Genomic DNA, 53,814 nt, shown 5'->3' on the forward strand with positions numbered 1-53,814 from the left:
CACTCTCGAGGCCGCGAACGCAAAAAGGCCCGGCGCGGGCCGGGCCTTGTTTTGGCTTCAGTGCCACATTCGCCGGGCGTCACGTCGCGTCGGCGACAACCCGGCATGCGGCCTCGACAGGGCAGGCAGCGACCGGACGTCGGGCGTCCGGTCGGAGAGCGCCGTGTCAGGCGGCGGCGATCGACTTCACGCGGGCGGAGAGCCGCGACACCTTGCGGGAGGCGGTGTTCTTGTGGACGATCCCCTTGGACGCGGCGCGCATCAGCTCGGGCTCGGCAGCCGCCAGGGCAGTCTTCGCGGCAGTCTGGTCGCCGGAGGCGATCGCCTCCTCGACCTTGCGCAGGAAGGTGCGCACGCGGCTGCGACGGCCCCGATTCTTCTCGGTGCGGGCCTCGATCTTGCGGGCCATCTTCTTGGCCGAGGACGTGTTCGCCATGGTGATCCGGTGTCTCTGCGGTCAGGGGGTGCGGACAGGACTTGGCCCGGACGCACGCCGAATGCATAAGGGGGCAGCCACCGGCCGCCGTCGGCGCGGTCTATAGCGGCACCGGCCACGGGCGTCAATCCGCACGACATCGAGCCGTCACATCGGAATCGACAAGCCTGTCGGATTCGTATAATGGCTCGCCCAGCTTTTTTCCAGTGATCGCATGCTGCCTCGGAAAACGTACGGACGACGCGGTCCGGGCGGGTGTGGCGTCCGGCGGCGAGTGAAGAGACGACAGTCATGAACATCATCGACGAGATCAATAAAGAGCAGATGGCGGTGGTCACCGCCAAGCGCACCCTCCCGGCGTTCGCCCCCGGCGACACCGTGAAGGTGAACGTGCGCGTCACCGAAGGCACCCGCACCCGCGTGCAGGCCTATGAGGGCGTCTGCATCGCCCGCGGCGGCGCCGGGCTCAACGAGAGCTTCACGGTCCGCAAGATCTCCTACGGCGAGGGCGTCGAGCGCGTCTTCCCGATCTACTCGCCGATGATCGAGTCCGTCGATCTGGTGCGGCGCGGCAAGGTGCGGCGCGCCAAGCTCTATTATCTGCGCGGCCTGACCGGCAAGGCGGCCCGCATCGTCGAGAAGCGCGACAGCCGCGGCAAGACCGCGAACCTCGCCGCCAAGGCCGCTGCCCCGGTCGCCGCCGCCGAGTGAGCGGACGGCGCGCCGCGGCCTGAGGCCGCGGCGGCAGCGACGATGCGGCGAAGATTGTCGCAAGGCTTTCAGGCACCCCGCCTCTCCGGCGCGGGTGCCTTCCCTTTTCCGGACGAGGGTGTGCGGTGCTGAGGCCGGGCTCGATCGCGCTCACCGTCCTGCTCGCGCTCTTGACGGCGATCGGTCCGCTGTCGACCGACATGTACCTGCCGTCGCTGCCGCGCATCGTCGACGACTTCGGCTCGTCGATCGCCCGCGTGCAGCTGACGCTGTCGGTCTTCCTCGTCGGCTTCGCCACCGGCATGCTCGTCTACGGGCCGCTGGCCGACCGCTACGGCCGGCGTCCCATCCTGATCGCCGGCCTGACGATCCTGCTCGTCGGCACGCTCGCCTGCGCGATCGCCCCCACCGTCGAGACGCTGATCGCCGGCCGCTTCATCCAGGCGCTCGGCGGCGCCGGCCCGGTGATCCTCGCCCGCTCGATCGTCCGCGACCTCTATGACGGCCCGCGCGCCGGCCAGGAGCTCGCCCGCATGGGCGCCATCATGGGGGTCGTGCCGGCGATCGCGCCGACCATCGGCGGCCTGCTCGACGGCATCGGCGGCTGGCGCTCCTCGTTCGTGTTCACCCTCGCCTTCGCCGGCTTCCTCGCCTTCGTGGCGGTGACGCGGCTGCCGGAGACGCGCGGCGGCGATCCGACGGTCAGGCTGTCGCCGGCCGGCATCGCGCGCGATTTCGGCGCGATCTTGCGCTCCGGCGCCTTCCGCGCCAACGTGGCGATCCTGTGCGCCGTCTATGCCGGGCTGTTCGCCTACATCTCCGGCTCCTCCTTCGTGCTGCAGGACCACTACGCCCTCGGGCCGCTCGGCTTCGGTCTCGCCTTCGGCGCCGGCGCGGTCGCCTTCACCGCCGGCTCGCTCGCCGGGCAGCGCATCGTCATGCGGCTCGGGATGTCGCGGGTGATGGGGCTCGGCACCGCGATGACGGCGCTGGGCGGCGCGCTGATGCTCGTCGCCACCCTCGCCGGCTCCGGCCACCCGACCGAGATCTTCGTGCCGATGATGGTCTATCTCGCCGGCCTCGGACTGGCGCTGCCGCAGGCGACGGCCGCGGCGATCGTGCCGTTTCCGCAGCGGGCCGGCAGCGCGTCGTCGCTGATGGGCTTCCTGCAGATGGTCGCCGGCGCCATCACCGGCATCGCCGTCGGCGTCTCCGTCGAGGCGGCCTGGTGGTCGCTGCCGGTCTATGTCGCCGCCCTCGGCTTCGCCGCCTTCGCGCTCTGGGCGACCACCCGCCGCGTCCGCGCGGCCTTGCCGGACCGCCGGCCCCCGTCCATCTGAGACGGGAACCGCGCAGGCTCCGGGCCGGCACTCCGCGGCGAGCCCGCCGCCACACCGCCGCTCGCATTTCCTGTATTCTCGGGCACCCCGGCGAATCGCCGCCGCCCGCTCCTCGGCGAAAGGCCGTCCACGATGGCGTCACCCGCTGGCCGCGTGCCCCGCGTCCCAGACGACCCCCGCTTCCTGGAGACGGCGCCGCCGGTCCCGAAGGCGGGCGGCATCGCCGCCCGTGCGCTCGGCGCCGGCGCGCCGCGCTATCTCGACGGCCTCAACCCCGAGCAGCGCCGGGCGGTGGAGACGCTCGACGGCCCCGTGCTGGTGCTCGCCGGCGCCGGCACCGGCAAGACGCGCGTGCTCACCACCCGCATCGCCCACATCCTGGCGACCGGCCGCGCCGCCCCCTACCAGATCCTCGCCGTCACCTTCACCAACAAGGCGGCGCGCGAGATGCGCCACCGCATCGCCGCCCTGATCGGCCCCTCCGCCGAGGGGATGAGCTGGCTCGGCACCTTCCACTCGATCGGCACGCGCATCCTTCGCCGCAACGCCGAGCTCGTCGGCCTCCGGCCGGACTTCACCATCCTCGACACCGACGACCAGCTCAGGCTGATGAAGCAGCTGCTGCAGGCCGACGGCATCGACGAGAAGCGCTGGCCGGCGCGCCAGCTCGCCAACCTCATCGACGGCTGGAAGAACCGCGGCCTGTTGCCGCCTGCCGTGCCGCAGGGCGAGGGCCGGGCGTTCGCCGGCGGCAAGGGCCAGGCGCTCTACGCCGCCTACCAGGACCGCCTGAAGACGCTCAACGCCACCGACTTCGGCGACCTGCTGGTGCTGCCGATCGAGGTGTTCCGCGCCCATCCGGACGTCCTCGCCGACTACCAGCGGCGCTTCCGCTACATGCTCGTCGACGAGTACCAGGACACCAACACGGCGCAGTATCTCTGGCTCCGCCTGCTCGCCCAGGGGCAGTCGAACCTCTGCTGCGTCGGCGACGACGACCAGTCGATCTATGGCTGGCGCGGCGCCGACGTCGACAACATCCTGCGCTTCGAGCACGACTTCCCCGGCGCCGCCGTCATCCGGCTGGAGCGTAACTACCGCTCGACCGCGCCGATCCTGGCGAGCGCCTCCCACCTCATCGCCAACAACAAGGGCCGCCTCGGCAAGACGCTGTTCACCGAGATCGTCGACGCCGACGCCGAGAAGGTCACCGTCGCCTCGGCCTGGGATTCCCAGGAGGAGGCGCGCGCCATCGGCGAGGAGATCGAGAGCCTGCAGCGCAAGGGCCACTCGCTGGACGAGATGGCGATCCTCGTCCGCGCCTCCTTCCAGATGCGCGAGTTCGAAGACCGCTTCGTCACCCTCGGCCTCGCCTACCGGGTCGTCGGCGGCCCGCGCTTCTACGAGCGTGCCGAGATCCGCGACGCGCTCGCCTACCTGCGCTGCACCGCCCAGCCGGCCGACGACCTCGCCTTCGAGCGCATCGTCAACACGCCGAAGCGCGGCCTCGGCGACGCCACCGTCCGCCTGCTGCACGATACCGCCCGCGACCGCCGCGTGCCGCTGATGCAGGCGGCCGCCGAGATCGTCGAGACCGAGGAGCTGAAGCCGAAGGCGCGCTCGACGCTGCGCGACCTCTTGTCCTCGTTCGCGCGCTGGCGGGCGGCGCTCGAGCGGATGCCGCACGGGGAACTGGCAGAAATCGTGCTGGACGAGTCCGGTTACACCGAGATGTGGCGGCAGGACCGCTCGCCGGACGCCCCGGGCCGGCTCGAGAACCTGAAGGAACTCGTCCGCGCCATGCAGGACTTCGAGAGCCTGCAGGCCTTCCTTGAGCACATCGCGCTCGTCGTCGACACCGACAGCGAGGCCGGCGTCCAGGCGGTGACGCTGATGACGCTGCACGCGGCGAAGGGGCTCGAGTTCGACACCGTCTTCCTGCCCGGCTGGGAGGAAGGGCTGTTCCCGCACCAGCGGGCGCTCGACGAATCCGGCCAGGCCGGCCTCGAGGAGGAGCGGCGCCTCGCCTATGTCGGGCTGACGCGGGCCCGCAAGCGCGCCCTCGTCTGGTTCGCTTCCAACCGCCGCATCCACGGCCTGTGGAACGCCTCGATCCCGTCGCGTTTCCTCGACGAGTTGCCGGCCGACCATGTCGAGGTGCGCGAGCAGGGCGGCACCGGCGGCTATGGCGGCTATGGCCAGAGCCGCTTCGACCGCATGGAGCCGTTCCAGTCGTCGCGCTACACGACCCCGGGCTGGGAGCGGGCGCGGGCACGGACCGGCGAGGCGGCCGCGAGTGGCACCCGGCCGGCGCCGGTGCGCCTCATCGAGGGCGAGATCGTCGCCCGTTCGGTGATCGAGGAAGCCGCGAAGTTCGCCGTCGGGACGCGGGTCTTCCACCAGAAGTTCGGCTACGGGAAGGTGCTCTCGGTCGACGGCAACAAGGTGCGGGTCGCCTTCGAGAAGGCCGGCCCCGAGCCGAAGAAGGTGCTGGACTCGTTCCTCAGCCTGCCGTGAGCCGCCCCCGCCGCTGAGCCGGGTCGGCGCCCGCTCAGTCCGGCGTCGTCGGCTGGTGCCCCGGCGCCCCGTCGGCGCGGCCGATCCAGTGGTCGAGGAAGCGCTCCAGCCACTCGCGCACCGCCGCGTCGTAGAGCAGGCGGTCGGCGAAGTGGACGGGCCGCGGCTGCGCCCCCGGCAGCCGCAGGCGCTCGTGGCCGATCGTCGTCCAGCGGTGCACCATGGCGAGCGTCAGCTCGGGGTGGAACTGCACGCCATAGGCCTTCGGGCCGACGCGGATCGCCTGGTTGGGAAACGGCCCGCCGCCGCTCGCCAGGAGGTCGGCGCCCTCCGGCAGGTCGAAGCCCTCGCGGTGCCACTGGTAGACGCGGCGCGGCCATTCGAAGGTGGCAGCACCCGCCTCCGTCGGTTCGATCGGGAAGTAGCCGATCTCGACCAGCCCCTCCGGGTGGCCGTAGACGCGGGCGCCGAGGTGGCGGGCGAGCATCTGCGCGCCGAGGCAGATGCCGAGATAGGGCGCCTCCTCCTTCAACGGCACCGCATGCCAGTCGATCTCGCGGCGGATGTAGGCGTCGGTATCGTTGGCGCTCATCGGCCCGCCGAACACCACGGCGCCGGCGTGCTCGTCGAGGCTCGCCGGCAGCGTGTCGCCGAAGCGCGGGCGGCGGACGTCGAGATGGAAGCCGCGCGCCTGCAGCGCCTTGCCGACGCGGCCGGGCGTCGACTGCTCCTGGTGGAGCACGATCAGCACTCGCGCCGGACGCCCGGTCGCCGGGAAGTCCCGCATCTCCGCCGAGGGCACGCTCATGGCTGGCCTTCGGTCTCCCCGTCCCGGGCGGTGTCGGGCTGGGCGACCTCGGCGTCGGCGCCGTGGCGGTGGGCGGCGCCGCGCTTCAGCTCGATGCGGTCGCGGCTCGAGACGCCGAGCAGTTCGGCGACGCGCCAGACGGTGTTGTCCTCGAATTCGGAGACGTTGCCGTCGGCGAAGACGGTCTCCCACATCATCTCGATGACGCGCTTGCGGCCGTCCTCGTCGAGGCTGCGCTTCAGGACCGAGGTGAAGCCGTAGAGGTCGACCGCCTCGTCGTCGCGCCGGCTCGCCTCCGCGACGAGGGACTCGGTGTCGCTCTCCGACAGGCCGTAGCGCTCGCTCAGCACGGTGCGCAGCGCCGCCTTCTCGGCATCGGTGACGACGCCGTCGACGGAAACGATGTGGACGAGCAGCGCGGCGACGGCGAGGCGCTGATCGTCCTCGGCGAAGGACTTGCGCGGCGCATCGCCGGAGAGCTCGGCGAAAAGCTCGCGAATGGCGGCCAGCATGGACTAGGAACCCTGTTCTCGACGGAATCGGCCGGCGGGGGAGGCGACGACCCGAACGCCGACGCTACGCGAAAGCAAGCCGCGAACCAAGTCGCCGAAGCGGATCAGCACCTTGTGTTGAAGCCGCGGCGACGGCCTCACAGCGGCCAGACGATCAGAAGCATCGGCACGGCGACCGCAACGACGATCAGCGACAGCGGCAGCCCGAGGCGGGCGTAGTCGCCGAAGCGGTAGCCGCCCGGCCCGAACACCAGCGTGTTGCACTGGTGGCCGATGGGGGTGAGGAAATCGCAGCCGGCACCGATCGCCACCGCCATCAGGAAGGCGTCCGGGCGGTGGCCGAGGGCGGTGGCGAACGCGGCGGCGATCGGCGCCATCACGAGCACGGTGGCGGCATTGTTGAGGAACGGCGTCACGGCCATCGCCGCGACCATGATCAGGGCGAGCGCCCCGGCCGGCGGCAGCACCGTCGCTGCACTCGACAGCAGCGAGGCGACGAGATCGGTGGCGCCGGTGGTGCGCAGCGTCTCGGCGACGGGAATGAGGGCCGCCAGCATCACCAGGATCGGGCCCTCGACGGCACCGTAGGCCTCGCGGAGCGGGATCACCCGCACCAGCACCATCAGCGCCGCGGCGGCGAAGAAGGCGACCGCCACCGGCACGAGCCCAAGCGCCGTCACCGTCATCGCCGCCACCAGGATGGCGACGGCGAGCAGCCCGCGCCGGCCGCTGCCGAGGCGGATGCGGCGCTCGGCGAGCGGCAGGCAGTCGAGCTCGCGCAGGACATCGGGCATGCGGCGCACGAGGCCCTGCAGCACGACGACGTCGCCGGCCTGCAGCGTCACGTCGCCGAGCCGGTCGCCGAGCCGCGTGCCGCGGCGGCTGATGGCGAGGAGGTTGACGCCGAAGGCCTGGAACAGCGCCATGTCCTTCGCCGACAGGCCGATCAGCCGCGAGCTCTCGCCGACCACCGCCTCGATCGCGTCGATCTCGTCGTTCGGTTCCTCGGCCGTCGGGCGGCGGTCGTCGGAGAGCGTCAGCCCGCCGCCCGCCACCATGCGGTCGAGGCCCTCGGGACGGCCCTCGAGGAGCAGCATGTCGCCCTCCCGCAGCGTCGCGTCGGGCAGCGGCGGCATGCGCCGGCCGGACCGCAGCAGCGCCGTCACCATGCCCTGGCCGTCGGCGAGGCGCTGCACGTCGGCGACAGTCTTGCCGGCGAACGGGGAGTCGGTCGGGACGGAGGCCTCCGTCATGTAGTTCTTGATGTCGATGGCGGCGTCGAGGCCGCTCGTCGCCGGCACCCGCTCCGGCAGCAGGCGGTAGCAGAGCACCAGGAAGATGAGGCCCACCACCGTCAGCGCGCCACCGACCGGCAGGAAGTCGAACATGCGGAAGGGAGCCTCCCCCATCTCGGCGCGCACGCGCGCGACGATGATGTTCGGCGACGTGCCGACCAGCGTCATCAGTCCGCCGAGCAGCGAGGCGAAGGCCATCGGCATGAGGAACAGCGAGGGCGACACGCCGGAGCGGCGCGCCATCTGGAAGGCGACCGGCAGCAGGATGGCGAGGGCGCCGATGTTCTTCACGAATGCCGACAAAAGCGCCACCGTCGCCGTCAGCACGAGCAGTTGCAGGCGCACCGTCGAAAGCCGCGGCGCGAAGCGCTGCACGACGGCGTCGGTGACGCCGCTGCGGGCGATCGCGGCGCTGACGACGAGGGCCGCGCCGACGATGATGACGATGTCGTCGCTGAACCCGGAGAAGGCCCGGTCGAACGGCACGAGCCCTGCGGCCATCGCCACGAGCAGTGCGAGGACTGCTGCAAGGTCGTAGCGCAGCCGTCCGGAGACGAGCAGCACCATCATCGCGCCGACGATCGCGAAGGCCGTCGCCTGGTCTTGCGTCATCGATCGACTTCCCCCGCGCGCAAAGTGCGCTGCAGGAAACGCCCGCCGACGAAATTCGCTCCCGTTGCGTGAAAGAGTTGCGCTCAGGGGGGTTTCGACGTCATCGTAGTGGTCGGCCGATGCGTCATTCGCCCGCGGGGCGCGCCGGCCCAACGTCGAGCTCTCGTGCGCGGGTCTTTTTTGGCCCGAATTGTGCTCAAGTTCGTGCTGGCCGCTTGACGTTTGCCACTCTCTCACGCCTATGAAGTGCAGCTACACCGAATGGACATCCGATGAGCCGACACCGGGACTTCCGCGAGCCGCGCCGCCGCGGTTTTGACGACGACTTCATGCAGCCGGACCGTGGCAGTGGCTTTCAGCGGCCGCGCACAGACGATACCCCGAGCTTCGCCGCCCCGAGCGGACCGACGCTGCAGGCGATCGTCAAATGGTTCAACCCCGAGAAGGGCTTCGGATTCGTCGAGCTGACGGACGGATCGGGCGACGTGTTCATGCACGCGCGCGCTCTCGAGGCCGCCGGCCATGAGGCCGTCGATCCCGGCGCCACGCTGACGGTGCGCGTCGGCATCGGCCAGAAGGGCCGTCAGGTCACCGAGGTCGTCGCCGTCGACGCGAGCACCGCCGAGGTGCGCCCGCGCTCCGGCCCGCGCACCTCCGGCCCCCGCGAAGGCGGTGGTGGCGGTGGCGGTTTCGGCCGCGACACCGGCCCGACCGAAGAGCTGATGGGTGCCGTGAAGTGGTACAACCCCGAGAAGGGGTTCGGCTTCATCGCCCCCGATCGCGGCGGCAAGGACGTGTTCGTGCACGTCACCGCCCTGCAGCGCTCGAGCGTGTCCTCGCTCGCCGAGGGCCAGCGCGTGCGCGTCTCCGTCGGACAGGGCCCGAAGGGTCCGGAAGTCCGCATGGTCGAGCCGCTCGACTGACACTGACGTCGGCCGGCGGGGCGCGAGCCCCGGCGGCCCGTCCATTCCTGAAGCCTTCCACGGCCGCTCGCGAGCGGTCGAGGGAGGCTTTTTTGTCATTCGCGCCGTTCTGCGCGCATGCGGTCCGCACAGGCGACAGAACGTCCGGCTCGCAAAAAAAATAATTCGGGACTTGGAACCGAAGGCGATTTTCCCCATTGTAGCTCCCGACGGTCTTCCCCCGGATCGTCGCGGTAGCCAGGGATCGTTCCCCCATCGATCCTACGGGCAAGCGCATGGGCCCGCCCCCTTACCCCAGGGGCGGGCCTTTGTGTTTCCAGTACGGCTCGCCGGCGAAGTCGCCGCCTCGGGTGGCGTTGCGACAATCGAACGGGCTGTCGGAGAGCCGGAGGCTCTTGCGCTCGTCACGGGGGACAACCGCACAGCGAATCACGCAGGATCGGCGGGCGGCGGGAAACATCGAACACGGGAGGCGTCTTCAGCATGCGGCAACAAGTCGGCGCTCTTCCCGTTCGGTGGACAGGCGACGAACCGCGCGTGCTGCTCGTCACGTCCCGCGAGACGCAGCGCTGGATCATCCCCAAGGGATGGCGGATGCGCGGGCGCAGCAACGCCGAGGCGGCCGCCCAGGAAGCGCTCGAGGAGGCCGGCGTGCGCGGCCGCGTGCGCAACAAGCCGATCGGCCGCTATGTCTACGCGAAGCGCAGGCCTGGCGGCGCCGAAGACTGCAAGATCACCACCTATCTTCTGGAAGTGACCGACGAGCTCGACGCCTTCCCCGAGATGGCGGAACGGCAGAGGTCGTGGTTCACGATCGCGGAGGCGGAAGCCTGCGCGGACGACGAGGGATTGCGCGACATCCTGCGCACGCTCGGCCCGCGTCTCGAGGGGTTGCGCAGCCGCGATCGCAAGGCGGCGAAGCGGCGGGCCAAGGCGGCGGACAAGGACGCGCCGCCGAAGGCCTCCGACGTGAAGAGCGCTCCGTCCAAAACTCCCGAGCCGAAGGCCCGCAGGAAGAAGGCGTCGGGCGGGAAGGCCTCGGAGGCCCCGTCGGGCGGTAAGCGCTCGAAGCGCGCCAGGGCGGCGGCGCAATTGCCGCCCGGCGAGGACCCCGGAGCGGCGGTCAGCAGCGGGACGGACGTCCACGCAGAGACGACGGGAGACGAGGTGCCGCCCGTCAGCGTGGCGGAGAGTGACGTCCCTGACGTTCAGGCGCGCAAGCGCACCGCCGGCAAGGTGGCGCGGATCGCCGGCCGGCGACGCCGGAAGGCGACCCGCAAGGCACTGACCGGCACGGATGATACTCCGCAGGCTGCCGAGTAGGTCTCGGGCGTCACGCGAGCCCGCCAACGGGCGGGCCCCCACGCCGGGATCGCTGCACGATACGGTCTAGCCGGCGGCGCGCGTGGTCTGCTGGCTGAGCGCCATCTGCCAGCGCCCGTCCCGCTTCACCCACACCCGCGTCGCCCGGTAGGGCGGCCGCCGGATGCCGGGCATGAGGTGGTCTGCCCGCATCACCGCGGCATCGCCGAACACCCACAGCCGCATCGCCTCTACCGCCGCGACGAAGGTCTCGGCGTTGATGGCGCCGTGCTCGCTCAGCATCTGGGCCCGCGAGGCCTTGGTGGTGAGGTTCTGGCGGGTGCGGTAGACGACGAACTCGTCGGCCATGTGCTTCACCCATTCGTCCGCATCGTTGCGCGTGACGGCGCGCTCCAGCGTCTGGAAGGCGGTGATGATGTCGGCCTCGGCGGGCTCGCCCGGCTGATAGGGGACGGTGAGGCACGGGTTCTCGCACAATGGTGGTGGCGCATCGGCCGGCCGCCCCTGCGGCGTCGGGTGGCTGTGGGGCGCCGACGGATCCGCCAGCACGTTCGCGTGGTGCACGAGCAGCCGCCAGCCGTCGGCACCGCCCTGCTTCACCCACACCTCGACCGAGACCACATTGCCCTCGGCGGCGGACGGGTCGCGCTCGGTGACGAGGACGAGGTCGCCGTAGTCGGCGGCCGTCGCGGCGGCCTCGACGCTGGCCAGCGGCAGCATGGCGGCACCGTCGGAGCCATGGACCGCTCCCGACAGGTCGATGGCGGTGAAGTCGGGGGCGAGCAACGGCGCGAGACCGCTGTTGTCGCCGGTACGGCGCGCGGCGTGGTAGGCGGCGCGCGTGGTGGCGAGGCCTTCAGGAACGGTGGTGTGCAAGGATGAGCGCTCCGGTGCAGGTTCGCCGGCGGCGCAACGGGCGCCCGGCATTTCCATACACACGTATGAGCGAAGTTTCCGGTGACGGCAACGCCCGGGCGGAGGCTGGGGCCGTCTAGAGGTAGGGCGAGGCGAGCCACACCGCGCGGTTGCGCACCCGCACGGGGAACGGCCGGGCCTTCAGCGTCTCCATCGTCTCGGGACGGGACTGGGCGATCTGCGCCTCGATGCGTGCGTCCACCGCCTCCGCGAGCACCGGGTCGTAGACCTCGATGTCGAGCTCGAAATTGAGCCTGAGGCTGCGGGAATCGAGATTGGACGAGCCGACATAGGCCCACTGCCCGTCGACGGCCATCAGCTTCGAATGGTCGAACATGCCCTCGGCCCGCCAGACCCGGCAGCCCGCCCGCACGACCTGGTCGAGCTGCGCGGTCATCGCGTGATCGACCAGCGGCAGGTTGTTCGCCGCCGGGATCACCACGTCGACGGCGATGCCGCGGCGGGCGGCGACGGTGAGGGCGCCGACGAGTTGCAGGTCGGGGATGAAGTAGGGCGAGGCGATGCGGACACGCTCGCGCGCCACCGCCAGCGCGCCCATGATGATCGTGTGGTTGCTGGAGAGATTGCGGTCGGGACCGGACGGCACCACCCGCGCGGCGACGCCGTCCGCGCGCGGCGCGGCGGCCACGGCCCATTCCGGGCCGCTCAGGCGCTCCTCGGTGGTGAAGTACCAGTCGTGAGAGAACGCCGTGAAGAGCTGGGCCACCACCGGGCCCTCGACGCGGAAGTGCGTATCGCGGCTGCGCGCCGGACCGCCGGCACCGGCCATGAACTCGCCGCGGATGTTCATGCCGCCGGTGAAACCGACGGTGCCGTCGATGACGAGCACCTTCCGGTGGCTGCGCAGGTTGGCATAAGGCAGGCGGAAACCGATCAGGTTTCCCATGAACGTCGCCGTGGTGACGCCACCGGCGGACAGCCGCCGGGTGATCGGCGGCCGCGAGTAGCGCGCCCCGACGGCGTCGATCAGCACGCGGACCGCGACGCCGCGCTGGTGCGCCGCCACCAGGGCGTCGGCGAACTGCCGGCCGACGGCATCGTCGTCGAAGATGTAGCTCTGCAGCGCGATGGAGCGCTCGGCCGCGGCGATTGCCGCGAGCATCGCCGGATAGGCCTCGTCGCCGCTGTCGAGCAGGCGCACTTCGTTGCCGTCGGTGAGGGGAAAGGAAGCGACGTGATCGCCGAGGCGCCGCAGGGAGGCGAGTTCGGCGGCGACCGGCGCGAGGCGGATCGGCGGTTCCGGCGCAACCGGAACCGCGGGCGAGACAGGGGCAGGGACCGGGGCGAGCGGCGCCTCGGGCGGCGGCCGCGGCGCGGCGTGGGCGTGGGCATGCCGCAGTTCCGCGGCGTGGCGGCGCTGGCTCACCTGCGAGCGGCGGATGCGGTTGATGCCGGCCAGCAGATAGAACACGGCGCCGAAGATCGGCGAGAAGATGATGACGCCGACCCAGCCGGTCGCTGCGCGGACATCGTCCTTGGTCATGGCAGCGTGGAGGGCCGCGCCGACGCCGACGAGGATGCTCGTCGCGAACACGACGTGAGGCCAGTAGTGCTGCCAGTCGAAGCCGCTCATTCCCGCCATCGTCCGCCGGGCGCCCTCGGAGCGCCGATCGGCCGGCGGCGATGCGAATCGACGCCGGCGGCGGCCGACCATGCCACGCCCGCGAGGGCTGGCCCAGCCCAGCGCCGCGCGCGGCGGCCTCCGTTGCCGCGGCAGCCACGGGCCGTCTGGGCGGCGCTTACTCGATCACCTCGATGACGCGGCGGGAGCCCGGCTCGATGATGGCCCGGCGTCCGTCGACCAGGCCGTAGCGGTAGGAGGAGTTCGGGATCGCCCGAAGATCGACGCCGGCCGGCAGCGGCTGCCCGATGACGAGCGGGCGGGTGAGCGTCGCTGACGGCCCGCTTTGGCGGGAGACATAGCCCCGGACCCGCGAGGGGGGCGACCGCATCGGCGCGTCGACCCGCGCCCCGGTGGCGGCGCCGGCACCAACGCCGAGGCCCCCGCTGCCGGCGACACCCGGGGACTTGCCGACGGGGGCCTCGCCGCTGGTTGCCGGCGCACCGATCGGATTGCTGCCGATCGGCACACCCCCGATGGGATCGCCGCCGATGGGTCCGGTGTTCGTCTGGGCGGCGGCGAGGGCGGTTGTCGCGAGAAAGACCGCGAGGGCGGCTGTCGTGCGGTGCATGGCGCTACTCCGTGTCCGTGCCCCCGCCCAGGGACAACGTCCGCCGCCACGGAGCGTTCGCCGCTTTTTTCCCTTCACGACCGCGCGGACGAGGTTTGCGGCGCCTCCGCGATGCCGCGGCACCGGTCCGGCTCAGGCGGTGCGGGAGGTTCCGCCGGTGGCCAGCACGTGGCGGGCGAGCCGCGCGAGCGCGATGCCCGTCACCATCGCCACGACGAAGACGACGGCGCTCGACTGGCCGAGGCCGAGGGCGGGGATCGAGCCGCCGGGGCAGAAGCCGGTGATGCCCCAGCCGATGCCGAACACGGCGGCGCCGGCGATCAGCGGCACGTCGAGGCGACGGTTGGTCGGCAGGTGGAAGGTGGTGTCGAGCAGCGGCTTCGGCCGCCGCAGCACGAGGCGGTAGCCGATCGCCGTAACGATCACCGCACCGCCCATGACGAAGGCGAGCGAGGGGTCCCAGTTGCCGGCGATGTCGAAGAAGTTCAGCACCTTGGCGGGATTGGCCATGCCGGCGAGCGCGATGCCCGTGCCGAACACGAGGCCGGCGAGGAGGGCGAAGAGGACGCGGGCCATCAGAAACCTCCGAAGACGTGACGGACGAGGAACACGGTGATGCCGGTCGTCGCCATGAAGGTGATCACCGCCGCCAGCGAGCGCGGCGACAGCCGGGCGAGCCCGCAGACCCCGTGGCCGGAGGTGCAGCCGGAGGCGAAGGTGACGCCGATGCCGACGAGGATGCCGCCGACCGCCAGCCACGGCAGCGGCACCAGGCTCTCGAACGGAATGGCGGCCGGCCCGAGGACGGCGACGATGGCGGCCGGGGCCGCGACGGCACCGGCGAGGAAGGCGGCGCGCCAGCCCCAGTCGCCCTGCGGCACGAGAAGACCGGAGACGATGCCGGTCATGCCGGCGATGCGGCCGTGCACGGCCATCAGCAGCACGGCGGCGAGGCCGATCAGCGCCCCACCGAGGAGCGAGGCGAAAGGCGTGAACTCTGTCATGGCGTCAATCCCGTGCGGGAGGGAGCGGATCGGGGTCGCAGAACAGGCGGTGCATGGTCTCGACGAGGGCCCGCACGCGCGGGTCGGCGAGGCGGTAGAAGACGTGCTTGCCGTCCTTGCGGCCGGCGATCAGGCCGGCCTCGCGCAGTTCGGCGAGTTGCTGCGACAGGCCGGGCTGGCGGATGCCGAGCAGGTCCTCCAGCTCGCGCACCGAGCGCTCGCCGCCGACCACCGCACAGCAGACGAGCAGCCGGTCGGGGTTCGACAGCTTCTTGAGAAAGGCGGAGGCCTCGTCGACCTTGGCCTTCATCGACGCGACGTCCGGCGCCAGAGTGTCCATCGCCGTCATCCCCACGGGCCGCCGAGCAGGTCGAGCGGGATCTTCAGGTAGCGGCGGCCATTCGATTCCGGCTCCGGCAGGCGGCCGCCGTTGGTGTTCACCTGCAGGGCGTGCAGGATCAGCTTCGGCATCGGCAGCGTGCGGTCGCGCGCCTCGCGGGCGGCGACGAAGGCCGCCTCCGTCGGGTAGCGCGTCAGGTGGATGTTCGAGGCCTTCTGCTCGGCGACGCTGGATTCCCAGCGCGCCGGCCGGCCGTTCGGCTCATAGTCGTGACCGGTGAAGAGGCGGGTCCCGTCGGGCAGCGCCAGGATCGCCTGGATCGACCGCCACAGCGCCGCGGCGCTGCCGCCGGGGAAGTCGCAGCGCGCCGTGCCGCTGTCGGGCATGAACAGGGTGTCGTGCACGAAGGCCGCATCGCCGATCACATAGGTGACCGAGGCGAGCGTGTGGCCGGGCGAGTGCATCACCGCGACGTCGATCTCGCCGAGCCGGAAGTGCTCGCCGTCGGCGAACAGGCGGTCCCACTGCGACCCGTCGGCGGGAAAGCCGGGCCAGTTGTAGAAGTCCTTCCACAGCGCCTGCACCTCGGTGACCCGGGCACCGATGGCCGTGGGCGCGCCGGTCCGCTGCTTCAGATAGCCGGCGGCGGAGAAGTGGTCGGCGTGGGGGTGGGTGTCGAGGATCCAGGCGAGCCGGTAGCCACGCTCCGCCACGAAGGCGAGGAGACGGTCGGCGTGGCGCGTCGCCGTCTGCCCGGACTTCTCGTCGAAGTCGTGCACCGGGTCGATGATGGCGCACGCCTTCGTCGCGGGATCGGCCACCACATACTGGACCGAGCCGGTGCGCGGGTCGTGGAAGCCGGTCACTTCGGGCGTCTGTGGCATTCGGAACTCCTCGGTGTCGTCGCGGCTCAGGCGGCGCGCCGGCGACCTCCGCCCAGAAGGCGGTGTCGCAAAGCTAGATAAAGTCGATTTCATTTTTTTGCAAGTGATGGTGCAGCGAAAGGCGGCCGCGGAGGGTCACGCCGCGGGCCTCGTGGCCATCGCGCTTTCTGGGGAGACGGGAGCGGTGCCGGGGCTACGCCGCGGCGGCGTTTCGACCGGCAGACGAATGCCGGCCCGCGTCGCGGCACAAGGCAACCGCATCGCCCGAAGGCGAACGGCAGTCAGTGCCGAAGAATTGAAGTGTATTTGGAGCGGGCGATGGGATTCGAACCCACGACCCCAACCTTGGCAAGGTTGTGCTCTACCCCTGAGCTACGCCCGCATCCATGCGTCCGGCCGAGCCGGAGCGGCGCCTCTATGCACCATCGCGATGGTGATTGCAACACGCTCCACGCCGCTTTTGGCGGGTCCGGGATGAGAGGGGGGCGGCGTGCCGCGCACCCCTCGCGCCGCCTCCGTCGACGCCCGATCAAGGCGCGGGAAGCGCCCCGGAGACGGCGTCGCGGGGCGGTGCCCCCATGGCCACCGCAACGGGCCACGCTTCGACAGAGGCGCCGTTTCGTGTCACACTGTTGTCGTCAAAGTCCAAGCACGGAGGTCGAGTTCATGTCCATGGAGTCGCACATCGCCGAGCTGCAGCGTCGACACGCCGCCCTCGATCGCGAGATCGTCGACGCAAGCGCTCATCCCAGTGTCGACGAAATCCGGGTGACCGAACTCAAGCGCAAGAAGCTCGCGCTGAAGGAGCAGATCGAGCGCCTGAAGGCGCCGATGTCCGTCCACTGAGGCATCCGGCGCGGCCGTCCGCCGACTCCACGGGTCTCCAACGCCTCAGGCCTCACGACCCTGTCGACAGACGTCGCCGCGCCGACGTCTCGGAAGCACACGTCACCAGCGGGGCCGCCGTCGGCTCACCATTCGCCGGCGGCCGGTGACGCCTTGGCGCTCTTTTCGAGCCGGGAACGCGCGAGAGCGAACGCGAAGGCGTCTCTCCCCGGCCTGCGCGCCTCCATCCACAGGCTCCTCGAACTTATCCCCGACATCCACCCCTCGGCTGCGGCCAGGCGCCCCGCTGTCGCCGTAATCGTGACGGTCGCGCCGCAATTCCGCCCCGGCGGGTGCCGCAATCGCGAGTAGTTTGGCGGCAAGGGTGATTCGGTCCGCCCCGCATGCGGGGCCGGGCTCGGAGGTGTCAGGATCGTGTCTCTGCCTCTACCGGCCGCCGTTGCCGCGGCCCTCGTGCTCGCCATCGGCCTCGCGTTGACGGCGACTGTGGCGAGCTTTCCGGCCGGCGGTCGTGACGCCGCGCTTCCGGCCCTCGCGCCGGCGGGCGCGCTCGCCGTCCAGCCCGGCCAGTCCACTGTGCCCGAGACGGCCATCCGGTCCCCGCTGCGGACGGCGCCCGTCGTCTGAGAGCCGCCGGCGATCACGCGTCCGATGACGCGTGATCGCAGGGATCAGCCAGACGAGGTCACCGCGGCGCGGGCCGGTACGGTCGCAGCCGCAGGAGCCGGCGCAGCGCCGCCGCGGGCGCCCGCCACCCGCGACCGCCACGCGTCGAGGCCCGTCGCCACCACCACGTGGGCGAGCACGCCGGCCGCCACAAACGCCGCCGCGACCCAAGGGTCGCCACCAGCGGCGCGCACGACGATCTGACCCAGCACCGCCGCGAGCGAGCCGAAGCAGAACAGCGCCAGCCCGTGCCGGCCGATACGCACGGCCGCGGTGTTCGGTCCGAGCCGCGCCACCATCCGGTCGAACAGGCCGTAGGGCGCATAGGCGACGACGTAGACGAGCGCCAGCACGTGGGCGAGCCTCGGCAGCGGCATCGACGACTTGTCGAACGACACCAGGAAGGCCGGCAGCGGCAGCGCGCCTTCCTGCGGATAGAGGCCGAACAGGGCCACGGCAGCGCCGCCCGCCACCACCGCGAGCGCGATCCCGTAGGCGACCGGGTTGAAGCCGATCGGCCGGCCGGAGCGGTAGAACACGCCGGCGACGAAGCCGATGGTGAACAGGAGCTGCCAGCGCAGCGGTTCGAAGAACCACGGGAAGCTCGTCGGATAAGTCGGCAGCCGCACCTCGGCGAGGTGGCTGAACAGATAGAGCCCGACGGAGGCTGCGAGCGGCAGCCAGATGTTGCGGGTCGCCAGCCACAGGATCGCCGGCAGCATCGCGAACAGCGCCACGTAAAGCGGCAGGATGTTGAAGTAGCCGATCTGGTGGCCCATCGTGACCAGGCCGATGTAGCCACGCACCGGCTCGGTCGACAGCACGTCGAGCCCGTAGGCCTCGAGCCAATGGGTGTCCTTGAAGTGGATCGCCGCGGCGAAGAACATGGCGACAGCCGCCAGCATCAGCGCGATGTGGGCGAGATAGAGCGTCCACGTCCGCTGCACCACCTTGCCGGTGGCGACGATGCGGTCCCCCGACAGGAACTTGGGGAAGTAGGCCACCGCCGCGGCGAACCCCGCCAGGAAGACGAACAGCTCCGCACTGTCTGAAACGCCGAAGTTGCGATGGGTCAGATGCTCGAAGACATTGCCGGGAACATGGTTGACGAAGATCGTCACCAGCGCCACGCCACGCCAGAAGTCGATGCGATGGTCGCGCGACATCCTCGGGGCGACTGCGCCGCTAAGGCGGCTCTGCTGGACGGCGCTCGTCATCGCGGTCTTTCCGGAGATGTCATTTAGATCATGTCGCCAACGCCCGGCGCGGCGGCGCGGTTCCCGCCGATGCGGACCAGTCGCCGCGTCGGAAGGCGCCCCTGCCCCGATTCGGGGCGAGGCGGCAACGCCCGAGGGCGCGAAGGGGCGCGGTCCCTGGCGAAACACTCGGCGACATCGGCGCGCCTTGCCCGCCGCGGCGGCGCGGGGCAGGATCGTGCTCCCTCCCGTCCGGTCCCATCGACGACCGCCCGCCGGTGACCTGCCCTGATGATCCCTTTGCGATGACCTCCTTCGTCCTCGACGCGCGCCTGGAAGCCGACACCGTCCGGGTCGCCGACCTGCCACTGTCGGCCGTCCGGCTGATGGACGACGCCACCTATCCCTGGCTGGTGCTGGTGCCGCGCGTGGCGGGCCTCGTCGAGCTCACCGACCTCACGCCGGCGCAGCGCGCGGTGCTGATCGAGGAGATCGCCGCGGCGGAGCGCGTGCTCGCGGCCGCAACCGGGTGTCACAAGCTCAATGTCGGCGCCCTCGGCAACCAGGTGGCGCAACTTCACGTGCACGTCATCGCCCGCTTCACCACGGACGCGGCGTGGCCGAACCCGGTCTGGGGTGCCGCCCCGCGCTCGGCCTGGGACGAGCATCGCCGCGCCGCCTTCGTCGCCGACATCGCCGCCCGCCTCGGCGCCGGCTGACCCTTCGAAGGCCCCGCCCGATGCCGATCCCTTTTCCCGACGACGAGCCCTCGCGGCTCACCGGCTTCTCGACCTCGACGCTCGACCGGCTCGGCGACCGCCGCGGCGACGCCGCCCTGCTTTCGGCGCTGGCCGAGCGGGCGGATGCCGGCTTCGTGCTGCTCGACCGCGACCGCCCGGTGCTCGCGGGTCTCGGTGACGTGCGCACGGCGGTGCACGGGCGCGGCGTAGCGGAGACGCTGTCGGCCCGCCTCGAGCAGGCGGTGTTCCTCGGGCTCGACGGGGAGCAGGCGCTGTTCGCCGCGGCCCTGCCGCCGGTGGACGCGCTGCCGGAGGGCTTCGAGGCCTGCGACCTGCGCGGCCTCGCCATGGACGGCGTCCTCGACGCGCGGGCGCTGTCGGTGCTGGCGGAGGCGAAGAGCCTCGTCGACTGGCACGGCCGCCACGGCTTCTGCGCCAACTGCGGAACGGCGACGCAGCTGTCCACCGGCGGCTGGCGGCGCGACTGCCCGGCCTGCGGCGCCCAGCACTTTCCCCGCACCGACCCGGTGGTGATCATGCTGGCGGTCGACGGCGACCGCTGCATCATGGGCCGGCAGGCCCGCTTCATGCCGGGGATGTATTCGTGCCTCGCCGGCTTCGTCGAGCCGGGCGAGACGATCGAGGACGCGGTGCGGCGCGAGATCCGCGAGGAGGCCGGTGTGCCGGTCGGCCGCGTGCGCTATCTCGCCAGCCAGCCGTGGCCGTTCCCGTCGTCGCTGATGATTGGCTGCCTCGCCGAGGCGCTCGGCGAGACCATCACGATGGATTCCGACGAACTGGAAGACTGCCGCTGGTTCGACCGCGACGAGGCGGCGGCGATGCTGGAGCGCACTCACCCCGAAGGCCTCACCGCCCCGATGCCCTTCGCCATCGCCCACCGCATCCTGCGGGCCTGGGTGGAGGCGGGGTAGGCGGGGAACCGTCGCGCTTTCCGGCCGACGAGCGTCACGCCACGTCCTCCGCCCGTCGGCTGCCCTCCCCTCGCCCAACGGCGCTTCGCCTGCCGCACGCCGGCCGCCTTCGATCCAGCAGCGCTACGCGGCGAGCGCACCCGCATAGAGGTCGAGAGCGCCGCCGGCACTGTGGGGAAAGGCCATCCTGGCCTCCTCGAGCAGTTCCAAGGCGCGCTGCCGGTGGCCCGCCCGGAAGGCGAGGTGCAGCGCGCTCATCAGGTCGAGCTCGAGTTGGGAGCGCTGGTGCACGCCCACATTGTAGTGCTTGACGATGAAGTCGTCGCCGACCTTGTAGAAGCCGGACTGCTCCGACCCGCCTTTGCCGAAAACCTGCCAGCCCGGCTGCGGCCGGCTGACGTCGAAGAACTGATCGAACCCGAGCATGACAACCTCCCCCTGAGATGGACGGGGAAAGTGTCCCTCTAAAGTTGCATAAAGTACATATATACACGCAAAAGTGTAATGCCCCGACGGCCGGGCCGGTCATCGGCGCAAAGGCGACGACACCCGCGAAACGGCGCGCACGTCAAAGCACCCCGCGCCGGAGGCACGGAGTGCTCGCATTCTCGCGAAGTGCTGGAAAGCGCGGTGCCGGCCGTCGAGCGGCCGGCGGTGCGCGCCTCAGTCCTGCTTGGGCTCGAGGATCTGGCGGCCGCGGTACATGCCGGACTTCAGGTCGACATGGTGCGGGCGGCGCAGTTCGCCGGAGTCCTTGTCCTCGACATAGGTCGGGGCCTTCAGCGCGTCGGCCGAACGGCGCATGCCGCGCTTGGAGGGGGAGGTCTTTCGCTTCGGAACAGCCATCGTCGTCGTCCTTCTCGGCCGCCGGAAACGGCGAGGTTCGCGCGGGCGGCCCTGAAGGCCGGCCGGGAGCTCGTCGATCGGACCCAGCGGAAATCGTGGGGCCTTATACAGAGGCGGCGGGCGGATGGCCAGAGGCCTGTCGAAACGGATGGCGAGGGCCGCGACGTCGCGATCGCCAGTCGGCAGTCGGGGAAGACTGGCTCACCCATCCGGGTAGATGCAGTCGAGCAGGCCGCCGGACTGGCGGGCGCGGGCGGCGATGGTGTTCGCCCGCCGGTTGACGCCCCCGGTCGGCTTGCCGGCATTGCGGACGATCGGGTTCGGCAGCACCGCGACGAGCAGCGCAGCCTGGCGGGCGGTGAGCTTGTCGGGTGTCGTGCCGAAGGCGCGCTCCGCCCCGGCGGCGATGCCGAACTCTCCCTCCGGCCCCCACTCGGCGATGTTGAGGTAGATCTCGATGACGCGCGCCTTCGGCAGCGTCAGGTCGATCCAGGCGGCGAGCGGCAATTCCACCGCCTTTCGCACGACGTCGCGCCCCGGCCACAGGAACAGGTTCTTGGCGAGCTGCATCGGGATGGTGCTCGCCCCGCGCGTCGCCGCGCCCTCGGCATAGTCGTCGAGCACCTTCTGCAGCTCGACCAGGTCGACGCCGAAGTGGTCGCAGAAGCGGGCGTCCTCGGAGACGACGAGCGAGCGCACCAGCACCGGGGCGACGTCGTCGAGCGCCACCCAGTCGCGCGTCACCGGCTGCAGCGTCACCGCGCGCCAGACCATCAGCGTCGAGACGGGGGGCACGAAGCGGTAGACGAGCGTCAGCACGAACGGCGCGAGCACCAGCGCCACGACGACGAGCAGGATGCGGCGCAGCCAGCGGCGTTTGCGGGGGCGGGTCGATGGCAGCATCGCGATGTCGCCGGTCTCCGCGCCGGGACCGTCGCGGCCGGTGTCGTCTGGGCCGGGACCGTCGCGGCCGGTGTCGTCGGGGCCGCTTCCCGTCGCCTCAGGCACGACCGAGGCTCGGCAGCGGTGGCGGCACGGGCAGCACGCAGGCCGGCACGGCGCCGCGGGCGAGACGGGCACCGTCGGACCGGGGCGAGGCGGCGGGCGGCGGCGCTTCCCCGCTCGGGCCGGCGCGGCCGCCGTTGCCCTGGCGGCCCTGCACGAAGCCACGCAGATGCGCCGCGAGCAGGCGGAAGTCGGCCGCCCGGCGCGAACGGCGGCGCCAGGCGAGCCCGAGGTCGCGGCTCGCACCGGCGCCGTCGACCGGCACCACGGCGAGTTCGGTGCCAGCGGTGATGCCGGCGTCCACCGCGATGCGCGGCAGCAGCGTCGGGCCGAGGCGGTTGTCGGCCATCTGCACCAGCGTCGTCAGCGATGTCGCGCGCACCTCCGCCGCGCCCGGCGGCGCGCTGCCGGCCACCGACAGCACGTGCTGGCGCAGGCAGTGGCCGTCTTCGAGAAGCAGCAGCGGCTCGGCGGCGAGCTCCTGCGGACGCACGGCGGTGCGGGAGGCGAGCGGATGCTCACGCGGCGCCGCGAACAGGAACGGATCGCGGCCAATCAGCTCCGTCTCGAGGCCGTCCACCTGATAGGGGAAGGCGATCAGCACGGCGTCCAGGCGCCCGTCCTTGAGGTCCTCGATCAGCACCCGCGTGATCCCCTCGCGCAGATAGAGGCGCAGTTCCGGATAGCGGCCGCGGAGCGACGGCAGCGCCCGCGGCAGCAGGAACGGCGCTATCGAGGGGATGACGCCCAGGCGCAGCTTTCCGGCCAGCGGCACGCGGTCGCAGCGGGCGATGGCGCCCAGTTCCAGGGTGTCGGAGAGGATGGTGCGCACCCGCGCCAGCACCGCCTCGCCGGCTTCCGTCAGGGTGACGACGCGGCCGGACCGATCGACGAGTTGCGCCTCCACGGCGACCTCAAGCGCGCGGATCGCCGCCGACAGCGACGACTGGCTGACGTTGCAGATCTCCGCCGCACGGCTGAACGAACGGTGCTCCGCCAGCGCGGCAAAGTACTGCATCTGTCGAATCGTCGGCAGCGGCGTCATCGGGCTCACAATGTCGGCGACGGCCCGGGCAGCGCGCGCAAAGGGCGCCGCGGGGGGAGGGAGCCGTCGATCGAACCCGAGCATATCGATTTTTCCGATCGGTTCGTGCGGAATTATGATTTTGACCGGCCGCAATGCGGCATGCCATCTCGCAGGTACGGTAGCGACCGGCTCGGCGCCACCGCCATTCCTCCCCGGACTGTACCGACAATCTGGCCTTTCAAGGAGATCCGAGATGCTCGGAATCGGCGACAAGCTGCCGTCGTTCAGCGTGACCGGCGTGAAGCCGGGCTTCAACGCCCACCAGGAGAACGGCGAATCCGCCTTCGAGACGCTCACCGAGGCGAGCTTCCCCGGCAAGTGGAAGGTGATCTTCTTCTATCCGAAGGACTTCACCTTCGTCTGCCCGACCGAGATCGCCGAGTTCGCGCGCCTCGCGGCCGAGTTCGAGGACCGCGACGCCGTCGTCATGGGCGGCTCCAGCGACAACGAGTTCGTCAAGCTCGCGTGGCGGCGCGACCACCGCGACCTCGACAAGCTGCCGATCTGGCAGTTCGGCGACACCAACGGCTCGCTGATCGACGGCCTCGGTGTGCGCTCGCCGGACGGCGTCGCCTACCGCACGACCTTCATCGTCGACCCGGACGGCACCATCCAGCACGTCTACGCGACCAACCTCAATGTCGGCCGGAACCCGAAGGACACGCTGCGCGTCCTCGACGCCCTGCAGACCGACGAGCTCTGCCCGTGCAACCGCGAAGTCGGCGGCGACGTGCTGAAGGCCGCCTGAGGCGTTCTTTCGAGACGACGAGTCGGGACGGCATCGGCGGGACCGTCGCCCGCCGTCGCCCCGGTCCCTGACAGAGTGCCCATCCGGAGCGGGCGGTGGACCGTCGAGCCGCCGCCCGCCCTGACAGACTGCCCCATCCTGAACGCCCGCCGCGCCGCATTGAACGGCGATCGGCACCGCGCACTGTTCGCCCGCCCACGCCCCGCCGGCGCCCTCCCCGCGTCGGCGCGAGCGGCGTGGACGCCCTCATGGATTGCCAGGAGGCCTCCGATGTCGATCGACGCCCTGAAGCAGCAGCTGCCGGAGTTCGCCAAGGACGTCCGGCTGAACCTGTCGGCCATCGCCGGCGACGACACCCTGACGGCGCAGCAGAAGTACGGCCTGCTCGTCGCCTGCGGCATCGCCAGCCGCAATGCGGTGGTGCGCGACACCCTCGTCGCCGAGGCGGCGCCCCACCTCTCGCCGGCCGCGATGACCGCCGCCAAGGCGGCCGCGACGATCATGGGGATGAACAACGTCTACTACCGCTTCGTCCACCTCGCCTCGAACAAGCAATACGGCACGCTGCCGGCGAAGCTCCGGATGAACGTCATCGCCAGCCCCGGCGTCGACAAGGTCGACTTCGAGCTGTGGTCGCTCGCCGTGTCGGCGATCAACGGCTGCGGCATGTGCATCGACGCCCACGAGGCGGTGCTGGCGAAGGCCGGCGTGCCGACCGAGCACATCCAGACCGCCGTGCGCTACGCCGCGATCGTGCAGTCGGCGGCGATCGCGCTCGAAGCCGGCGCCGTCGGCCTCGCCGCCTGAGAGGGCGGCGCGGCGCGCCGCTCCTTTTGCGCCTCAGCCGACCGGCTTGGCGAGGCCGCGGCCGCGCAGCGCCGTCTCGATCTCCGGCAGCACGGCGGCGTCGTCGATCGTCGCCGGCACGCGCGGCGGCTCGCCGTCGGCGAGCTGGCGGATGGTGCCGCGCAGGATCTTGCCGGAGCGCGTCTTCGGCAGCCTGTCGACGGTGATGGCGAGCTTGAAGGCGGCGACCGGGCCGATCTGCTCGCGCACCCGCTCGACCAGCTCGCGCTCGATGTCGGCGGTCGGCTGGTCGATGCCCGACTTCAGCACGACGAGACCGCAGGGCACCTGCCCCTTCAGCGCATCGGCGACGCCGATGACGGCGCACTCGGCGACCGCCGGGTGGGACGACAGCACCTCCTCCATCGACCCCGTCGACAGCCGGTGGCCGGCGACGTTGATGATGTCGTCGGTGCGCGACATGATGAACAGGTAGCCGTCCTCGTCGACGTAGCCGGCGTCCGACGTCTTGTAGAAGCCGGGGAAGTCCTCGAGGTAGCCCGAGCGGAAACGCTCGTCGTCGCCCCACAGCGTCGGCAGGCAACCCGGCGGCAGCGGCAGCCGGATGACGATGTTGCCGAGCGTGCCCGGCGCCACCGCATGGCCGCCGTCGTCCACCACCTCCACCGCATAGCCGGGCATCGCCACCGTCGGCGAGCCGTACTTCACCGGCAGCAGCCCGAGTCCGGCGGGATTGGCGGCGATCGGCCAGCCCGTCTCCGTCTGCCACCAGTGGTCGACCACCGGCACGCCGAGGATGCGCTCGGCCCACTGCACGGTGTCGGGGTCGGCGCGCTCGCCGGCGAGGAACAGGGTGCGGAAGCCCGAGAGGTCGTAGTCGCCGACCTTCCTGCCCTCCGGGTCCTCCTTCTTGATCGCCCGGAAGGCCGTCGGCGCGGTGAACAGCGCCGCGACGCCATAGTCGGCGACGATCCGCCAGAAGGTGCCGGCGTCGGGTGTGCCGACCGGCTTGCCCTCGAACAGCACCGTCGTGCAGCCGTGCAGCAGCGGGCCGTAGACGATGTAGGAGTGGCCGACCACCCAGCCGACATCGGAGGCGGTGAAGAACACCTCACCCGGCTCCAGCCCGTAAACGGCCGACATCGACCACTTCAGCGCCACCATCATGCCGCCGGAGTCGCGGACGACGCCCTTCGGCTGGCCGGTCGTGCCGGACGTGTAGAGGATATAGAGCGGATCGGTCGCATCGACCGGCACGCAGGCGACCTTGCGGCCGGCATCGCGCGCGGCCTTCACCAGCGCGCCGAGATCGGCGTCGCGGCCCTCGACCAGGGTCGCGGCGAGCTGCGGGCGCTGCAGGATCAGGCAGCGCTCGGGCTTGTGGCGGGCGAGTTCGATCGCGTGGTCGAGCAGCGGCTTGTAGGCGACGACGCGCGACGGCTCGATGCCGCAGGAGGCGGAGACGATCACCTTCGGCCGGGCATCGTCGATGCGGGTGGCGAGCTCGGCCGCCGCGAAGCCGCCGAACACCACCGAGTGCACCGCCCCGAGGCGCGCGCAGGCCAGCATGGCGAACACCGCCTCCGGCACCATCGGCATGTAGAGGACGACGCGGTCGCCCTTCGTCACGCCGTGGTCGGCGAGCACGGCGGCCGTTGCCTGCACCTCGTCGAGGAGCTCGGCATAGGACCATTCGCCGCGGCTGCCGGTGACGGGGGAATCATAGATCAGCGCCGCCTGGCCGGGCCGTGTCTCGAGGTGGCGGTCGACGGCGTTGTGGCAGACATTGCAGGTGGCGCCGGGAAACCAGCGGCCGTAGACGCCGGCCTCGGCGTCGAACACCCGCGTCCACGGCGAGTACCAGTCGATGCCGCGGGCCGCCGCCGCCCAGAACGCCTCCGGGTCCCGCTGCCACGCCTGATAGACTTCGCGATAACGGCTGACCATGCCCATCTTCCTCCGTCGGCCGGCGACGGAGCGCGCCTCCGCCGCACCGGCCGGTCCCCCGCGGGGCCGGCTCTCGTTGCCGAATGTTTCCCACCCGCGGACGGGCGAATGCAAGCGTGGGGAGAATGCGTACACGCTGCCGATTGCGGGCGGACGGGTGTGAGACTTTAGGCTATCGTCCCGCTCCCCGCCCCGTCCGCACCCCCCGCGGCCCCGCCCTCCCCTGCCTTGATCCGAGATGCTGACCGACCCGACGTTCTATCTGTTCGCCTTGCCGGCGGTGTTTCTCATCGGCATCTCGAAGGGCGGCTTCGGCGGGGGCGCGGCGCTGCTCGCCGTGCCGCTGATGTCGTTCGCCCTGCCGCCGCTGCAGGCGGCCGGCATCCTCCTGCCGATCCTCGTCGTCATGGACATCGCCGGCCTGATCGCCTACCGGCGCGACATCGACAGGGCGACGCTGATCCACACGCTGCCCGGCGCCATCATCGGCACCGGCATCGGCTGGCTGACGGCGACCTGGGTCACCGACACGCATGTGCGCCTGATGGTCGGCGTGATGGCGGTCGCCTTCGTGCTCTTGCACTGGTTCCGCCCGCCGGCGCCGACGCCGCGCGGCCACAGCCACGTGCGCGGCAGCCTCGCGGGCTTCTTCTCCGGCTTCACGAGTTTCATTTCCCACGCCGGCGGCCCGCCCTTCCAGATCTACATCATCCCCTTGAGGCTGGAGCCGAAGCTGTTCGCCGGCACCAGCATCGTCTTCTTCGCCGTGCTGAACGCCATCAAGGTGCCGCCCTACTTCTTCCTCGGCCAGTTCACGCACGAGAACCTGCTCGCCTCGGCGGTGCTGCTGCCGCTCGCGATCGTCTCGGTCTATCTCGGCGTGCTGGCGGTCCGGGTGATCTCGGCGAAGCTGTTCTACCGGATCGCCTACATCTCGGTGTTCGTGGTCGGCCTGAAGCTCACCTGGGACGGCATCACCGGCCTGATCGGCTGAGGACGGCGGCGACGGCGCCGACGGGGCGCTTGCCAAGCCGCCCCCGGTCGCCGATATACGGGGCGGGAGGTTGGTGGTGGACGCGCCACTCGCCAACCGGGTCAGGTCCGGAAGGAAGCAGCCCCAACGAGCCCGGCACGGGTCATCGTGCCAGCCTCCCACCCTTTCCGTCGCTCCGGCGCCGAGTCCCGCGCGCTCCGCCCGTCCCAGCGGCGCCGGCGGTCCGCCCGGAGAGCGGTCCCCGGGGCCGCAGAGCGCCGCGGGGACACGGATGACCGAGACGCCCGAGGCCGGCCCCCCGATCGACACCCCGCCCTGGAGCGACCCGGCCCCGGCTGGCGCAGCCGCCGATGGCGCGGCCAGCTCCGCCCTCCCCGACGACGGCCCCGCCCTGTTTCCCACCGACGCGCTCCCCGTCACGCCGGCCGCTACGGCGCCCTATCGGGTGCTGGCGCGCAAGTATCGGCCGCAGCGGTTCGAGGACCTCATCGGCCAGGAGCCGATGGTCCGCACCCTCACCAATGCGTTCGCCGCCGGCCGCATCCCGCAGGCGTGGATGCTCACCGGCGTCCGCGGCGTCGGCAAGACCACCACCGCCCGCATCCTCGCCCGCGCCCTGAATTTCCGTAGCGCCGCCGTCGACCGTCCGAGCATCGACCTCACCGTCCCCGGCGAGCACTGCAAGGCGATCATGGAGGGCCGCCACGTCGACGTCATCGAGATGGACGCGGCGTCGAACACCGGCATCGCCGACGTGCGCGAGATCATCGAGGCCTCGCGCTACCGGCCGGCGACGGCGCGCTACAAGGTCTACATCATCGACGAAGTGCACATGCTCTCGACGGCGGCCTTCAACGGCCTCCTGAAGACGCTCGAGGAGCCGCCGGAGCACGTCAAGTTCGTCTTCGCGACCACCGAGATCCGCAAGGTGCCGGTGACGGTGCTGTCGCGCTGCCAGCGCTTCGACCTCCGTCGCGTCGAGGCGGACGTGCTGGTCGCCCACCTCGCCAAGATCGCCGGCGCAGAGAGCGTCGCGGTCGAGGACGAGGCGCTGGCGCTGGTCGCCCGCGCCGCCGAGGGCTCGGTGCGCGACTCCCTTTCGCTGCTCGACCAGGCGATCGCCCACGGCGCCGGCACCGTCACGGCCGAGGCGGTGCGCGCGATGCTCGGCCTCGCCGACCGCGCCCGCGTCGTCGACCTGTTCGAGCACGTCATGCGCGGCGATGCCGGGGCGGCTCTGGCCGAGCTCTCCGACCAGTATGCGAGCGGCGCCGAGCCGTCGGTGGTGCTGACCGACCTCGCCGCCTTCACCCACCTCGTGACGCGCCTGCGCATCGTGCCGGAGGCGGCGCGCGACCCGAGCCTGACGGCGGCCGAGCGCGACCGCGGCACGGCACTCGCCGCCCGGCTGACGGTGCCCGTGCTGACGCGCGCCTGGCAGATCCTCCTGAAGGCGATCCCTGAGGTGCAGGGCTCGCCGCGGCCGCTCGCCGCCGCCGAGATGGCCCTCGTCCGCCTCGCCTATGCCGCCGACCTGCCGAGCCCGGAGGAGGCGATCCGGATGATCGCAGAGGGCAAGGCGGGCGGGGCGCCATCGCGGCCCGCCGGTCCTGCCGGCAACGGTGGCAGCGGCGGCGGCGGCGGAGCGACGGCCGTCGCCGCCGGTGCCGCCTACGGCGGTGGCGCGCCCGCCCCCCGCGGTGCCCCGCGCCTCGCCGCCGAGACCGCGCCCAGCGCCGTTGCGCCATCGGCCGCCCCTCGCACCGTGAGCGGCCCCGTACTCGCCTCGCTCGCCGACGTCGCCGCCCTCTGCGGTGAGCGGCGCGAGCTCAGGCTGAAGTTCGCGGTAGAGCGGCAGTTGAAGCCGGTGCGCTTCGAGGCCGGCCGAATCGAGGTGGAGCCGACCGCCGACGCGCCCTCCGACCTCGCCGGCGAGATCGGCCGCAAGCTCACCGAATGGACCGGCACGCGCTGGGTGGTGACGGTGACGCGCGGCGCCGGTGGCACGACGCTGCACGACGAGCGCCTCGCGACCGAAAGTCGCCGCCGCGACGACGCCGCCGCCGACCCGCTCGTCTCCGCCGTGCTCGCCCGTTTCCCCGGCGCCAAGATCGTCGACATCCGCATGCGCGCCGATGAGGTGCTGCCGGCGCCTCCCGCCGCCCTGCTCGACGAGGACGGCGAGATCGCCACACCCGACGAAGCCTTCGACGACGGGCTCGACTTCTGACCGCCGGCACCCGATCTCCCCACCATCCGCCGCCCCGGCGGCCCGAACCCGCGAGGACGTCCCGATGGACATGCTGAAGATGATGAAGCAGGCCAAGCAGATGCAGGAGAAGATGGCCGGCCTGCAGGAGGAGGTGGCGCAGATCGAGGTGATCGGCACCTCCGGCGGCGGCCTCGTCCGCGTCACCTTGAGCGGCAAGGGCGACCTCAAGGCGCTCTCCATCGACCCGTCGCTGGTGAAGCCCGAGGACGCCGAGATCATCGAGGACCTGATCGTCGCCGCCCACGCCGACGCCAAGGGCAAGGCGGAAGCCGCGCTCGCCGAGCGCACCCAGGCACTGATGGGCGGCCTCGGCCTGCCGGCCGGCCTGAAGCTGCCGTTCTGAGGCGGGGCGAGGACCCCCTCCGATGCCCGCCCGCGCCGTCGCCGGCCCCGAGATCGAGGCGCTGGTGCAGCTTCTCGCCAAGCTGCCCGGCCTCGGGCCGCGCTCGGCCCGGCGCGCGGCGCTGCACCTCGTCAAGAAGCGCGCCGGCCTGCTCGAGCCGCTGGCGGCGGCGCTGTCGCGCGTCGGCGAGACGGTGCGCACCTGCTCCACCTGCGGCAACCTCGACACCCGCGACCCGTGCTCGGTCTGCACCGACCCGACCCGCGACCCCTCGGTGATCGTCGTCGTCGAGGACGTCGGCGACCTCTGGGCGCTGGAGCGGGCGGGTGCGCTGTCGAGCCGCTACCACGTGCTCGGCGGCGTGCTGTCGGCGCTCGACGGCGTCGGGCCGGAGACGCTGGCGATCGGCCGGCTGGTCGAGCGCGCCCGCGACCCGGCGGTGCGCGAGATCGTCATCGCCGTCAACGCCACCGTCGAGGGCCAGACGACGGCGCACTATCTGATGGACGAGCTGAAGGACGTCGACGTCGCGGTGTCGCGCCTCGCCCACGGCGTGCCGGTCGGCGGCGAGCTCGACTATCTCGACGAGGGCACGCTGTCGGCCGCACTGCGCCAGCGCCGGCCGTTCTGACGGGCGGGGAGCGACCGCGGCACCTTAGCGCGACCCGCAGATTTCCTGGCTTCCGGCCGCCCGTTCCGCCCGATCGTCAGCCGGCTGCAAACGGCCTTGATTCCGTCGGGCGACGCAACTATGGTCCGCCCCGCTCGACGAGCCGGCCGTTCCCAAACGGCCGCGGCCTCCGGTCTCCGGTCCGCCGCCCACGCTCGTCGGCACACCCGTCACCGGGTCGTGGGGCCATAGCTCAGTTGGGAGAGCGCTTGAATGGCATTCAAGAGGTCGTCGGTTCGATTCCGTCTGGCTCCACCAAATCTCTCCTGAGGCGATAGACGCGGCAGAAGAACAGGCAGGCCCCCGTCGGGGTCGGCCGCGTCTGCGCGTGTCGCGCGTCACAGCGCGAGGGATGATCGCCCGTTAATCCTTGGGTTGTTCTTGCGGAACCCGAGGAGCATCCGATGACCATCACCAAGGCCTTTGCCGTCGCCGGCGCCGTGGCAGTTCTGGCGACCCCGCTCGCCGCGAAGCCGCTGTTCAACGCCCCCCAGGACAAGGACGCCGAAGTCGTCCGGCCGTCGGCGGCCGGCCAGCCGAAGCGCTTCGCCGCGCAGGTCACCGCCACGTGCGAGGGTGGCTTCTGCGTCGCGAAATTCGGCAAGAAGAACGGCAAGGAACGAACCGTCGAGGTTCTCACCTGCCTGATGTACTCGAATGGCAAGAATATCTTTGCCGGGGTAAATCTCAATCCCGACGATGACGATGTCTATGAGTTCTTCATCCCGCCGGCATCGAGCGAAGACCTGAACGGCGTCGCATACTCGATCTTCACGTGGACGAAGAATTTCCAGGTGCCGAGCGGCATACCTCTCAACGTCGTGCTGCAATCGAGCGGCGCCCAGGCGATTTCCACGTGCACGGCGAGCGGGACAATCGGCTGAGCGGAGACCGTCGAAGGCAGCCGACAAGTCCGGGCCGGCCGTCAGGCGCCGCCGGTCGGCACCACGGTGACGCGCCACGGCTTGCGGATGGCGGCCTTCACCGCCGCCTCCGTCTCGAGTGGATCACTGCCGGCCGGCGCGCACACCGACAGGCTCGCCATGTCGCCGTCCCCACCACTCAGCTCGAAGGCGGTGATCACCCCGTCGGCCACCAGCCCCTGCAGCACACCGGCCGTGTCCTCCGACAGGTCGCCTTGGGACGTCTGCGATGAGCGCTGCATGTCGCCTCCCGATCCGGCTCCCGCTCCGCGGCCTCGGGCCGTCGACGGGTACCGATGATGCAATGACGCCGGCCGGAGCGTCGTTCCGTCCCACCCGCCCATCTTCGCGGGCGGTCGCCCTCAGTCCGCCGCTCGCTCCGCCAGTTTCAGCGCCGCGAGTTCCTCGGGCGTGAAGTAGTACATCTCCCGCGGCGGCGTCTCCATCGCATGGAACCACACTTCGGCGTCGACCCCCATCTCGACGAGATGGCGCTGGATTTCCGCCGAGACGCGCTGCGCCTGCACCATGTCCGGCTCCGCCCCCGGCAGCGCGAGGCCCGCCGTCTTCACCGTCGTGATCTGGTGGACACCGACCGCGGCATCGCCCGCCGCGCGCCGCTCCACGCCGCCGGCGAGGATGAGCGGGCAGGACGAGGCGCAGAGCGCCCCCGTCTCCACCGCGGTGTCGAGCTCGCGCTCACGGATCAGGCGGCTCATCGCCAGCGCGTCCTGCACGGAGCCGCCGGGAGAATCGAGCACCACCGTCTCCACATAGTCGCCGCGGCGCGCGATCTCCTCGGCGAAGCGCTCGGCCGTTCCCGGCGTGATCGTCCCGACCGCCTCCAGCCGCCCGCCGGCGACGAGCTCGAGCGTCATCGGCTCGCGCAGCCGCTCCTCCGGCGTCGTCCCGGCCCGCCGGCCGGGATCGGCCTCGCCGGGACGCGAGGAGGGCAGATAGGGCTCCGCCGGCGGCCAGGGCGTCTCCGGTGCGAACATCGGCGCGCCGTCGAGCTGCTCCATCAGGTCGCGGCCGAGCACGGTCGCGGTGAGCACCAGCAGCCCGACGAAGATCGCCCGCAGCACCACGGCCTCGGCGCGGGCGGCGAGGCTCGGCCGGTCGGCCGCCGGGACGCGGGACGACCGCGCGCTCATTCCTTCTTGCCGCTCCAGGCGGAGGAGAGCGGCGTGACCGTCGCATCGGCGCCCGCCCGCGGCGGCACCTCGGCCGCTCCGGGGTGTGCCGCTTCCCGTGGCGCCACGTCAGCCGGCGCGGGACCGGGCACCGGCATCCGCCGCTGCTCGCCCTCGACCTCGCGCAGGAGCCGCATGGCGGTGAGGAGCTGGGCCGCCGTCATCGTCTCGGCGTCGGCCGGCGTGTCCTCGCGCCGGATGGCGGCGTGGACGACGCAGAGGATCAGCACCAGCACCGCCGGCAGGAGGTCGATCGAGATCGCCCCGGCCCAGCTCGGCAGGAAGTCGCCGGCATAGCGAAGCACCGCCTCGGCGGTGGAGAGCGGCTGATAGCGGGCCGGCTCTACCGGGCCGTTGCCGATGATCGTCTGCGCCGCCTGCGACAGCGCGTTCGCCTGCGCGGCGACGGCACGCTCGACATTGTCGACGACCGCGCTCTGGCGGCCGGCGAGATCGGCCGTGCGCCCGTCGGCGGCAGGCGCGATGAAGCCCGCCGCGAGGTCGTCGGCGGCACGCTTCACGGCGGGCGCCATCGAGGTCTGCTCGAGGGCGGCGATGGTGCCGATCAGCTTCATCGCCTCCGCCCCGAAGGCGTCGCTGCGCGCCTTGATGTCGCCCTGGGCGGAGACGAGCTCGCGCATCGCCGCCACGTGGGCGCTGCCCTCGGCATAGAGCGCGCTGACGGGGGCCGCGCTGTCGGCCACCTCCTGGCGCAGATCCTCGAGCTGGCTCGACATCTGGCTCAAGAGCTGAACGACGGTGCCCGACCCGCCGGTGCCGGTGAGCGCGCCGCCACGTTCCGCGTCGGCGAGACGGGCGAAGCGGGTGGTGGCGAGCTCGATGTCCGGCAGCAGGCTCTGGGCGCCCAGCGCCCGGTTGTGGGAGGCGTCGAGGTCGCGGGCGTAGGCCTGCAGCGTCACCGCGAGGTGCTGCTCGACCGCGGCGGAGCCGGCGAGCGCGGCGGCGTTCAGCCACGACGACATCGCCACGATCATCACCGAGCCGAGGATCATCGCGGCGCCGAGCCAGATGCGGCTCGCCACGTCGCGCACCTGCGGCAGGAGGCGCAGCAGGAACGACCAGAACGCGTAGATCGCCACCGACACGGCGGTCGAATAGATCAGTGCCGCGAAGAAGGTGAGCGTCGGCGAGCCGTCGAGCAGGTCGCGGACGCCGAGATAGGTGTAGACGCCGGAGGCGAGCGCGAGGACACCAAGCGTCAGCCGCATGGTGAGATCGAGCCCGCGAACCCCTTCGCGCAACGCGGACGACATCGCGGCCTGCCTTTCCTGGGTTTCCCCGACTCTGCCGAGCTTTGCGCCGGCAATGTGACGCAGCCGGTGCCCGGAGCACGGCCGGCGTCACTCTCGCACCGCCATTCGCCGACGGCGAGCGAAGCCGTTGTTGCGGTTTAGGCAAACGTTTGCATACTGAGGGTTGGTTTCGCCTCTGGAGGTTCAAAAATGAAAATGTTGTCCGCGGCCGCCGCCCTGTTGGCCGGCTCGCTCCTCGCCTTTCCCGCCTCGGCGCTGGAAACCGTGCGCCTGACGATGTCCTCCAGCCATCCGACCGCCGTCGCCTGGGTCGGCGCGCTGAAGACCCACGTCGTCGACAACGCCAATGCGCGCCTCGAAGCGATGGGCTCGAACTACCGCATCGAGTGGACGGAAGCCTTCGGCGGTTCGCTCTACGACTTCAACGACACGCTGGAAGCCGTGCAGGACGGCCTCACCGACATGGGCTGGGTCGGTTCGCTGTGGGAGCCGGCGAAGCTGCCGCTGCAGAACATCATGTTCGCGACGCCCTTCGTCACCAGCGACGTCGAGCTCTCGGTCGACGTGCTGAACGAGATGAACGACTCCATCCCCGAAATGAAGGCCGAGTGGGACCGCCACAACCTCGTCTTCCTCGGCGCGACGGTGTCCGACACCTATCACCTGTTCACCAAGTTCCCGGTGAACTCGCTCGCCGATCTGCAGGGCAAGAAGATCGTCGGCGCCCCGGCGCTCGGCCCCTGGCTCGAGGGCACGGGCGCGATTCCCGTGGGCGGCGGCCTGCCGACCTTCTACCAGCAGATCCAGACCGGCGTTGCCGACGGCAGCATCATCATCCCGACCGGCGCCTTCTCGCTGAAGCTCTATGAGGTCGCGCCGCACATCACCCTCGTCGACATGGGCGTGACGACGATCGGCGGCCTCGCCGTCAACAAGGAGCGCTGGGAGAGCCTGCCGGAGGACGTGAAGAAGGTGCTGGCCGAGCTCGGCCGCGAGTACAGCTCCGTCCACGCCAAGGAGGTGGCGGCGCGCTACGAGGCCTCGCTCGAGAAGATGAAGGCGGCGGGCGCCATCATCACCGAGCTGCCGGCCGAGGAGCGCCAGAAGTGGGTCGACGGTCTCTCCAACCTCGCCAGCGCCTGGGTGGTGCAGACCGAAGCGGCCGGCCTGCCGGGCAAGGAGATCCTCGTGCGCTTCATGGCTGAGGCGCGCGAGCGCGGCGCGCAGCCGCTGCGCCAGTGGGACGAGGGGCTCTGACGCCTCCCTCCCGCCTCACCTGACGCGACAGACGGCCGGCCGCAGGGCCGGCCGCTCACTTTCGGGATCTTCATGCGCACAGCCGAGACGACGCCGACCTCCCGTTCTCTCGCCGATGCCCTCGTCGGCGGCTCGGCGCGGCTGTGCGCCGGCATCAGTGCCACCTGGATCTTCGCGCTGATGGTGCTGATCTGCACCGACGTGGTGCTGCGCTCCTTCTTCAACGCGCCGCTGATGGGCGTGCCGGAGGTGGTGGCGCTGTCGGTGCCGGGCATCGTCTTCCTCGCCGCCGGCCAGGCGGTGCGCACCGGCCGCTTCCTGCGTGCCGACTTCCTCTACGCCCCGTTCCTGCGCCGCTACCCGCAGGCCGGCGCGGTGCTGTCGCTGCTTTACGACGCCGCCGGCCTGGTGATCTTCTGGAAGGTGACGGAGGGCGTCTGGCCGCGCTTCGCCACCGCCTGGACGACCGACGAGTTCTTCGGCGCCGTCGGTGCCTTCAGCGCGCCGGTGTGGCCGTTCATGGGGGCGATGCTCGTCGGCTGCGCCCTGATGACCGTGCAGTTCGCCGCCCTCTTCGTCGTCGACCTGATGCGGGTCGTCGCACCGGGAGCCGCTCCGGCGTCCACGGAGACGGGCCCGGCGAGCCATCCCCTGCGCGGCTGGGCGGCGCTCGCCGCCTTTCTCCTCGTCGTCGGCGCCGGCCTCTACGCCCTCCTCTACGGCGACCTGTCGCCGGTGGGGATCGGCTTCGTCGCCATCGGCGGCATGCTGCTCCTGGTGCTGTGCGGCCTCCACATCGCGACCGCGCTGCTCGTCCTCTCCTTCTTCGGCATCTGGATGGTGCGCGGCAGCCCCGCCATCGCCGACCGGTCGCTGTCGCTCGCCGCCCTCGGCTCGATCAGCTCCTACTCGTTCGGCGTCATCCCGCTGTTCATCCTGATGGGGCTGCTCGTCGACATCGCCAATGTCGGCCGCGACGCCTTCGCGGTGGCCGCCAACCTGCTCCGGCGGGTGCGCGGCGGCCTCGGCATCGCCACCGTCTTCGCCAACGCGGTGTTCGCCGCCATCACCGGCTCGTCGATCGCCTCGGCCGCGGTGTTCACCCGCGTCGCCACCCCGCAGATGATCAGCCACGGCTATTCGAAGCGCTTCGCCGTCGGCGTCGTCGCCGGCTCGTCGGTGCTCGGCATGCTGATCCCGCCGAGCCTGCTCCTCATCGTCTACGGACTGATCGCCGAGGTCTCGGTCGGCCGGCTGTTCACCGCCGCGATCCTCCCCGGCCTGCTGCTCGCCGGCACCTTCTCGCTGATGATCTTCCTGATGGCCCGCTTCACGCCCGGCCAGATCGGCCAGCCGCGCATCGCCGACGACGTCGAGACGATCACGCTCGGCGAGTTCGCCGGCAAGCTCCTGCCGATCGTGCTTCTGGTCGCGGTGGTGCTCGGCGGCATCTACACCGGCTACTTCACGCCGACGGAGTCCGGTGCGGTCGGAGCGGCCGGGGCGCTGATCATCGCACTCGCCCGCCGCAGCCTAGACTGGAAGAAGTTCGGCAAGATCCTCGTCGAGTGCGCCGAGATCTCCGCCTCGATCCTCGTCCTGATCGTCGCGGCCAATCTCTACAGCCGCATGCTGACGCTGACCGGCATCCCGCAGGCGGTGTCGGGCTATATCGTCGCCGCCGAGCTGGGCATGTTCGCCTTCCTCGCCGTCTATCTGCTGATCCTGATCGTGCTCGGGATGTTCCTCGACTCGGTGTCGATCATGCTGGTGGTGCTGCCGCTGATGCTGCCGGTCGTCAGCGCGCTCGGCGGCGACCTCATCTGGTTCGGCATCGTCACGACGATCGCGGTGGAGATCGGGCTTTTGACACCACCGTTCGGGCTCGCGGCCTATGTGGTGAAGGGGACGCTGCCGGAGGGCTCGGCGACGCTCAACGAGATCTTCGCCGGCTCGCTGCCCTTCGTCGGTGCGATGATCCTCGTCACCATCATCGTGATGGCGTTCCCGATCCTCAGCCTGGCACTGCTCTGATCGCCCGGCGGCGGAGCCGCCGCCGGGCCTTCGATATTGGCGTCAGCCCTTCTTCGGGTAGACGGCCATCACCTCGATCTCGATGCGGGCGCCCGGCGTCGACAGCTGGTTGACGCAGATCGTCGTGCTCGCCGGCGACCAGTCGCCGAGGAACTCCTTCAGCGTCCCCGTCATCACCTCGATCTCGCGCATGTCAGTGAGGAACTTCGTGATCTTCACGACGTCCGTCCAGGTCAGGCCCTCGTGCTCGAGGATCGACTGGATCGTCCGCATCGCCCGCCGCGTCTGCTCGCGGATGTCGTTCGGGTGGTCGTGCTCCGACCAGTCGTGCGGGTGCTTGTGGTAGAGCGGCGACGGCGTCGCGCCGGAGATGAACAACAGGTCGCCCGGCGCCTCGACGCGGATCGCCGGCGCATAGGGCATGTCGGCGACCCGGCTCGGGTCGGTGTGGATCTCGCCGATGCCGGCGTTGGTGGGCGAGGTGCGGTAGGCGGCGGGTCGCGTCACGGCGGCGGCCTTTCTGAAGGCGTTGCGGAAATCGTCGGGCCGGCGAATAGCTGCCGTCCCGCGGCCGAGCGTCGTGCAAACGATTGCTCGGCCTCTGACCGCTTTGTGCCATGCCCCGGAGCCATCGATCAACGCGTTCCGCCAAGCGGGGGGCGTCACCGATCTCGGCTCAGGCGGCCCGGGGCGCCTCAGTTGCCGTGTGCCGCCTTGAGTGCCGTGTCGAGGTCGCGGAAGAGGTCGTCCGGGTCCTCGATGCCGGTCGACAGCCTGAGCAGGTCCGGCGGGCACGGCGTGCCGGCGCCCTCGATCGAGGCGCGGTGCTCGATCAGGCTTTCGACGCCGCCGAGCGAGGTCGCCCGCCGCCAGAGCTCGACCTTCGCCGCCGTGGCGATCGCGGCCGTCGCCCCGCCCGTGACCTGCACCGACAGCATGTAGCCGAAGCCGTTCTCCATCTGCCGCACTGCCACGTCGTGGCCGGGGTGCTGCGGCAGGCCCGGATAGAGCACGCGGGCGACGTGCGGGTGCGCCGAAAGCCGCGTCGCGAGGTCCATCGCGCCGGCCGCCTGGGCCGCCGCCCTGAGCGGAAACGTGCGCAGGCCCCGCGTCAGCAAAAACGCCTCGAAGGGCCCGAGGATCGCCCCGTGCGTCGAGCGGACGCGGCGGATGCGCGCCCAGAACTCATCGTCCACGGCCGCCGCCAGCACGCCGCCGACGACGTCGGAATGGCCGTTCAGGATCTTCGTCGCCGAGTGCATGACGATGTCGGCGCCGAGCGCGAGCGGGCGGGTGTGGAAGGGCGAGGCGGCGGTCGAATCGACCGCGAGCCGCGCGCCGGCAGCGTGGGCGATCTCCGCCACCGCGGCGATGTCGACGATCGTCCACAGCGGGTTCGACGGCGTCTCCGCCCAGATAAGCTTCGTCCGCCCCGGATGCACCGCGGCCCGCACCGCCGCGAGGTCGTCCATCTCGACGAAGTCGACCGTGATGCCATAGCGGCCCGCATCGTTCGCAAGCCAGTTGCGCAGGGCCCAGTACATCACGCGGGGCGCCACCACATGGTCGCCCGCCTCGAGCGCCAGCACGACGGCGGTTGCCGCGGCCATGCCGGAGCCGAACAAGAGCGCGCCCGCCTCCGCGTCCTCGAGCATGGCGATGACGCTCTCGGCCTCGCGCACCGTGGCGTTGTCCGGCCGGCCGTAGACGTAGCCGGTCGAATAGGCGTTGTCGGGATCGCGCAGGTAGGTGGTGGCGACGTGGATCGGCGGCACCACCGCATGGGTGACGGAATCGATGTGCCCCATCGCCTGCGCCGCCAGGCTGCGCTTCGACCAGTTCCGCCCGTCCGCCATGAACACCGTACTCCAACACCGTGGCCGCGGGACCGCGGCGCCGATGTCACCTTTTCACGGCGTCCGGCCGCGTTCCAGTCCGCCGCCCGTCGAAGTCACGGCTCGCCGCCGACCGCCCCCATCGGACCTTGGTCCGAGCGAGCGACGGCCGTGGTCCGATTGTGAACGCTTCCCGAGGCGACTAGCGTCGATGCAGGATGGCGGGACTTTTGGCCGGAACGATCGCACGAGGACGGGAGGGGCTCGAACGGCTCAGCCTGACGGCGCGCTTTGCCCTGACGGCGAGCAGCGTTCTCTTCATCACCGCCCTCATCGGCGGCGTCTGGGTGACGGAGATCATTTCGCGCAGCGCCGTCGCCAGCACCGCCGGTGCGACGGCCCTGTTCATGGAAAGCATCATCGGGCCGCTGACGCAGGAGCTGGAAGACGCCGACACCCTGTCGATCGGCCCGATCCTGGCGATCGAGGAGGTGATGGAGACGAGCGCCCTCGGCCAGCGGGTGGTGTCGGTGAAGATCTGGAAGCCAGGCGGCCTCGTCGCCTACGCCGAGAACAACGATCTGATCGGCCAGCGCTTTCCGGTTTCGGCAAACCTCGCGCGGGCGTTCGCCGGCGAGATCGTCGCCGAGCTCGACCAGCTCGACGACATCGAGAGCGCCGGCGAGCGCGCCACGGGGCTGCCGCTTCTGGAAATCTACAGCCCGATCCGCAAGCCGTGGTCCGGCGAGGTGATCGCCGTCGGCGAGTTCTACGAGGACGCCACCCCCCTCAACACGACGCTGCGGGATGCGCGCGTCCACACCTGGCTCATCGTGCTCGCCATGGCGGTGCTGCTCGGCGCCACGCTGCTCGGCATCGTCCACCGGGCGAGCACCGTCATCGACCAGCAGCGCCATGCCCTCCGGATGCGCGCCGAGGAGGCGGAGCGGGTCTCCCAGCAGAACCGCATGCTGCGGCTGCGCGTCGAACGGGCGGCGGGCCGGGCGGCGGAGATGAACGAGCGCTTCCTGCGGCGCATCAGCGCCGACCTCCACGACGGCCCGGCCCAGCTGATCAGCCTCGCGGCGCTCCGCCTCGGTGGCCTCGCAAAGGCGGAGGACGCCGAGGTGCGGCGCGCCGAGCAGCTCGTCGTCAAGCAGGCGCTCGACGAGGCGATGCGAGACATCCGGGCGATCTGCAGCGGCCTGTCGCTGCCCGAGATCGAGCAGGCGCCACTCGGCGGCGTCATCGCCGACGCCGTCCGCACCCACGAGCACTACACCGCCACGACTGTCGCCCTCGCCGTCGGCGACCTGCCGGCCACCGTGACGCCGGCCGTGAAGATCTGCGCCTTCCGCTTCGTCCAGGAAGGCCTCAACAACGCCTTCCGCCACGCGGCTGGCGTCGGTCAGCGGGTGGAGGCCGGCATGGACGGTGCGATGCTGACGGTGACGGTGGCGAACGCCCCGGCCGACGGTGCGGCGACGGCGGCAGACGGCGGCGGGCTCGGACTGTCCGGCCTGCGCGAGCGTGTCGAAAGCCTCGGCGGCAGCTTCTCGTTCGAGGCGCCCGAGGATGGAGAGGTGCGGATGACGATGACGATCGGGCCAGGGGCCGGCCATGGTTGATCCCGACACGTCCGATCGCGGCACGCTTGAGGGCGGACCGCGGGGACCGATCACCGTCGTGGTGGTCGACGACCACCCGCTCTACCGCAGCGGCGTCGTGCGCACGCTCGCCGACGACGGCCGCTTCGCCGTGCTGGCGGAGGGATCGAGCGCCGCCGAGGCGGTGGAGCTCGCCCGCACCCACGCCCCGATGGTGATCCTGCTCGACATCTCGATGCCCGGCAACGGCGTCGAGGCGGCCCGGCAGATCGCCACGGTCGCGCCCGGCGTTCACGTCGCCATGCTGACGGTCTCGGAGACCGACGACGACATCATGGCGGCGCTGCAGGCCGGGGCGAAGGGTTATCTCTTGAAGGGCGTCGGCGCCGACGACCTCGTCTCGATCGTCGCCGGCATCGCCGCGGGCGAATCCTACGTTTCGCCCGGCCTCGCCGCCCGCCTGCTGGTCAGCCTGAACGCCAAGGGCAGCGCTCCGGCGGCGGCGCCATCGCCGCTCGGCGGACTGACGGCGCGCGAGGAGCAGATTCTGCGCCTCGTGGCCCAGGGCCTCAGCAACAAGGAGGTCGGCCGCAAGCTCGCGCTGCAGGAAAAGACCGTGAAGCACTACATGACGAACATCCTGCAGAAGCTGCACGCCCGGAACCGCGTCGAGGCCGCCATGATGGCCCGCGAGGCGTGGCAGCCGAAGCAGGGCTGAACCGCAGCCGGCGTGAGATCGGCGCCCGTGCCCGTCCTCGCTGCGCGCATCGGCGCGAGCCGACCGGTCGCTAGCGGCCCGCCGCCGCCGCGCGCAGGCGCTGGAAGTCCGTCGGCTTCGCCGGCCGCTCGACGATGATGTTGCGACGCGGGTCGAAGAGGGCGTAGCCGTCCTTGCCGACCCGCTCGCCCCAGCCATCGGCATAGCGCACCTCGATGGTGTCGCCGCGCGTCGAGGCCCAGACCACGCGGCCGCGGCCCTTCAGCGTGTCGAGGAACCGGTCGACGACCGTCCGGCTCTTGCCCTTCTCGACGTGGTCGTCGTCGTCGCTGCCGCGCCCGCGGCCGCGGCCGCGTCCACCGGAATCGTCGCCCGGCCCGTCGTCGCTGCCCCGGCCGCTCTTGCCGCCATCGTCGCCGCCCCGGCCACTGTTGCCGCCGTCGTCGCCGCCATCGTCACCGCCGTCACCGTCGCCGCCACCGCCCTCGCCTTCACCGCCGCGGGCGTGGGCGATGGATGGGGTGAGGGCGAGGTCCCAGGCGATCGCCGCCGCCAGCGTGCCGCCGCACAGAAGCATGAGGTGGAGCACGAGCGCCGCCGCCCGCGACGCCGTCGCGCGTCGCCGCGTCGGCCGACGCGTCGACGCCGGAGGCGACGGTGCGGGAAGGCTCGGCAGGTTGTGCTTCATGGGCCCCACGTTACGCGGGCTGGCGACCAGCGTCGTCGGCCCTTGGTCCGATGAAGTGCAGGGCGTTGCGTCGCCTGACGGTCCGTCGGCGCGGCCGGCGGGCACGGCGCCCGCCGGCCGCGGGATCGTTACAGACTACTTGCTGCGCGAGCCGCGATCGTCGCCGCCACGGCCCCGACCCTTGCCACCCTTGTCGTCGCCGCGTGCGTCATCGCCACCGCGGCCCTTGCCGCCCTTGTCGTCGGCCCGCGCGTCGTCGCCACCGCGGCCACGGCCCTTGCCACCCTTGTCGTCCGCCGACGCATCGTCGTCGCCGCCACGTCCACGGCCGCGCCCGCGACCCTTGCCGCCCTTGTCGTCGTCGCTGTCGTCGTCGTTGACGCTGTCGTCGTCGTCATCGTCGTTGTTCGAATTGTCGTCGTCCGAGTCGTCGTCATCGGAGTCGTCGTTGTTGTTGTTTGAATTGTCGTCGTCGTTGTCGTCGGAATCGTCGTCGTTGTCGCTGTTCGAGTCGTCGTCCGAGTCGTCGTCCGAGTCGTCATCGGAATCGTCGTCGTTCTGGCTGTCGCCGCCGCGACCACGGCCACGACCACGGCCGTGATCGTCGGAATCGTCGCCGCCGCGGCCCTGGCGGGCTTCGGCGGTGCTCTTCGTGACGACAGGCGCGCCGTCGACGAAGTCGATGGAGACCGGCACGGCGATCAGGCCGAGGGTGAAGACGGCGGCAGCGACACCGGCGTTGAGACGCCGCGAAAGACGGGAAAGGGTCATCGGAAACCTCCACAGAGCTGGCGTCCACCGGCTCTGGGTGGACGAGCGGACCGTAGGGGTCGCCGCCGCTGCACTCGATCCGGCCGAGACCAATGAGGGCCCTCTCCCGCCACCGGTCGGGAAGCGGGGGGACCTTGGTCGGAAGGGAAGGCCGGGCGCGCATGGAGAGACCGCGGACGCGCCTGACGGCGCGCCCCGGCTCTGAACTGGAGACTCCGCGATCGAGCAGCGCTGAGCGTGCTGACCACGGGACGAGGCTATGCTCGATGGCGCATCAGGCCGAGGCGCCGGAGGGTCGCCAGGGCATCTCCGGTCAGCCGGACGGTGGCCTCTACGTCGTCCCGCTCACGGTGTTGAGCAGCATCGATAGCGCGACGACGACCTGCGTCGGAACGAAGGGCTTGGCGATCATCACGCTGTTCGGGACGCCCTGCACCGCCCAGGCCTCCTGGGTCTCGCCGCTCACATAGACGACTGGCAGTGCCGGGTCGCACTCGCGGGCGCTTCGCGCGACCGCCCATCCATCCGGCTCCGAACCAAGGTTGACGTCGGTGACGAGGCCCCGCACCCCGTCGCCCTCCGCCTCGAGAACGGCAAGCGCCTCGGTTCCGCTCCCCACCTCGCGCACGCTGAAGCCCGCTTCCTCGAGCGCGGACGCGAGCGAGAGCCTGACGACGGCGTCGTCTTCGACGTAAAGTATGACGCCGACCTGGCCGTCGGACATTGGAAAACCCCCGTATTGCGGGCGCACCCACCCGAACCGCGGCGAGCGCCGCAACCGCCAATGCGCTGGCGAGCCGGAGGTTCCGTCCCGATCGAGACAAATTACGAACGCACTGTCTCCGAAACAGGTGCGATCCGGCAACGGGTCCGGGAGTGAGCGGCCTTTCCCGGGCTGATTTTCAGGCGGTATCGCGCCTGCTAGGATGACACCGGGCCATGGCGTCGCGCGGCCGCCTCGACCCCGACAAGACGACCGCGAGCCCGCGAACGGCAAGCCCGAGGTGCCGATGTCCCCGTCCGAGACCCGCGATTTTGCCCAACGCCTGATGCGGGAGGTCTGGGAGACCTTCGACCACACGGCGCTGCCACGCTTCTATCATCCCGACATGGTCGGCCATCACCGCAAGCAGACGCTGACGCTGGAAGACGTGTCGCTGCGGCTGCAGTGGGATGTGCTGAACTTCGGCGAGTCGACCTACGAGATCCGCAACCTCGTCGCCGGCGAGGACGAGTTCGCCATCGCCTTCTACTTCACCTGCACGATGATCAAGACGGGCGAGCGGTTCCGCACCGAGGTGACCTATTTCTACCGCCTGCAGGACGGCAAGGTGGCGGAGTTCTGGCTGCTGAGCGACGGCGACTTCGACTACAAGCAGCGCCCCTGAGCGGCAACGGCCCCGGCCTCGGGGCGACAGTCGAGGGTCGCCGGCGCGCCGGCGACCCTCCTGTGTCGTTCCGAACGCCTCAGCGGCCGAAGTGCTTGGCGAAGAAGGCGAGGGAGTCGCGCACCGACTGCTGCGCCACCTCGTTCGGGATGTACTTGCCGGTCTCGTCACGCGCCGGGAAGACGAAGCCGTGGAGCTCGTGATCGTAGCTCTTCCACTCGGCGTCCTTGCCCATCTCGTGCAGCAGGTCGTAGCTGACGCGGAAGATGCCCTGCAGCTCGTCGGTGTCGCGGCCCTGCACCAGGATCGGCGTCTCGATCGGCGCGATGCGGGCCCGCGCCACGTCCTCGGTGATGCGGGGGCGGACCTTCTCGGGCTCGCGCATCAGCATCTTCTCGACATTGAGCAGCCCCGTCTCCGGGTTGATCTGGGCGGTCTCGTCCGGGCGCAGGCGGAGGAACTCGTGGGTGGCCGGCTCGCTGGCGATCATCGCCCGGAAGCCCTTGTATTCGGATGAGATCTTGAAGACCATCTCGCCGGCGTGGCTCGAGCCCATCCAGCCGATGCGGTCGCCGTCGATCTCCGGCAGCGTCTTCAGGTACTCGGCGATGGCGATGGCGTCCTCGTACTCCATCGGTCCGCGGTTGAGCAGCTGGCGGGTCTGACGGCCGTCGATGACGAGCTTGCCGATGCGGTCGTAGGCGTAGTCGACCTCGGCCCGGTAACGCAGCCAGGCGACGGCGTAGCCGGCCTCGAGGAAGCGCTCCTGCGTCCAGCTGCGCTGGTTGTTGAAGAAGCGGAGCAGCTCGAAGCCGCCGCCGCCGTTGCCCGAACCGAACAGCACGATCGGGAACGGTCCCTTCCCTTCCGGCAGCCGCAGCGCCAGGGGGATGTAGGCACCATCGATCGCCTCGACGAGCATCATCGTCGCCGGGATGGACGAGTCCGGGACCGCTTCGGTCGCGACCACCACCCCCGTGGGGACGCGCTGGAAATCCGTCGGGTGCTGCACTTCGGGCATGGGCCGTCTCCTCCGCATCGGCTTTTGGAGAGCGAGCATAGCCGCCGCCACGGCGCGTGCAAGAGCGCCCTGGCGTCGACTTGATGACAGCCGTGTATATTTCCGGCGCCGGACAGTGACTGCCGGCGCCGCGCCGCGTCCGCTACTGCACGGTGAAGGTGTAACCCATGATCGTGTAGATCGGCCGGCAGCTGTCGCCGTGGCCCGGCAGGCGCCAGGTGCTGACGATCTGCACCTGCTCGCCGGGCCCGAACGTCGGCCCGCTCTGGAAGCTGAGCGGGAGGGTCGAGTTCGGCTGCAGCCGGATCTCGTAGGTGCCGCCGATGGTGATGTCGCAGAACGCGTTCGTGTAGCTCGTCAGAATGAGGTCGGTGATGCGGAAGCTGCGGTTCGCCGGCACCGTGTAGACAATGGCGGACTCGATCGGCTCGTCGCTGAACTGGCCGGTGAACATCATCGTCCGGCGATGCAGTTCCTTCGTATCGGACGCCGCGGTCTGCGCCGCCGCAGGGTCGACCAACGCGGTGGCGAGTACCAGTGCACCCGCCACCAGTCCGGCCGCCACGGACGGAAAACGCCGCTGGCCGTCGTTCAGGATCGCAATCGTCTTCATGGCAACACTCTCCTACGCGGGAAGAACCGGCCGCGGTGCGCAGGGGGGAGGCGCGCACCGCGGCCGACGACACACGGGTGTCGCCAGAACCAGGGCGCGGATCGCGCGGAAGGGAACGGCCGGAGAGGACGGCCCGGGCGCACGACGACGCACCGCAGTTCGGCGGCGTCCGTCGCACCAGGCCGGATGAACTGCCCGACTTGGCGGGCCCACGTACATCTGGAGCAACCGAACCATACCTCAGGGTTGCAGCCACAGACACCGGCATGGCGTTCAAGCTGTCGTGTGCGGGGAGCCTCGCGCGAAGCTGGCATGCAGGAATTCCAACAGCGTATGCCGAAGCCTGGCGTTTCGGCGCTCCCTCGCGTTGTCAGACGGCCGACGTTCGCCTAAGACGAACGGGCGCGTGACGCCCTCGAACCGGTGTCGCGGACGCTTGCCGACGACCGCCGAACACAGCACCTCCCGGGGGCCCTTCTTGTCCATCGCCGAAGAGACGCCGCTGCGACAGCCCTTCGTCTCGCGCTCGTCGGAGATCGTCGAGGCACTGGAAGACTCGATCCTGAGGGGCGAGCGCCGGCCGGGCGACCGGCTCGACGAACGCCATCTGGCCGAGGAATTCGGCGTCTCCCGCACGCCCATCCGCGAGGCACTGCAACGGCTGGTGGCGAGCGGGCTCGTCAGTGTCCGCGGCCGCAGCGGCGCCATGGTCGCCGAGCTCGAGCCGGCGGACCTGCTCGATGCCTTTTCCGTCGTCGCAGAGCTCGAGGCACTGGCGGCGGGGCTCGCCGCGCGCCGCAGCCGGCCTGACGACCACGCCCGCCTGGCGGCCCTGCACGAGCGCTGCTCGGAGACCGCGGCGAGCGGCGCGGTGCCCGCCTTCTTCCTCGCCAACAACGCCTTCCACCACGAGATCGCCCAGGCGAGCCGCAACAAGGTGCTGCAGGCGCAGTTGCGCGCCGTGACGCTGAAGACGGCGCCCTACCGCCACCACGTCACCTATCGCCCCGGCCGGATGCTCTCCTCGATTCCCGAGCACGCCGAGATCCTCGCCGCGATCGTCGCCGGCGAGGCGGCCCGCGCCAGCGCCCTGATGCGCTCGCACGTCGCGCTGCTCGGCGAGGACGTCACCGATTTCCTGCACGCCGTCCACCGCCGCTCGGCCTGAGGGCTCGCACGCGGGGTACCGCCGCCGAGGCCGGGGCCGCGGGGCGCGCCTCCTCGCCAGCGGCACCGCTCCGCAGGTTCGGGCTCCTGCGGCACCGCACGCGCCGTTTGACGCCTCCGGAAACTGCTGTTAGCGTTCCTGGCATACAAGACGTGAATAAACGCATGCCAGAGCCGGGAACACAGCGTACGCGGTGCCGCCGACGACGGAATGACGTCGTCTGACTGGGAGCCGGTGCCGCGACGCCAAGCATTCGGAGCCGTCCCCATGCTGAACCGCCGCACCCTCCTGCAGTCCACCGCCGCCGCCGGCCTCGCGCTGCCGTTCGCCGGTCTGGGCTTCTCCACCGCCTTCGCCGCCACGCCGGTCACCGTCGCCGAGAGCGAAGGCCACGGCTGGACGGTCGTCTACGTCGCCGACGCGGCGAAGCTGTGGGCGCCGAACGGCCTCGATGTCTCGGTGGCGAAGTTCACCGCCGGCCGCCTCGCCCTCGACGCGGTGCTGAGCGAAAGCGCCAGCTTCTGCACCACCACCCAGAGCCCGACCCTGCTCGCCGCCCTGCGCGGGCTGAAGCCGCGCATCGTCGCCGACTTCAGCCGCTCGGCGAAGGAGATGCTCGTCGCCGCCAGCAAGAAGTCGGGCGTCGAGACGCCGGCCGACCTCAAGGGCAAGAAGATCGCCACCCGCATCGGCTCGAGCGGCCACTTCTTCCTGAACCAGTGGCTGAAGCTGCATGGTCTCACCCTCGCCGACGTCGAGGTCGTCAACATGGCCGGCCCGGAGATGGTCGCCGCCACGGTTCGCGGCGACGTCAACGCTTTCGCCTGGGACTGGCTGTCGGCGATCGCGGCCCAGCGCCAGGGCGGCGACGACATCATCATCCTGCCGCGCGAGGGCATCGAGGACATCTGGCGCTCGCACCTCATCTTCGTCGCCAACGAGGACACGGTGACGAAGTCCCCCGAACTCGTCGAAGCCGCCGTGAAGACGCTCTTCGAGTCCGAGGCGTTCATCCAGTCGAATCCCGCTGAGGCGCTGAAATATGTCGCCGAGCGCACAGCGACGTCCGAGGACGACACCCAGAAGGGCATCGAGCTCCTCGACATCAAGGTACAGCTCGACAAGCAGATCGTCGACGTGATGGTCGCGGAGGCCGAGTGGGCGATCGAGCAGAAGATCGCCGAGCCCTACAGCGGCGACCTGCGCGCCCTGTTCTCCAGCCTGATCTACCCCGACGCCATGCAGAAGCTTCGCCCCGACCGGGTCTCGCTCTGAGCATGGCGGGCTTTCCCGAACGGGCCGTCGCGGCCCGCGACGGAGCAGGCCTCGCCGATCGCACCGGGACGGCGGCAACCGCCGCCGTCTCGGTCGACGGCGTCTCCAAGCTCTACGCCACCGCCGACGGCGACCCGACCTGGGCACTCCTCAACGTCTCGCTCGACATCCGTCCGGGCGAGTTTCTCTGTGCCATCGGCCCGAGCGGCTGCGGCAAGACCACCCTTCTCAACATGATCGCCGGCTTCATCGGCCCGACGCGCGGCACCCTGTCGTTCTACGGCACGCCGATCGCCGGGCCGGCGCCGGACCGCGGCGTCGTCTTCCAGGAATACGCGCTGTTTCCCTGGCTGACGGCGCGCAAGAACGTCGAGTTCGGCCTGAAGATGCAGGGCGTCGGCCGCGCCGAGCGCCGCGAACGGGCGTCGGAGATCCTCGCGAGCGTCGGTCTCGCGGCCGCGGCCGAGCGCTACCCGTTCGAACTGTCCGGTGGCATGCGCCAGCGCGTCGCCGTCGCCCGCGCCCTCGTCAACAAGCCGCGCATCCTCCTGATGGACGAGCCCTTCGCCGCCGTCGACGCGATGACGCGCGTGACGCTGCAAACCGAGCTCCTGCGCATCTGGGAGGCGTTCGGGCTGACGATCTTCTTCATCACCCACAACATCGAGGAATCGGTTTTCCTCGGCGACCGCATCGTCGTCATGGCCCCCTCGCCGGGCCGCATCGAGACGATCGTCGAAAACCACCTGCCGCGACCGCGCGACCGGACCAGTGCCGCCTTCGGCGAGCTCTACGCCGCCGTCAACGGCGCCTTCCACACCATGACGTCGGGAGGGGCCCCGTGACCGCCGCCACTGCCTCCGAGGCGGACCGCCACGCCGCGGCGCTTACCGAGCGCGACATGCGCGAGATCGAGGCGCGCTTCCGCGCCGACCTCGCGGCGGGCAAGCGCCGGCGCATCCGCCGCATCCTCGCCCTCAACGTCCTCGGCGTGCTGATCTTCCTCGCCTTGTGGGAGGTGCTGCCGCGCATCGTGCCGGGCGTCAACGTCCAGATGTTCCCGCCGCCCTCCGGAATCGTCGCGACGCTGATTGACCTCGTCACCAGCGGCCAGCTCGCCGGCCACGCCTGGTCGAGCCTGAAGCGGGCCGCCTCCGGCTTCGTCATCGGCTCGACGCTCGGCGTGCTCGCCGGCCTCGTCACCGGCCGCATGGCGATGGCGCAGAACCTCACCGACCCGGTGCTGCACAGCCTGCGCTCGATCCCGGCGATCGCCTTCGTGCCGCTCGCCATCGTCTGGTTCGGGCTCGGCGAGACGCCGAAGGTGGCGCTGATCTCGTGGGGCACCTTCTTCCCCGTCTGGATCAACACCTTCATCGGCGTCCGCGACGTGCCGCGCCTCTACGTTCAGTCGGCCGCGAGCCTTGGCGCGAGCCGCACGGCGATCCTCTTCCAGGTGGTGCTGCCGGCGGCGCTGCCGTTCATCTTCGCGGGGCTTCGCCACGCCACCGCGGTCGCGTTCGTCATCGTGGTCGCGGCCGAGCTCGTCGGCGCCTCGAGCGGCCTCGGCTACCTGATCTCGTTCTCCCACCTCGTCTTCCGCATCGACATGATGTTCGTCGGACTGATGGCGCTCGGCGCCCTCGGCTTCCTCGCCGACGCGCTGTTCGCGTGGACGCTGCACCGGCTGTTTCCCTGGTACGGAGCGGATTCCAGATGAGCGGCCGCACCCTCCTCACCGGCGGGCGCATCCTGACGATGGGCGCCCGCCACGGCGAAGCCGACAGCCTCGTCGTCGAGGGCGAGCGCGTCCTCGCCGTCGGCATGGCGGCGGAGGTCGCGGACGCTGCCACCGGCGCCCGCCGCATCGACCTCGACGGCGCCACCGTCGTTCCCGGCCTGATCGACGCCCACGCCCACATGGAGCGCGAGGGCCTGAAGCACACGCGCCTCGCTTTGAAGGACGCCCGCTCGATCGCCGACGTGCTGGCGGCGATCGCCGGCGCCGCCGCCGCAACGCCGAAGGGCGAGTGGATCGTCACCCTGCCCGTCGGCACGCCACCCTACTATTTCGACGGCCCGCAGGCGCTCGCCGAGGGCCGCATGCCGAACCGATTCGAGCTCGACCGGGCGGCACCCGATCACCCCGTCTACATCATGGGCGCCTTCGGCACCTGGAGCCGCGTTCCCACGGTCGCCTCTGTGAACAGCCTGGCGCTCGCCCGCACCGGGCTTCTCGACGGCGGCAAGGGCCGCTGTGGCGGCGTGGTCTTCGAGCGGGACGGCGACGGCCGGCCGACCGGGGTGATCTACGAGGAGAACGAGCGGCCGACCCTCGAATTCGACCTCCTGCAGGACGTGCCCCGCTTCTCGTGGGACACCCGCCTCGACGCACTGCGGCGCTCGATGGCGCTCTACAACGCCGTCGGCACCACCTCGATCTACGAGGGCCACGGCTCCTATTCGCTGTCCGTCGGCCTCTACCAGCGACTGTGGGAGCAGGGCGAGCTGACGGTCCGCACCGCCCTGACGGTCTCCCCGTCCTGGTCGGGCGTCGAGGAGGCCGGCCGCATCATGCGCGACTGGCTGGGCTTTGCCCGCGGCCGCGGGCTCGGCGATCGCTGGCTCAGGGTTTCCGGCGTCTTCATCGGCTATGGCGGCAAGGCCTGCACGGCTGCCCTGACGCGCGAGGCGCTGCCCGACACCGGCTGGGCCGGCTTCGTCGAGTGGCACAACGACCTCGAGGCCTATCGCGGCCTCGTGACGCTCGCCGCGCAGCATGACCTGCGCGTGCACACGGTCATCCTCGAGAACCTCGGCACCGTGTTGCCGATCTTCGAGGATCTGGCGGCGCGCTACCCGATCGCCGCGCGGCGCTGGGTGATGGAGCACGTCGGCCATCTCTCGCCGGAGGACCACGCGCGGGTGAAGCGCCTCGGCATCGTCGTCACCACCATCCCGGTCTATGCCCTGTGGAAGAACGGCGACGACTATGACGGCGCGACCGACGACGGAAACCACGTCGTCCCCCACCGCACCCTGATCGATGCCGGCGTGCCGGTGGCGATGGGCACCGACAACATCCCGATCAGCCTGTTCAAGTGCATGGCCGTCTGCCGCACCCGCACCGAGCGAGTCACCGGCCGCGTCATCGGGCCGAAGCAGCGCATCTCCGGGCTGGAGGCGCTCAGGATGGCGACGGTGAACGCCGCCCACCTCTCTTTCGAGGAGCACGAGAAGGGCCGGCTCGAGCCGGGGTACCTCGCCGATCTCGCCGTGCTGTCCGACGATCCGACCGAGATGCCGGCCGAGGACCTCGAGGGCATCGGCGTCCGCGCGACCATGGTCGGTGGCCGCTTCATGCACGAGGCGTGGTGAAGCCAGGCCCGTGCGCGTTTGCGGATCGACGTCTGTCCGGGTCGGCCCGGCCAAGCATGATGACGGCGCGCCGAACGGCGGATGGAGTGGATGAGAGAAATGGACAAGAGCTTCAGCGCGTTGCGGATCCACGTCGAGGACGGGGCCCGCCGCGTCTCGCTCGACACGCTGACGGACGCCGACCTGCCGCCCGGCGACGTCACCGTCCGGGTCGAGCACTCCAGCATGAACTACAAGGACGCCCTGATCCTTTCCGGCAAGGTTGGCGCCGTCGCCGGGTATCCGCACGTTCCGGGCATCGATCTCGCCGGCGTCGTCGAGGCGTCCACCGATTCACGCTATCCGGCCGGCACGCGGGTCGTCGGCACAGGCAAGGGGCTCGGGGAAGCGGTCTGGGGTGGCTACACCCGGCGGACGCGCCTGCCCGCTGACCGGCTGCTGCCGCTGCCGGACCGGCTCGACACCCGCACAGCGATGATCTTCGGCACGGCCGGCCTGACGGCGGCACTCTGCCTTCTCGAATTCGGGGAAGCGCCCGGTGACGGACGCCCAGCGCTGGTCACCGGTGCCGGCGGCGGCATCGGCAGCCTCGCCGTCGCCTTGCTGGCCGCGCGCGGCTTCACGGTCACCGCGGTGGAGAAGCGCGCGGACGATCGCGATTTCCTGGACTCGCTCGGGGCCTCAACGGTACTGGAGCCCGAGGCCTTCGCCGCGATGGCCCCCGCGCCGCTCGGTGAACCCCGCTTTGCCGTGGTCGTCGACACCGTCGGCGGCCCCGTCCTGGCGCAGGCGCTGCGGACTGCGGCCTACGGCGCGACGATCGCCGCCTGCGGGATGGTCGCCGGCTTCGACGTGCCGATGACGCTGCACCCGTTCTTCGCCCGCGCCATCCGCCTGGTCGGCATCGATTCGGTGACGTGCAGCGATGCCCTGCGGACGCAGGCGTGGTCCGTGCTGGCCGAGGCCGCGCCGCAGCTGCCGCTCGCGGTCATCGCGCGCGAGGTGCCGCTCGCAGACGTGCCCGCCGAAGTGGAGAATTTCCTCGCCGGCCGCATCCGAGGCCGGCTCGTCGTCAGTTGAACGACGCGGGCACGGACCACTCGGCCGCTGCCAGCAGGATGCGACGGCGAGACGCCGCACCTGCCAGAGGGCCCCACGGGCGGTCGGAGAGCGCCCGTGGCGTGCGTCCGGATCAGGTCCGTGGCTGACCGCTGACGGGGTCGATGCGGATTTCCACCTTGCCGCCGCCACTGCGCACGTACTCGACCTCCCAGTAGCCGTCGTCGTCCCATTCGATGTCTTCGATATGGGAGAAATCGGCCTGTCCCTCGAGGCCGCGGAGAATCTCCGACAGCGGCATCGCGTCTGCTGGCGGCGGCGCGGCGAAGGCCGGAGCGGCAAGAAGGGCGGTGGAAAGGAAGGCGAATGACATCGATCGGATCATCTGCGGAGATTTCCTGTTTCTGGCGTTGGGACGGCGCCGGTCGTCCGGCGCTCGTGAAGCCAACGCGAGAGAGCTCCGATCGATCCCGCCGCGCCGCGATGGCCCGGCGGATCATGCACGGTGGAGGCATAGACACGGCGTCGGAGGTGCGACGAGCGGGCCGCGAAGGAGCTCGCACCGCTGCGATGGTGCGAAGCTGCTGTCCGTGCGGCACCTTCGCGCGAACCCGAGCGCTTCCGACAGGTGGATTGAGAGCAAGCCCGGCGCCCGGGAACAGAAGGCAGAACGGGACCCC

54 protein-coding genes, 2 tRNA genes, 1 other RNA gene and 1 pseudogene are annotated in these 53,814 nt (G+C 70.9%); 29 read left to right on the top strand and 29 right to left on the bottom strand.

What is annotated here, in order from left to right; all coding sequences use genetic code 11:
- Positions 1 to 166: 166 nt before the first annotated feature.
- Complete coding sequence (gene rpsT, locus RUR49_RS02375) at positions 167 to 436, bottom strand: 30S ribosomal protein S20 (RefSeq protein ID WP_409144734.1); 270 nt, start codon at positions 434 to 436, stop codon at positions 167 to 169.
- A gap of 291 nt (positions 437 to 727) precedes the next feature.
- Here rpsT and rplS point away from each other — a divergent pair, with 291 nt between their 5' ends.
- The 3 genes from rplS to RUR49_RS02390 all read left to right on the top strand — a co-directional run bounded on the left by rplS (position 728) and on the right by RUR49_RS02390 (position 5,004).
- Entirely contained in the window at positions 728 to 1,147 is a 420-nt protein-coding gene (rplS, locus tag RUR49_RS02380; RefSeq protein ID WP_409144735.1) for a 50S ribosomal protein L19, read from the top strand.
- 125 nt (positions 1,148 to 1,272) lie between these two features.
- Positions 1,273 to 2,487, top strand: coding sequence for a multidrug effflux MFS transporter (locus RUR49_RS02385; protein WP_409144736.1), 1,215 nt, complete (start codon positions 1,273 to 1,275; stop codon positions 2,485 to 2,487).
- Positions 2,488 to 2,619: 132 nt separating this feature from the next.
- A complete protein-coding gene (locus tag RUR49_RS02390; RefSeq protein WP_409144737.1) occupies positions 2,620 to 5,004 on the top strand; it encodes an ATP-dependent helicase in 2,385 nt (794 codons plus the stop codon).
- Between the two features lie 34 nt (positions 5,005 to 5,038).
- On the opposite strand, the gene RUR49_RS02395 is transcribed toward RUR49_RS02390, so the two are convergent.
- From RUR49_RS02395 to RUR49_RS02405, 3 genes are all read right to left on the bottom strand, one after another.
- A complete protein-coding gene (locus RUR49_RS02395; RefSeq protein ID WP_409144738.1) occupies positions 5,039 to 5,812 on the bottom strand; it encodes a glutamine amidotransferase in 774 nt (257 codons plus the stop codon).
- Positions 5,809 to 6,324: a TerB family tellurite resistance protein gene (locus RUR49_RS02400; protein WP_409144739.1), complete on the bottom strand. Its 516-nt coding sequence runs from the start codon at positions 6,322 to 6,324 to the stop codon at positions 5,809 to 5,811. Before RUR49_RS02400 ends, RUR49_RS02395 begins: the two co-directional genes overlap by 4 nt.
- Before the next feature lie 137 nt (positions 6,325 to 6,461).
- Positions 6,462 to 8,231, bottom strand: coding sequence for an SLC13 family permease (locus RUR49_RS02405; RefSeq protein WP_409144740.1), 1,770 nt, complete (start codon positions 8,229 to 8,231; stop codon positions 6,462 to 6,464).
- Positions 8,232 to 8,503: 272 nt separating this feature from the next.
- On the opposite strand from RUR49_RS02405, the gene RUR49_RS02410 reads away from it, so the two are divergent.
- Together RUR49_RS02410 and RUR49_RS02415 are read left to right on the top strand one after the other, a co-directional pair.
- Positions 8,504 to 9,154 carry a cold-shock protein gene (locus RUR49_RS02410; RefSeq protein ID WP_409144741.1) on the top strand — a complete coding sequence of 217 codons (651 nt, stop codon included), beginning with the start codon at positions 8,504 to 8,506 and terminating at the stop codon, positions 9,152 to 9,154.
- Between the two features lie 483 nt (positions 9,155 to 9,637).
- Positions 9,638 to 10,477, top strand: a complete 840-nt coding sequence (locus RUR49_RS02415; RefSeq protein ID WP_409144742.1) for an NUDIX domain-containing protein — start codon at positions 9,638 to 9,640, stop codon at positions 10,475 to 10,477.
- A 66-nt stretch (positions 10,478 to 10,543) separates the two neighbouring features.
- Here RUR49_RS02415 and RUR49_RS02420 read toward each other — a convergent pair whose 3' ends face one another.
- The 8 genes from RUR49_RS02420 to RUR49_RS02455 form a co-directional block, all read right to left on the bottom strand.
- Positions 10,544 to 11,353 carry a nuclear transport factor 2 family protein gene (locus RUR49_RS02420; RefSeq protein WP_409144743.1) on the bottom strand — a complete coding sequence of 270 codons (810 nt, stop codon included), beginning with the start codon at positions 11,351 to 11,353 and terminating at the stop codon, positions 10,544 to 10,546.
- Positions 11,354 to 11,468: 115 nt separating this feature from the next.
- Positions 11,469 to 12,986, bottom strand: a complete 1,518-nt coding sequence (locus RUR49_RS02425; RefSeq protein ID WP_409144744.1) for a phospholipase D-like domain-containing protein — start codon at positions 12,984 to 12,986, stop codon at positions 11,469 to 11,471.
- 166 nt (positions 12,987 to 13,152) lie between these two features.
- The gene (locus RUR49_RS02430; protein ID WP_409144745.1) at positions 13,153 to 13,605 is read right to left on the bottom strand and encodes a DUF1236 domain-containing protein; all 453 of its coding nucleotides are present in this window, start codon (positions 13,603 to 13,605) and stop codon (positions 13,153 to 13,155) included.
- Positions 13,606 to 13,737: 132 nt separating this feature from the next.
- Positions 13,738 to 14,181, bottom strand: a complete 444-nt coding sequence (locus tag RUR49_RS02435) for a DUF6691 family protein (protein ID WP_409144746.1) — start codon at positions 14,179 to 14,181, stop codon at positions 13,738 to 13,740.
- Complete coding sequence (locus tag RUR49_RS02440; protein ID WP_409144747.1) at positions 14,181 to 14,609, bottom strand: YeeE/YedE family protein; 429 nt, start codon at positions 14,607 to 14,609, stop codon at positions 14,181 to 14,183. Before RUR49_RS02440 ends, RUR49_RS02435 begins: the two co-directional genes overlap by 1 nt.
- A 4-nt stretch (positions 14,610 to 14,613) precedes the next feature.
- Positions 14,614 to 14,949, bottom strand: a complete 336-nt coding sequence (locus RUR49_RS02445; protein WP_409144748.1) for an ArsR/SmtB family transcription factor — start codon at positions 14,947 to 14,949, stop codon at positions 14,614 to 14,616.
- Positions 14,950 to 14,954: 5 nt separating this feature from the next.
- Complete coding sequence (locus RUR49_RS02450; RefSeq protein ID WP_409144749.1) at positions 14,955 to 15,833, bottom strand: MBL fold metallo-hydrolase; 879 nt, start codon at positions 15,831 to 15,833, stop codon at positions 14,955 to 14,957.
- Between the two features lie 307 nt (positions 15,834 to 16,140).
- Positions 16,141 to 16,215, bottom strand: a tRNA-Gly gene (locus RUR49_RS02455).
- A 284-nt stretch (positions 16,216 to 16,499) separates the two neighbouring features.
- Between RUR49_RS02455 and RUR49_RS02460 the strand changes: the two genes are divergently transcribed.
- Both RUR49_RS02460 and RUR49_RS02465 read left to right on the top strand, forming a co-directional pair.
- Positions 16,500 to 16,679 (top strand): YdcH family protein, encoded by a 180-nt coding sequence (locus tag RUR49_RS02460; RefSeq protein WP_409144750.1) that lies wholly within the window; start codon positions 16,500 to 16,502, stop codon positions 16,677 to 16,679.
- A 414-nt stretch (positions 16,680 to 17,093) separates the two neighbouring features.
- Entirely contained in the window at positions 17,094 to 17,306 is a 213-nt protein-coding gene (locus RUR49_RS02465; protein ID WP_409144751.1) for a hypothetical protein, read from the top strand.
- Positions 17,307 to 17,350: 44 nt separating this feature from the next.
- On the opposite strand, the gene RUR49_RS02470 is transcribed toward RUR49_RS02465, so the two are convergent.
- Positions 17,351 to 18,562: an OpgC family protein gene (locus RUR49_RS02470; RefSeq protein WP_409144752.1), complete on the bottom strand. Its 1,212-nt coding sequence runs from the start codon at positions 18,560 to 18,562 to the stop codon at positions 17,351 to 17,353.
- 284 nt (positions 18,563 to 18,846) lie between these two features.
- Between RUR49_RS02470 and RUR49_RS02475 the strand changes: the two genes are divergently transcribed.
- Both RUR49_RS02475 and nudC read left to right on the top strand, forming a co-directional pair.
- Complete coding sequence (locus RUR49_RS02475) at positions 18,847 to 19,260, top strand: HIT domain-containing protein (protein WP_409144753.1); 414 nt, start codon at positions 18,847 to 18,849, stop codon at positions 19,258 to 19,260.
- Between the two features lie 20 nt (positions 19,261 to 19,280).
- Entirely contained in the window at positions 19,281 to 20,213 is a 933-nt protein-coding gene (nudC, locus tag RUR49_RS02480; protein WP_409144754.1) for an NAD(+) diphosphatase, read from the top strand.
- Positions 20,214 to 20,336: 123 nt separating this feature from the next.
- Here the strand turns inward: nudC and RUR49_RS02485 are convergent, their stop codons facing one another.
- The 4 genes and pseudogenes from RUR49_RS02485 to RUR49_RS02500 all read right to left on the bottom strand — a co-directional run.
- On the bottom strand, positions 20,337 to 20,639 hold the full coding sequence (locus tag RUR49_RS02485; RefSeq protein ID WP_409144755.1) for a hypothetical protein: 303 nt from the start codon (positions 20,637 to 20,639) through the stop codon (positions 20,337 to 20,339).
- 237 nt (positions 20,640 to 20,876) lie between these two features.
- Positions 20,877 to 21,059 (bottom strand): 50S ribosomal protein L32, encoded by a 183-nt coding sequence (rpmF, locus tag RUR49_RS02490; RefSeq protein ID WP_409144756.1) that lies wholly within the window; start codon positions 21,057 to 21,059, stop codon positions 20,877 to 20,879.
- A gap of 201 nt (positions 21,060 to 21,260) precedes the next feature.
- Positions 21,261 to 21,962: a transglycosylase domain-containing protein gene (locus tag RUR49_RS02495; RefSeq protein WP_409144788.1), complete on the bottom strand. Its 702-nt coding sequence runs from the start codon at positions 21,960 to 21,962 to the stop codon at positions 21,261 to 21,263.
- 265 nt (positions 21,963 to 22,227) lie between these two features.
- Positions 22,228 to 23,109: pseudogene (locus RUR49_RS02500) on the bottom strand (LysR substrate-binding domain-containing protein); the annotation flags it as partial.
- Between the two features lie 235 nt (positions 23,110 to 23,344).
- Here RUR49_RS02500 and RUR49_RS02505 point away from each other — a divergent pair.
- Together RUR49_RS02505 and RUR49_RS02510 are read left to right on the top strand one after the other, a co-directional pair.
- On the top strand, positions 23,345 to 23,899 hold the full coding sequence (locus tag RUR49_RS02505; protein ID WP_409144757.1) for a peroxiredoxin: 555 nt from the start codon (positions 23,345 to 23,347) through the stop codon (positions 23,897 to 23,899).
- A 270-nt stretch (positions 23,900 to 24,169) separates the two neighbouring features.
- Positions 24,170 to 24,706 carry a carboxymuconolactone decarboxylase family protein gene (locus tag RUR49_RS02510; RefSeq protein ID WP_409144758.1) on the top strand — a complete coding sequence of 179 codons (537 nt, stop codon included), beginning with the start codon at positions 24,170 to 24,172 and terminating at the stop codon, positions 24,704 to 24,706.
- Between the two features lie 33 nt (positions 24,707 to 24,739).
- Here the strand turns inward: RUR49_RS02510 and RUR49_RS02515 are convergent, their stop codons facing one another.
- Positions 24,740 to 26,653 carry a propionyl-CoA synthetase gene (locus RUR49_RS02515; protein WP_409144759.1) on the bottom strand — a complete coding sequence of 638 codons (1,914 nt, stop codon included), beginning with the start codon at positions 26,651 to 26,653 and terminating at the stop codon, positions 24,740 to 24,742.
- 238 nt (positions 26,654 to 26,891) lie between these two features.
- Here RUR49_RS02515 and RUR49_RS02520 point away from each other — a divergent pair, with 238 nt between their 5' ends.
- From RUR49_RS02520 to RUR49_RS02550, 7 genes are all read left to right on the top strand, one after another.
- Positions 26,892 to 27,647 (top strand): sulfite exporter TauE/SafE family protein, encoded by a 756-nt coding sequence (locus RUR49_RS02520; RefSeq protein ID WP_409144760.1) that lies wholly within the window; start codon positions 26,892 to 26,894, stop codon positions 27,645 to 27,647.
- Positions 27,648 to 27,712: 65 nt separating this feature from the next.
- Positions 27,713 to 27,809, top strand: an RNA gene (gene ffs / locus RUR49_RS02525) — signal recognition particle sRNA small type.
- A 109-nt stretch (positions 27,810 to 27,918) separates the two neighbouring features.
- Positions 27,919 to 29,877 (top strand): DNA polymerase III subunit gamma/tau, encoded by a 1,959-nt coding sequence (locus RUR49_RS02530; RefSeq protein WP_409144761.1) that lies wholly within the window; start codon positions 27,919 to 27,921, stop codon positions 29,875 to 29,877.
- A gap of 64 nt (positions 29,878 to 29,941) precedes the next feature.
- Positions 29,942 to 30,262 carry a YbaB/EbfC family nucleoid-associated protein gene (locus RUR49_RS02535; RefSeq protein WP_409144762.1) on the top strand — a complete coding sequence of 107 codons (321 nt, stop codon included), beginning with the start codon at positions 29,942 to 29,944 and terminating at the stop codon, positions 30,260 to 30,262.
- A 22-nt stretch (positions 30,263 to 30,284) separates the two neighbouring features.
- Positions 30,285 to 30,893 (top strand): recombination mediator RecR, encoded by a 609-nt coding sequence (recR, locus tag RUR49_RS02540; RefSeq protein WP_409144763.1) that lies wholly within the window; start codon positions 30,285 to 30,287, stop codon positions 30,891 to 30,893.
- Positions 30,894 to 31,114: 221 nt separating this feature from the next.
- A tRNA-Ala gene (locus RUR49_RS02545) sits at positions 31,115 to 31,190 on the top strand.
- A gap of 146 nt (positions 31,191 to 31,336) precedes the next feature.
- Positions 31,337 to 31,816 carry a hypothetical protein gene (locus RUR49_RS02550; RefSeq protein WP_409144764.1) on the top strand — a complete coding sequence of 160 codons (480 nt, stop codon included), beginning with the start codon at positions 31,337 to 31,339 and terminating at the stop codon, positions 31,814 to 31,816.
- 41 nt (positions 31,817 to 31,857) lie between these two features.
- On the opposite strand, the gene RUR49_RS02555 is transcribed toward RUR49_RS02550, so the two are convergent.
- From RUR49_RS02555 to RUR49_RS02565, 3 genes are all read right to left on the bottom strand, one after another.
- Positions 31,858 to 32,097, bottom strand: coding sequence for a hypothetical protein (locus tag RUR49_RS02555; RefSeq protein WP_409144765.1), 240 nt, complete (start codon positions 32,095 to 32,097; stop codon positions 31,858 to 31,860).
- 120 nt (positions 32,098 to 32,217) lie between these two features.
- Positions 32,218 to 33,009: a hypothetical protein gene (locus RUR49_RS02560; protein WP_409144766.1), complete on the bottom strand. Its 792-nt coding sequence runs from the start codon at positions 33,007 to 33,009 to the stop codon at positions 32,218 to 32,220.
- A complete protein-coding gene (locus RUR49_RS02565; RefSeq protein WP_409144767.1) occupies positions 33,006 to 34,322 on the bottom strand; it encodes a hypothetical protein in 1,317 nt (438 codons plus the stop codon). Before RUR49_RS02565 ends, RUR49_RS02560 begins: the two co-directional genes overlap by 4 nt.
- A 189-nt stretch (positions 34,323 to 34,511) precedes the next feature.
- On the opposite strand from RUR49_RS02565, the gene RUR49_RS02570 reads away from it, so the two are divergent.
- Together RUR49_RS02570 and RUR49_RS02575 are read left to right on the top strand one after the other, a co-directional pair.
- A complete protein-coding gene (locus RUR49_RS02570; protein ID WP_409144768.1) occupies positions 34,512 to 35,579 on the top strand; it encodes a C4-dicarboxylate TRAP transporter substrate-binding protein in 1,068 nt (355 codons plus the stop codon).
- A gap of 72 nt (positions 35,580 to 35,651) precedes the next feature.
- Positions 35,652 to 37,613, top strand: a complete 1,962-nt coding sequence (locus RUR49_RS02575; RefSeq protein ID WP_409144769.1) for a TRAP transporter large permease subunit — start codon at positions 35,652 to 35,654, stop codon at positions 37,611 to 37,613.
- Positions 37,614 to 37,655: 42 nt separating this feature from the next.
- Here the strand turns inward: RUR49_RS02575 and RUR49_RS02580 are convergent, their stop codons facing one another.
- Entirely contained in the window at positions 37,656 to 38,120 is a 465-nt protein-coding gene (locus RUR49_RS02580; RefSeq protein ID WP_409144770.1) for a RidA family protein, read from the bottom strand.
- A 188-nt stretch (positions 38,121 to 38,308) separates the two neighbouring features.
- Positions 38,309 to 39,469, bottom strand: coding sequence for a trans-sulfuration enzyme family protein (locus RUR49_RS02585; protein WP_409144771.1), 1,161 nt, complete (start codon positions 39,467 to 39,469; stop codon positions 38,309 to 38,311).
- A gap of 197 nt (positions 39,470 to 39,666) precedes the next feature.
- Here RUR49_RS02585 and RUR49_RS02590 point away from each other — a divergent pair, with 197 nt between their 5' ends.
- Together RUR49_RS02590 and RUR49_RS02595 are read left to right on the top strand one after the other, a co-directional pair.
- The gene (locus tag RUR49_RS02590) at positions 39,667 to 41,076 is read left to right on the top strand and encodes a sensor histidine kinase (protein ID WP_409144772.1); all 1,410 of its coding nucleotides are present in this window, start codon (positions 39,667 to 39,669) and stop codon (positions 41,074 to 41,076) included.
- Entirely contained in the window at positions 41,069 to 41,773 is a 705-nt protein-coding gene (locus RUR49_RS02595) for a response regulator (RefSeq protein WP_409144773.1), read from the top strand. Before RUR49_RS02590 ends, RUR49_RS02595 begins: the two co-directional genes overlap by 8 nt.
- A 70-nt stretch (positions 41,774 to 41,843) precedes the next feature.
- Here the strand turns inward: RUR49_RS02595 and RUR49_RS02600 are convergent, their stop codons facing one another.
- The 3 genes from RUR49_RS02600 to RUR49_RS02610 form a co-directional block, all read right to left on the bottom strand.
- Complete coding sequence (locus RUR49_RS02600; protein ID WP_409144774.1) at positions 41,844 to 42,362, bottom strand: hypothetical protein; 519 nt, start codon at positions 42,360 to 42,362, stop codon at positions 41,844 to 41,846.
- A 234-nt stretch (positions 42,363 to 42,596) separates the two neighbouring features.
- Complete coding sequence (locus RUR49_RS02605; protein ID WP_409144775.1) at positions 42,597 to 43,232, bottom strand: hypothetical protein; 636 nt, start codon at positions 43,230 to 43,232, stop codon at positions 42,597 to 42,599.
- 331 nt (positions 43,233 to 43,563) lie between these two features.
- Complete coding sequence (locus tag RUR49_RS02610) at positions 43,564 to 43,956, bottom strand: response regulator (protein ID WP_409144776.1); 393 nt, start codon at positions 43,954 to 43,956, stop codon at positions 43,564 to 43,566.
- Positions 43,957 to 44,242: 286 nt separating this feature from the next.
- On the opposite strand from RUR49_RS02610, the gene RUR49_RS02615 reads away from it, so the two are divergent.
- On the top strand, positions 44,243 to 44,620 hold the full coding sequence (locus RUR49_RS02615; RefSeq protein ID WP_409144777.1) for an ester cyclase: 378 nt from the start codon (positions 44,243 to 44,245) through the stop codon (positions 44,618 to 44,620).
- Positions 44,621 to 44,699: 79 nt separating this feature from the next.
- Here the strand turns inward: RUR49_RS02615 and RUR49_RS02620 are convergent, their stop codons facing one another.
- Positions 44,700 to 45,641 (bottom strand): alpha/beta hydrolase family protein, encoded by a 942-nt coding sequence (locus RUR49_RS02620; protein ID WP_409144778.1) that lies wholly within the window; start codon positions 45,639 to 45,641, stop codon positions 44,700 to 44,702.
- Between the two features lie 142 nt (positions 45,642 to 45,783).
- Positions 45,784 to 46,254 carry a hypothetical protein gene (locus tag RUR49_RS02625; RefSeq protein ID WP_409144779.1) on the bottom strand — a complete coding sequence of 157 codons (471 nt, stop codon included), beginning with the start codon at positions 46,252 to 46,254 and terminating at the stop codon, positions 45,784 to 45,786.
- A gap of 478 nt (positions 46,255 to 46,732) precedes the next feature.
- Between RUR49_RS02625 and RUR49_RS02630 the strand changes: the two genes are divergently transcribed.
- From RUR49_RS02630 to RUR49_RS02655, 6 genes are all read left to right on the top strand, one after another.
- Positions 46,733 to 47,422, top strand: a complete 690-nt coding sequence (locus RUR49_RS02630; RefSeq protein WP_409144780.1) for a GntR family transcriptional regulator — start codon at positions 46,733 to 46,735, stop codon at positions 47,420 to 47,422.
- Positions 47,423 to 47,689: 267 nt separating this feature from the next.
- Positions 47,690 to 48,697 carry an ABC transporter substrate-binding protein gene (locus RUR49_RS02635; RefSeq protein ID WP_409144781.1) on the top strand — a complete coding sequence of 336 codons (1,008 nt, stop codon included), beginning with the start codon at positions 47,690 to 47,692 and terminating at the stop codon, positions 48,695 to 48,697.
- Between the two features lie 2 nt (positions 48,698 to 48,699).
- Positions 48,700 to 49,542 (top strand): ABC transporter ATP-binding protein, encoded by an 843-nt coding sequence (locus RUR49_RS02640; RefSeq protein WP_409144782.1) that lies wholly within the window; start codon positions 48,700 to 48,702, stop codon positions 49,540 to 49,542.
- Entirely contained in the window at positions 49,539 to 50,417 is an 879-nt protein-coding gene (locus RUR49_RS02645) for an ABC transporter permease (RefSeq protein WP_409144783.1), read from the top strand. The genes RUR49_RS02640 and RUR49_RS02645 overlap by 4 nt, the downstream gene beginning before the upstream one ends.
- Positions 50,414 to 52,075 carry an amidohydrolase gene (locus RUR49_RS02650; protein WP_409144784.1) on the top strand — a complete coding sequence of 554 codons (1,662 nt, stop codon included), beginning with the start codon at positions 50,414 to 50,416 and terminating at the stop codon, positions 52,073 to 52,075. Before RUR49_RS02645 ends, RUR49_RS02650 begins: the two co-directional genes overlap by 4 nt.
- A gap of 99 nt (positions 52,076 to 52,174) precedes the next feature.
- The gene (locus RUR49_RS02655; protein ID WP_409144785.1) at positions 52,175 to 53,155 is read left to right on the top strand and encodes an acryloyl-CoA reductase; all 981 of its coding nucleotides are present in this window, start codon (positions 52,175 to 52,177) and stop codon (positions 53,153 to 53,155) included.
- A 112-nt stretch (positions 53,156 to 53,267) separates the two neighbouring features.
- Here the strand turns inward: RUR49_RS02655 and RUR49_RS02660 are convergent, their stop codons facing one another.
- A complete protein-coding gene (locus tag RUR49_RS02660) occupies positions 53,268 to 53,519 on the bottom strand; it encodes a PepSY domain-containing protein (RefSeq protein WP_409144786.1) in 252 nt (83 codons plus the stop codon).
- Positions 53,520 to 53,814: the final 295 nt, after the last annotated feature.

This window comes from Pseudoxanthobacter sp. M-2, from assembly GCF_046156265.1.
In the GTDB taxonomy this organism is placed as follows: domain Bacteria; phylum Pseudomonadota; class Alphaproteobacteria; order Rhizobiales; family Segnochrobactraceae; genus CAMDHY01.

What these genes read in the sequence shown, in the direction of transcription:
- RUR49_RS02590 (WP_409144772.1), top strand. Translation starts at nt 39,667, where the DNA reads ATGGCGGGACTTTTGGCCGGAACGATCGCACGAGGACGGGAGGGGCTC.
- RUR49_RS02445 (WP_409144748.1), bottom strand. Translation starts at nt 14,949, where the DNA reads ATGGACACTCTGGCGCCGGACGTCGCGTCGATGAAGGCCAAGGTCGAC.
- recR (WP_409144763.1), top strand. Translation starts at nt 30,285, where the DNA reads ATGCCCGCCCGCGCCGTCGCCGGCCCCGAGATCGAGGCGCTGGTGCAG.
- RUR49_RS02435 (WP_409144746.1), bottom strand. Translation starts at nt 14,181, where the DNA reads ATGGCCCGCGTCCTCTTCGCCCTCCTCGCCGGCCTCGTGTTCGGCACG.
- RUR49_RS02610 (WP_409144776.1), bottom strand. Translation starts at nt 43,956, where the DNA reads ATGTCCGACGGCCAGGTCGGCGTCATACTTTACGTCGAAGACGACGCC.
- RUR49_RS02410 (WP_409144741.1), top strand. Translation starts at nt 8,504, where the DNA reads ATGAGCCGACACCGGGACTTCCGCGAGCCGCGCCGCCGCGGTTTTGAC.
- RUR49_RS02520 (WP_409144760.1), top strand. Translation starts at nt 26,892, where the DNA reads ATGCTGACCGACCCGACGTTCTATCTGTTCGCCTTGCCGGCGGTGTTT.
- RUR49_RS02405 (WP_409144740.1), bottom strand. Translation starts at nt 8,231, where the DNA reads ATGACGCAAGACCAGGCGACGGCCTTCGCGATCGTCGGCGCGATGATG.
- RUR49_RS02535 (WP_409144762.1), top strand. Translation starts at nt 29,942, where the DNA reads ATGGACATGCTGAAGATGATGAAGCAGGCCAAGCAGATGCAGGAGAAG.
- RUR49_RS02650 (WP_409144784.1), top strand. Translation starts at nt 50,414, where the DNA reads ATGAGCGGCCGCACCCTCCTCACCGGCGGGCGCATCCTGACGATGGGC.
- RUR49_RS02640 (WP_409144782.1), top strand. Translation starts at nt 48,700, where the DNA reads ATGGCGGGCTTTCCCGAACGGGCCGTCGCGGCCCGCGACGGAGCAGGC.
- RUR49_RS02655 (WP_409144785.1), top strand. Translation starts at nt 52,175, where the DNA reads ATGGACAAGAGCTTCAGCGCGTTGCGGATCCACGTCGAGGACGGGGCC.
- rplS (WP_409144735.1), top strand. Translation starts at nt 728, where the DNA reads ATGAACATCATCGACGAGATCAATAAAGAGCAGATGGCGGTGGTCACC.
- RUR49_RS02460 (WP_409144750.1), top strand. Translation starts at nt 16,500, where the DNA reads ATGTCCATGGAGTCGCACATCGCCGAGCTGCAGCGTCGACACGCCGCC.
- RUR49_RS02615 (WP_409144777.1), top strand. Translation starts at nt 44,243, where the DNA reads ATGTCCCCGTCCGAGACCCGCGATTTTGCCCAACGCCTGATGCGGGAG.
- RUR49_RS02470 (WP_409144752.1), bottom strand. Translation starts at nt 18,562, where the DNA reads ATGACGAGCGCCGTCCAGCAGAGCCGCCTTAGCGGCGCAGTCGCCCCG.
- RUR49_RS02605 (WP_409144775.1), bottom strand. Translation starts at nt 43,232, where the DNA reads ATGACCCTTTCCCGTCTTTCGCGGCGTCTCAACGCCGGTGTCGCTGCC.
- RUR49_RS02575 (WP_409144769.1), top strand. Translation starts at nt 35,652, where the DNA reads ATGCGCACAGCCGAGACGACGCCGACCTCCCGTTCTCTCGCCGATGCC.
- rpmF (WP_409144756.1), bottom strand. Translation starts at nt 21,059, where the DNA reads ATGGCTGTTCCGAAGCGAAAGACCTCCCCCTCCAAGCGCGGCATGCGC.
- RUR49_RS02555 (WP_409144765.1), bottom strand. Translation starts at nt 32,097, where the DNA reads ATGCAGCGCTCATCGCAGACGTCCCAAGGCGACCTGTCGGAGGACACG.
- RUR49_RS02505 (WP_409144757.1), top strand. Translation starts at nt 23,345, where the DNA reads ATGCTCGGAATCGGCGACAAGCTGCCGTCGTTCAGCGTGACCGGCGTG.
- rpsT (WP_409144734.1), bottom strand. Translation starts at nt 436, where the DNA reads ATGGCGAACACGTCCTCGGCCAAGAAGATGGCCCGCAAGATCGAGGCC.
- RUR49_RS02450 (WP_409144749.1), bottom strand. Translation starts at nt 15,833, where the DNA reads ATGCCACAGACGCCCGAAGTGACCGGCTTCCACGACCCGCGCACCGGC.
- RUR49_RS02495 (WP_409144788.1), bottom strand. Translation starts at nt 21,962, where the DNA reads ATGCTGCCATCGACCCGCCCCCGCAAACGCCGCTGGCTGCGCCGCATC.
- RUR49_RS02585 (WP_409144771.1), bottom strand. Translation starts at nt 39,469, where the DNA reads ATGGCGGACGGGCGGAACTGGTCGAAGCGCAGCCTGGCGGCGCAGGCG.
- RUR49_RS02415 (WP_409144742.1), top strand. Translation starts at nt 9,638, where the DNA reads ATGCGGCAACAAGTCGGCGCTCTTCCCGTTCGGTGGACAGGCGACGAA.
- RUR49_RS02660 (WP_409144786.1), bottom strand. Translation starts at nt 53,519, where the DNA reads ATGATCCGATCGATGTCATTCGCCTTCCTTTCCACCGCCCTTCTTGCC.
- RUR49_RS02390 (WP_409144737.1), top strand. Translation starts at nt 2,620, where the DNA reads ATGGCGTCACCCGCTGGCCGCGTGCCCCGCGTCCCAGACGACCCCCGC.
- RUR49_RS02595 (WP_409144773.1), top strand. Translation starts at nt 41,069, where the DNA reads ATGGTTGATCCCGACACGTCCGATCGCGGCACGCTTGAGGGCGGACCG.
- RUR49_RS02550 (WP_409144764.1), top strand. Translation starts at nt 31,337, where the DNA reads ATGACCATCACCAAGGCCTTTGCCGTCGCCGGCGCCGTGGCAGTTCTG.
- RUR49_RS02425 (WP_409144744.1), bottom strand. Translation starts at nt 12,986, where the DNA reads ATGAGCGGCTTCGACTGGCAGCACTACTGGCCTCACGTCGTGTTCGCG.
- RUR49_RS02475 (WP_409144753.1), top strand. Translation starts at nt 18,847, where the DNA reads ATGACCTCCTTCGTCCTCGACGCGCGCCTGGAAGCCGACACCGTCCGG.
- RUR49_RS02635 (WP_409144781.1), top strand. Translation starts at nt 47,690, where the DNA reads ATGCTGAACCGCCGCACCCTCCTGCAGTCCACCGCCGCCGCCGGCCTC.
- RUR49_RS02510 (WP_409144758.1), top strand. Translation starts at nt 24,170, where the DNA reads ATGTCGATCGACGCCCTGAAGCAGCAGCTGCCGGAGTTCGCCAAGGAC.
- RUR49_RS02565 (WP_409144767.1), bottom strand. Translation starts at nt 34,322, where the DNA reads ATGTCGTCCGCGTTGCGCGAAGGGGTTCGCGGGCTCGATCTCACCATG.
- RUR49_RS02570 (WP_409144768.1), top strand. Translation starts at nt 34,512, where the DNA reads ATGAAAATGTTGTCCGCGGCCGCCGCCCTGTTGGCCGGCTCGCTCCTC.
- RUR49_RS02395 (WP_409144738.1), bottom strand. Translation starts at nt 5,812, where the DNA reads ATGAGCGTGCCCTCGGCGGAGATGCGGGACTTCCCGGCGACCGGGCGT.
- RUR49_RS02560 (WP_409144766.1), bottom strand. Translation starts at nt 33,009, where the DNA reads ATGAGCGCGCGGTCGTCCCGCGTCCCGGCGGCCGACCGGCCGAGCCTC.
- RUR49_RS02440 (WP_409144747.1), bottom strand. Translation starts at nt 14,609, where the DNA reads ATGACAGAGTTCACGCCTTTCGCCTCGCTCCTCGGTGGGGCGCTGATC.
- RUR49_RS02515 (WP_409144759.1), bottom strand. Translation starts at nt 26,653, where the DNA reads ATGGTCAGCCGTTATCGCGAAGTCTATCAGGCGTGGCAGCGGGACCCG.
- RUR49_RS02620 (WP_409144778.1), bottom strand. Translation starts at nt 45,641, where the DNA reads ATGCCCGAAGTGCAGCACCCGACGGATTTCCAGCGCGTCCCCACGGGG.
- RUR49_RS02485 (WP_409144755.1), bottom strand. Translation starts at nt 20,639, where the DNA reads ATGCTCGGGTTCGATCAGTTCTTCGACGTCAGCCGGCCGCAGCCGGGC.
- RUR49_RS02530 (WP_409144761.1), top strand. Translation starts at nt 27,919, where the DNA reads ATGACCGAGACGCCCGAGGCCGGCCCCCCGATCGACACCCCGCCCTGG.
- nudC (WP_409144754.1), top strand. Translation starts at nt 19,281, where the DNA reads ATGCCGATCCCTTTTCCCGACGACGAGCCCTCGCGGCTCACCGGCTTC.
- RUR49_RS02430 (WP_409144745.1), bottom strand. Translation starts at nt 13,605, where the DNA reads ATGCACCGCACGACAGCCGCCCTCGCGGTCTTTCTCGCGACAACCGCC.
- RUR49_RS02400 (WP_409144739.1), bottom strand. Translation starts at nt 6,324, where the DNA reads ATGCTGGCCGCCATTCGCGAGCTTTTCGCCGAGCTCTCCGGCGATGCG.
- RUR49_RS02625 (WP_409144779.1), bottom strand. Translation starts at nt 46,254, where the DNA reads ATGAAGACGATTGCGATCCTGAACGACGGCCAGCGGCGTTTTCCGTCC.